This is a genomic window from Vibrio sinaloensis (assembly GCF_000808535.1).
GTDB lineage: Bacteria > Pseudomonadota > Gammaproteobacteria > Enterobacterales > Vibrionaceae > Vibrio > Vibrio sinaloensis_D.
The window spans coordinates 1-56,811 of record NZ_JWLV01000007.1; the positions used below are offsets into that span (position 1 = coordinate 1).

The window sequence follows — 56,811 nt, forward strand, 5'->3', positions numbered from 1 at the left end:
CCTTAAGTGAACGGCATTAGTGCAATGCACTCCCTTGAATATCCAGATATGACGGATAATTAGCAGATAACTTTAACGGCTAAGCCGCCTTGAGACGTCTCACGGTATTTTGCGTTCATGTCTTTACCTGTCTCTAGCATGGTTTCGATAACCTTATCTAGAGATACGGTAGGCGCAGACGAACGACGCAGTGCCATACGAGTCGAGTTAATCGCTTTTACAGCAGCAATACCGTTACGCTCGATACATGGAACCTGTACCTGACCAGCAACTGGGTCACAGGTTAGACCTAGGTTGTGCTCCATTGCAATTTCTGCGGCCATACAAACTTGCTCTGGGCTACCACCCATGAGCTCAGCAAGGCCCGCTGCCGCCATAGAACATGCCACGCCAACTTCACCCTGGCAGCCTACTTCAGCGCCAGAGATAGACGCGTTACGCTTGTACAGACCACCGATTGCGCCAGAAGCCGCAAAGTAACGGATGTAGTCTTTCTCGGTCACGGTTTGGATGAACTTATCGTAGTAAGCCAGTACCGCAGGGATGATGCCACATGCACCGTTAGTTGGTGCCGTTACAACGCGGCCACCTGCAGCGTTCTCTTCGTTAACAGCGAAAGCGAACATGTTTACCCAGTCTACAACCGACATAGGATCGTTAGTCGTTTTCTCTGAAGTAAGCAGTTGCTGACGAAGCGCTGCCGCACGGCGAGGCACACGCAGTGGACCAGGCAGAATACCTTCAGTATTCATACCGCGATCCATACATTCACGCATGGTTTTCCAGATGTTGGCAAAGTACGTACGAGACTCTTCATCAGAGTGCATCGCTGCTTGGTTTTTCATCACCAACGTACTGATAGAAAGACCGCTTTCCTTACATTGATTCACTAGCTCTTCCGCTGTTGTGAACTCGTAAGGGGCTTTTACTGGGTTCTCTTCTTCTTTACCGAAGTTTTCTTCATCAACGATGAAACCACCGCCGATAGAGTAATAGGTCTTTGAGTACACTTTTTCGTCATTGATCCAAGCGTGGATCTGCATGCCGTTTTCGTGAAGCTCAAGGTTAGTAGTATGGAAGTTCATACCACCTTCTTTCGGGAACGATACTGTGTGACAGTGCATGCCAACAGGGAGGCGCTCAGTTTCTTCCACGCGAGCGATAAAGCCCGGAATAGAGTCGATATCCACTTTTTCAGGAGTATTGCCAGCAAGACCCATGATGATTGCGATATCTGTGTGGTGACCTTTCCCTGTCAGTGATAGTGATCCATAAACGTCAACGGTAATTTTAGTGATGTCGCGCAATTTTCCCATTGAACGTAAATCATCAATAAATTCTTTACCCGCTTTCATTGGGCCTACAGTGTGTGAGCTTGAAGGACCAACGCCGATCTTATAGATGTCAAAAACACTAATCATATCGATTACCTCAAAACTAAGCCTCCCAGGGGGAGGGAGGCTTATTATTATCGTTATATTCTTGGTTTAATCAGACTTTAAAAAAGTGACTGGATTAAAGAGCGCCGTAGATTACAGAAGTAATGGCCGCAATACCACAAAGAGCTGTGAAAATCTGTACAGGTGTAGAAGTTTTGTACTTCGCCATCGCTGGTACTTTTTGCATTGCGAATACAGGCATTAGGAACAAGATAGCCGCAATCATTGGCGCGCCCATTGTTTCAATCATGCCTAGGATGCTTGGGTTAACGATAGCCACAATCCAAGTCGTTACAACGATGAAGATCAGTGATGCTTTTTCAATCTTGTTTACTGGCGTTTCAGAGCGAGATTTCACTAGACCAACGAGACCTTCGTGCGCACCTAGGAAGTGACCAAAGTAGCTTGAAGTAATTGCTGCGAAAGCAACGAGTGGACCCATGTAAGAGATCAGTGGAGATTCGTGAACGTTCGCTAGGTAAGAAAGAACAGAGATGTTTTGCTCTTTCGCCATTGCTAGTTGCTCTGGAGACAGTGAAAGTACCACAGAGAATACGAAGAACATTACAAAGCCCATTAGCATCATTGCTGCGCCACCAGTGATAGCGTCAGTTTTCTGAACTGCGTTGTCACCGTGTACACGACGTTGCTCTTTAGAGAACTGAGAGATAACTGGGCTGTGGTTGAAAGAGAACACAATGATTGGAATTGCTAGCCAAACAACAGATGGCATAGAAGACCAGTCTGGTGCAACAGACATCATTGAGCTGTTCCAATCAGGGATTAGGTAGAAAGAAAGCGCAAGTAGGATGAACACTAGTGGGTAAACCAGTGCAGATGTTGCTTTCAGCATCAGCTCTTTACCAAACACAACACCGGCAGTCATTGCAGCGATCAGCGCACCAGACAGTAGCCAGCGAGGGATGGATTCCATGCCCATTTGGTTTACTAGGAACGAGTCAACCGTGTTTGTGATACCAACACCGTAGATAAGAACGATAGGGTAGATAGCGAAAAAGTAAGCAAAAGTAATAAGGTTTGCGCCAGTCTTACCAAAGTGTTCTTCAACAGTATCAGTGATGTCAGCTTCAGGATTTTTTGCAGAAAGTACGAAACGAGCAAGAGATTTGTGTGCGAACCAAGTCATTGGTGCCGCGATTAGAGCAAGGATAACTAATGGCCAGAAACCGCCAGCACCTGCTTTAATTGGAAGGAAAAGTACGCCAGCACCTACCGCAGTACCGAAAAGTGACAGACACCAGGTGAAATCCTTGTAAGTAAACTTACTAGGAGATTGTGCGGAAGAAACCGCAGAAGTATTAGTATTCATTTTGTGATACTCATTTTTGGGAACAGGAAATAAGTCGGGTGCAATTTTGCATAAAAATCTTGCACAAAAAATAGATCTAAATCATGAATTGATTGGAGTTATAACATGATATGTCAAAAAGGAGTTTTTGGTCACGAAAATGCCGTGCTACTAGTGATTTATGCTAATCCGTGAAATTAGTTTTTCTAATGTTGTAGCAAAAAAGTTAGGCGTAGTTTGCAGGAAAACGTTTGCGCTATTGATAAATAATTAAACTAATATGAACAAATGTTGCTCGATATATTATTCTATTAATATTGATGCATAATGTGCTTTTGCATTGCTTGAATGATTTGCGCTGTCATCCCCCAAATAAAGTGCTGTTTGTAAGAGAGTCCAAACACACGGTGTGAATGATTGGCAAATTGGAATTGTTGGCTTTTCAGTTGTCTTCTGTCCAGCACCACCTTGGCGGGCACTTCAAAAACCTCATCAACTTCATTTGGATCAATGACGCTCTGGTAATTCTCGTCCACAAACGCGAGAAATGGCGTCACACTGAACTTACTGATCGTCACGAGTTCTGGCATTTGGCCGAATATATCGATCTCGTTGTGACGAATACCGACCTCTTCGAATGTTTCTCTAAGCGCTGTGTGAGCTAAGCTATGATCGTCATTCTCATGTTTTCCGCCGGGGAAACTGACTTGTCCTGGGTGATGTTTAAGATGTTTAGCCCGCTTGGTGAAAATGACATTTAGCTCTTGATTGCGTTCAACGAAACCAATCAGGACAGATGCCTTGCGTAGCGGTTGATTTTGCAGGTGAGCGACGCGTTTGACCGCTTCTTGGTGATAGTTGACGGTTTGGTGTAACTGAAAGTTTTGAATCAGTTGGCTTTTGTTGAATTCCGATAACACGATAACTCCATGTCTTAATTTGATAATCCGTTTTTTTTAGCTCATGCTTTTAATTCACCATATAGTGCAAGGATAGCTCAAATTATGAAAGGAATTATCTTTACTGAGTTTATTGATTTGGTTGAAGCTAAGTTCGGTTTGGACACACTTGATGACATCTTAGAGAGTGCAGGGGATGATGGTGTCTATACTTCGGTAGGCAGTTACGATCACCGAAAGTTGGTTCAACTTGTGGTGATGCTGAGTAACAAGACAGGTATACCTGCCGAGGACCTACAACGGGTTTTTGGCCAAAGCGTCTTTAACAACCTCTATAGCTCGCTGCCCAAATCGAGTAGCCTCGAAAACTGTCAGTCGACGTTTCAGTTCATTCGCTTGGTCGAAGATTACATCCACACTGAAGTGAAAAAATTGTATCAAGACGCCAACCCGCCGAGATTTGACTTTATTTCAGAATCTGAGACAGAGATGGAGTTTGACTATCGCAGCGCGCGATGTATGGCGCATGTTTGTTTGGGATTGTTAGAAGGGTGTGCGGCGCACTTTGAGCAATCGATCAATGTAGAGATGGTTCCTCAGGTTGAAGATGGCAGTAACGTACGCTTCAAAGTGGTGCTGGTAGAGTGACGGTTCAATGAGTAGTAATTCTGCACTGGAGCGAAAACTCGCTCGGGAGACAGCTTCGCGCAAAGCCGCGGAGCAACTATTAGAACAAAAGAGCTTAGAGCTGTTTGAAGCGAACCAACAGCTTACCTTGGCGTTGAGTCAGTTAAAAAAACAAAATCGCGATGGACTGCAAAAGCTCGAGTTTGAACAACAGATAAGCGAGGGATTGATTCATTTTGGGCGCGCATTTTTGAGTCGCAATCTGGATGACGGATTGGTTTCGTCGTTATTGGAGCGTTTGAAACATTCATCGGCGCTCAGTCACGCAGAGCTATTTTTACTACCTAAACTGGTGCCCACACTCGTTGCGGATCGCTTCAACGTCACCGAGGTGCGTGGGATTGACCAAGTGAAGCCCTACGCTGTTTGGGAGGCAAATCAGCTCCGGTTACCACTTGAAGTGGATTACAAAACGGTTGGTGAACTGAGCGTGGTTCTCAATGACGTCGACGTCGACCGAGACTTTGTGGTGAGCCAAATAACGCTCGTTGCTGACTTGCTCTGCAGTGCGATAAGCCGTCAGTTGATCATTACCAGCAACCAAAAAGCCCGAGCGCGTGCAGAAGAGTCGGAGAAGGCAACCAAAGAGTTTGTTGCCATGATCAACCACGAGCTACGTACGCCTCTCAATGGCTTGCTAGGCAGCGCCGAGTTGCTTGCCGAAACGCAGCTAAACGATGAACAGTCGACTCTGTTAAATAATCTCGTCTATTCGGGAGATTTGCTTCGTTTGATCATCAACGACATCCTTGATTTCAGTAAGATCAGCGCAGGCATGATGGAGTTGATACCAAGCCGATTTGAGTGGGCTTCTGTTAAGCAGATGCTAAATGGCATTTTTCAGTCGAAGGCGATTGAAAAAGGCGTCGACTTTCGCATCAAAGAATCGACGCCTGTTCCGCCAATCCTAATTGGAGACTTTGAGCGAATATGCCAAGTTATGGTGAACTTGGTTGGCAACGCGGTTAAGTTCACGCGTCAAGGCTCTGTGTCTGTTACAACGCAGTGGAAACATGATCAGTTGACGATGACTGTGGAGGACACTGGTATCGGTATTGAGCAAGAGGATTTATCGACACTGTTTGACCCTTTTGTTCAAGTTGACCGTACGGCGACGCGTCATTTCGAAGGGACAGGGCTAGGTTTAGCCATCTGTAAAAACCTTGTCGAGCTAATGAGAGGGCATATTCATGTCCATAGTGTCAAAGGCAGTGGGAGTACATTTACGGTGACAATTCCGTTGGTTGTCGGAGAAGAAGAGATTGATACCGAGCATGCTCGTCCAGGTGGAAATGATACGACGACATTACTTGAGCAGCTCTCAATCTTGGTGGTGGATGACATCCGAATGAACCAAGTGATCATCAATCAGATGCTAAAAAAACTCTCCATTCAACCCGACATTGCTACCAATGGCATTGAAGCGATCAAAGCCGCCAGTGACCATCAATACGATCTTATCTTTATGGATTGTCGAATGCCAGAAATGGATGGGTTTGAAGCAACGCGCTATTTGCGAGAACAGAACTACACACTGCCGATCATTGCCCTGACCGCGGGCACTACGTTAGAAGAGCGTGAGAAATGCATTGTCAGCGGCATGAATGATATTTTAACAAAACCATACACCGCGCAAGACTTAAGGCTGATGCTAGAAAAGTGGGTTTAGCACCCACTTTTTACTATTGTGCAAGCGTTGGCAAAATTCGACTCAGCTTATCTAATGTCTCTTGGTACTCTGATTCACATTGACTGTCGGCAACCAAGCCACCACCAGCCCACACGTGCAGCTTACCCTGTTCGGCCACCAAGGTACGAATGGTAATGCTGGTGTCCATTCGTCCGTGACGGCTGATATAGCCAATACTGCCACAATACGCACTTCGTCGATGAGGCTCGAGCTCTTCGATGATTTCCATAGCACGAATTTTTGGAGCGCCCGTAATTGAACCGCCCGGGAAACTCGCTCTTAGCAGATCGGCTGGGGCATATTGGCAATCCAACTCTGCGCGAATCGTACTCACTAAATGATGAACGGCAGGGAAGCTCTCAATATCGAAAAGTTTCGGCACGTGAACCGTTCCAGGTTTTGCCACGCGACCTACATCATTTCTCAGCAGATCAACAATCATCAAGTTTTCAGCTTGATCTTTTTCCGCGCTGGCTAGGTCGAGCGCAGATTGTTCGTCTTGCTGTGGGCAGTCAGAGCGAGGACGTGTTCCCTTAATCGGTTTGGTTTCAATGACTCTGTCTTTGACTTCTAAAAATCGCTCCGGAGAGACACTCAAAATCGCCCCTTGCTCTGTGCGGATAAACGCAGAGAAAGGGCCTTGGTTAACCGCTTCGAGCTTCTGATACGCCTGCCACTCACTGCCTTGATACTCCGCCACAAAACGCTGTGCAAGGTTAATCTGATAACAGTCACCAGAGAGCAAATACTCCTGCACTTGGGCAAACTTTTGACTGTATTCAGATTTAGTCATGTTTGATTGCCACGTTGAGTTGAGCGCGAAGTTATCCGATGGCATGGGAGTTTGGCTTAACAACCAGTGGTAATGTTTCTCTACATTGAGTCCAACGATAGCGGCGCTTTGTTGGTTGTGGTCAACAATCACGGCCCACTCATACAAGCCGACCGCCATATCGGGCGTATCGAGGTCTTTCTTGGAAAGCTCTGGCAGTTTCTCAACGCGTCGGCCAAGATCATAAGAGAAATACCCCAGCGCGCCGCCGATAAAGGGCAAATCACCCTCGTAGTGGATGTCGCCAAGCCAGCGAGTTTGCTCTGCTTGCAGGAGATCAAATGGGTCACTTGACGACGTGAATTGGCCGTCAGGATTTACGACTAACGTTCGATCGCCATTGGTGGTCAGTGTGGCGATAGGTTGGGCGACCAAAATGTCGAAGCGACTGTCGATATGCGTGCGGGATGGCGACCTTAACAACATGGCCCATGGCAGGTGCTCAATGGAGTCAAAAAGCTGTTTGGCAAGATCATTTTGGTATTTAATCGGCTTGATTTCTAAGCAATTTGGCGCGTTGTTATTCATTTGTTTAATTTGTGACAAAGAGATCGTTCGCTGCATGGTAACAGAGGGAAAGCAAGAGTATCATAATGCTAACCAACGCCGCTACTCATGACGTTTAATAATAAAAAGGCGCAGTCAGCCTGAGTCAATCGCCTAATAGGCAAACGTTTGAGTAGATGGATGAAAAGGAAGCATAACGATAAAGAGGCACGCAATGACGGTTATTCGCCAGCAAGACGTGATCAGCAGTGTTGCTGATGCACTTCAGTACATTTCTTACTACCACCCTCTAGACTTTGTTCAAGCCCTGGAAAAAGCCTATCACAAAGAAGAGAGCCAAGCGGCGAAAGACGCGATTGCTCAAATTCTGATTAACTCTCGCATGTCTGCAGAAGGCCATCGCCCAATCTGTCAAGATACCGGTATCGTCACCTGTTTCGTCAATGTGGGCATGGGCGTCCAATGGGACTCTACCGATCTTACGGTGCAGCAAATGGTTGATGAAGGTGTTCGTCAAGCGTACACCAATCCAGATAACCCACTACGTGCATCGGTATTGATGGATCCTGCGGGCAAGCGAATCAATACCAAAGACAACACTCCTGCGGTTGTTCACATCAATATGGTGCCGGGCAACAAAGTAGAAATTCAGATCGCGGCAAAAGGCGGCGGTAGCGAAAACAAAACGAAAATGGTCATGCTAAACCCGTCTGACGATATTGCGGAATGGGTAGAAAAAACGTTGCCGACGATGGGCGCGGGCTGGTGTCCACCGGGCATGTTAGGAATCGGCATTGGCGGCACCGCTGAAAAAGCGGCAGTATTGGCGAAAGAATCGCTGATGGAACACATCGATATTCAAGAGCTGATCGAACGTGGCCCGCAAAACGCAGAAGAAGAACTGCGTTTAGATATCTTTAACCGTGTCAACAAGCTAGGTATTGGCGCTCAAGGTCTTGGCGGTTTGACAACCGTTGTTGACGTTAAGATCAAAACAGCACCGACGCACGCAGCATCTAAACCTGTGTGTTTGATCCCGAACTGTGCGGCTACTCGCCATGTACACTTCACGTTAGATGGCACAGGCCCTGCGGACTTAACGCCACCAAAATTGGAAGAGTGGCCAGACATTACGTGGGAAGCGGGGGAGAACACTCGCCGAGTTAACCTCGATGAAGTGACACAAGCGGATGTGGAGCAGTGGAAGACCGGCGAAACGGTTCTGCTTTCAGGTAAGATCCTGACTGGTCGTGACGCGGCGCATAAACGCATCCAAACCATGCTACAAAATGGTGAAGGCTTGCCAGAAGGTGTCGATTTTAAAGGCAAGTTTATCTACTACGTCGGCCCTGTTGATGCAGTCGGGGATGAAGCCGTAGGTCCTGCGGGTCCAACCACCTCTACGCGTATGGATAAGTTCACCGACATGATGCTTGAAGAGACAGGCATCATGGGCATGATCGGTAAAGCGGAGCGCGGACCGGCGACCGTTGAGTCGATTAAAAAGCACAAAGCGGTCTACTTGATGGCAGTCGGCGGCGCGGCTTATTTGGTTGCTAAAGCGATTAAGAAAGCGCGCGTGGTGGCGTTCGAAGATCTGGGTATGGAAGCGATTTATGAATTTGAAGTCGAAGATATGCCAGTAACCGTAGCCGTTGACTCCAATGGTGCTAACGCTCACCAAATTGGTCCTGATACTTGGAAAGTAAAAATCCAAGAGATGGAAAGTTAAGTTTGTGAGAAATTGCTGATTTAGCAAGAGATTCTCGCAAAGATTTGACAAAGGTGTGGGTAAAACTGCACCTTTTGTCTATATACTACAAATTGTAAACAAATACGTCAGGAGCGAAAATGCCTCGTTTTATTCAAATTCTTCAGCTAGTCATCGCGGCTGTCGTCGGTTTCTTTGTCGGCTACGACATCATTTTGCACGGCATCAGCATATTCGATGAAAAATACGTGACCATCACATGCGTGTTGTTTGCCCTTCTCGAAATCGCACTATTTGTGATTTACAAGCTCATTGAAGACGATTAGATATCACGCCCTAGTTTTTATTAGAGCCCTTGATGCATATCGAGGGCTTTTTTGTTCATCTTTGATTAAGATTGGAGCCAGTATGATGAGTGCGAATAGTTAAATAAGAGAAGTTGAATGAAGAGCATTACTCAAGAAGTGAATGATTTAATCCATCGCAGCGTTGACTCACATGTCCGTATTGCGGTGACCGGATTATCCAGAGCAGGCAAAACCGCGTTTATTAGCTCTTTGGTTAATCAGCTTCTTCATACCTCAACTCACGATAACTTGCCGCTACTCTCTGCGGCGAGAGACAAACGCCTTGTCGGAGCCAAACGTGAGCCCCAATCTAATATGTTGGTGCCAAGGTTTGGTTACGATGAAGCCATCGAGTCCCTCCACAGTGAGCCTCCTCAGTGGCCAAAACCAACGCGAGATGTCAGCGAGATACGCTTAGCGTTAAAGTACAAACCTAAGAAAAAAACCAAGAAACTGTTCAATAGCACAGCGACCTTGCACATCGATATTATTGATTACCCAGGGGAGTGGTTGCTCGATCTGCCGCTTTTGGATATGGACTTCGAGCAATGGTCTAAGAGCCAATTTGATGCACTAAAAGGTGTTCGCCAAGAATTAGCGGCGCCTTGGCTTGAGAAGCTCTCTCAGTTTGATGTCGATTCGGACCTCGATGAAAAACAACTGGCGGAAATTGCTCAAACCTATACCGACTATCTATACGCGTGCAAAGAGAGTGGACTCCATTGGGTTCAACCGGGACGGTTTGTATTGCCCGGAGAACTTGACGGCGCGCCAGTGTTGCAGTTTTTCCCAGTGAAGTTTGAAGAAGGGAAAAAGGTTGAGAAAACGTCCAATTTAGCCATGCTTCAAGCGCGCTATCACGAGTATCAGCAGAAAGTAGTGAAAGCCTTTTATAAGCATCATTTCTCAACGTTTGATCGCCAAATCGTTCTGGTGGATTGCTTACAACCACTCAACGCCGGTTACGAATCGTTCCATGATATGCGAGACGCGCTGGAACAAATCATGAATAGCTTTAAGTACGGTAGGAGTAATTTATTAAAGCGCCTGTTTTCACCTCGGATTGATAAAGTGCTATTCGCGGCAACAAAAGCGGATCATGTCACCCCTGAACAACACCCAAATTTGGTGTCTTTGTTGCAGCAAATGGTACATCCAGCGTGGCAAAACGCGTCGTTTGAAAACATTGAGATGAGTTGTATGACTATGGCCTCTATCCAAGCCACTCAAACGGGTTTTATTGGTCAGGGCGATCAGGCGGTGCCTGCGATTCAAGGAGTGACGCTGGAAGAGAAACCCATGACGGTCTTCCCTGGTGAAGTGCCGAAGAAGTTACCCAATAAAGTGTATTGGCAGCAGCAAGGGTTTGAGTTTACCGCCTTTCGCCCTCAAGCATCGCTCAGTGATGAGCCATTGCCGCACATTCGCATGGACAAAGCACTTGAGTATTTGATTGGAGACAAACTGAAATGAGCCAACCAGCAGACAGTAAGTTGAAGCAGAAGAAGGTGTTTGAACAGCCTTTAGTGGATGAGCCAGTTCAATCGCAACCAGACCTCACTGCACACATGCAATTCACCGAGCAAGAAACATTTGTCCCGGCAAAGATTGAAGAGCGTGATTCTGATACCGAAGCCGAAGCAAAATTAGAACGCATAATTCGCCCTAACTCACGGTCGAAGTGGCTGGCGAGTGGTTTGCTGGCAACGTTTGCTGGTTTAGTGGGGTGGCAGGCGATTGACAGTGTGGTTACGTCGATTCAAACCGCAGACTGGTTGTCGTTAGGATGGGCGGGATTCATATCGGTTCTTGCCAGTTTAGGCATTGGCGCAATCGGCAAAGAGTTGTGGAAATTACGTAAGCTGCACAATCACTTTTCGGTACAAGAGCAAACGGAAGCCCTAATCGAAGATAATAGCATTGGTAAAGGGAAAGCGTTTTGTGAAACGCTTGCCAAGCAGTCAGGCATTTCAGCAGAGTCACCCAGTTATGACCGTTGGATCCATAGCGTGAAGCCCTCGCACAGTGATGGCGAAGTGCTCGATATGTACGATGCGATGGTGGTGTCAGAGCAAGACAAGTTGGCAACTAAAGTGGTGTCTCAGCATGCGACTGAGTCCGCGGCGCTTGTCGCCATAAGCCCATTGGCGATTGCCGATATGTTGCTGGTGGCTTGGCGAAACTTCAAAATGATCGACAGCTTAGCGGATGTTTACGGTGTCGAGCTAGGGTATTGGTCACGGCTACAGCTGTTCAAATCGACCTTAATCAACATGGCCGCTGCAGGAGCAAGTGAGTTAGCCATAGATGCCAGCATGGATCTGATGTCGATGGACTTGGCTGGGCGCGTGTCAGCGAGAGCAGGGCAGGGACTTGGCGTTGGAATCTTAACCGCTCGTTTAGGGTTAAAAGCGATGGCACTGCTTCGACCTATGCCTTGGCATGAAGAACGACGAGTCAAACTGGGCGCGATTCGAAAACAAATCGTAGAAAAAATCGCCGCTATAACAATCAAATAGCGTGAATGTGAAGCAAGTGATGTCGCTTTGCTTGACGAGGATCTAGGCTTAAGGGAAACTACTGTCAACTTTTCGTGACACCTTAGTTAGGAACTTATCTGTGCGTCTAGAAGTTTTTTGTGAAGACAGGCTTGGCCTGACTCGTGAACTGCTCGATATTCTTGCTTCAAAGAACATCGACTTACGAGGCATTGAAATTGATATTTCAGGCATCATTTATCTCAACTGTCCCGATATCGATTTCGATACCTTTAGTGAGTTGATGGCAGAGATCCGTCGCATCTCAGGTGTCAAAGATGTCCGAAAAATCCAGTTTATGCCTATTGAGCGCCACAACACAGAGCTTATCTCTTTGCTCAATAGCCTTCCGGAACCCGTCCTTGCGATAGACCTAAAAGGCAACGTCGACATGGCGAATCACGCCGCGATGAGTCTATTCCATCAGCAAGAGAGTGAAATAATTGGTCATCCGGCTTCAACCCTGATCCCCAGCTTTAACTTTGCAAAATGGAGCGAAAGCACCAGCACTCGTCAACGTGAAAGCATTGTGATTGGTGGGCTGGATTACACGCTTGATGTGATGCCTGTATACATTACTGACGAAGCCAACGAATCCATCTTGGCGAGCGCGGTAATGATGATCCGCTCTTCTCAAGAAAAGCCTCTGTTTGATGAAAGCTTACCGCTGCACAACAATCTCGGTTTTGAGCATTTTGTCGGGGTATCGAACCGTCATAAAGCGCTAATCAGCCAAGCCAAAAAGCTCTCTATGCTCGATCAACCTTTGCTCATTCAAGGTGAAACGGGGACGGGCAAAGAGATGCTTGCACGAGCTTGCCACAACCGTTCGAACCGTTCGGGTAAACCGTTTTTGGTATTGAGCTGTGCGTCAATGCCGGATGATGTGGCTGAAACAGAACTGTTTGGCCATGCGCCAGGCTCTTTTAACCACGACCAAGGTCATAAAGGGATTTTTGAGCAGGCGAATGGTGGCACGGTGTTCTTGGATGAAATCGGTGAGATGAGTCCGCACTTGCAAATCAAACTGCTGCGATTACTCCAAGATGGCACCTTCCGCCGCGTGGGAGAAGAAGACGAAATTCATGTCGATGTCCGTGTTATTGCGTCAACTCGCCACCATCTCGCAGACCTCGCTGAGTCGGGAAGTTTCCGCGAGGATTTGTTCTATCGGCTAAACGTACTGACATTAATCATTCCTCCTCTTCGCGAACGTTCAAACGACATTGCGCCACTACTTGATTTGTTTGTCGCGAAATACGTGAAACAGTTAGGGATTGGCAAACCTGAGCTTAGTGATACGCTTATTGATCAATTGGTGACGTATCAGTGGCCTGGTAACATGCGCCAACTGGAAAACATGGTTTTGAGAGCGCTTACAGAGCTTGAGTCTGACGTGCTAGATGCTGAGCTGTTCCACTTGCCACAGTTGGAATCTTCTTCTGCTCATTTGCCATCCATCAATCTTGATGGCTCCCTAGATGAGATCATGAAAGAGTACGAGTCCCAAGTGCTGGAGAGATTGTATCAATCGTTTCCGTCTAGCCGTAAACTCGCTAAGCGCTTGAATGTTTCACATACTTCGGTTGCGAACAAACTGCGTGAGTATGGGATAAGAAAAAGTTAATGGAACGTATTAGTACCCCACAGCAAGTGTTTGAACAAGATGGCGATGTGACTGTGCGTACCGCCGAGCCAACAGATGGCAAGCTCATTTCCGATTACTTTACTGCCAATCGCTCGCATCTTAAACCTTGGGAGCCCAAACGAGAGCCCGCTTTTTATACCGAGTCTGGTTGGACTCAACGATTGATCAAGTTGAACGAACTGCATCGAATGGGGCTTGGTTACTACTTGCTTATCCTCGATACAGAAAGCGGTGAAATGCTAGGGACAATCTCATTTAGTAACATCTCCCGTTTTCCATTTCATGCGTGCAACGTGGGCTATTCTCTAGGCCAATGTGCGCAAGGGCGAGGGGTTATGTCTCGTGCGTTGAAACTTGCGGTGCGCTACATGTTCTCGATACAAAACATTCACCGCATAATGGCAAGCTATATGCCTCGTAACCAACGCAGTGAGGCTGTGCTTAACCGTTTAGGTTTTAAACGAGAAGGGTTTGCCAAAGACTACCTACTCATCGATGGTAAGTGGGAAGACCACAATCTCACTTCGTTAATTAACCCCAATTGGAAGGCGAAGGAATGAATCGATTAGAGCAACAACTTGCGTTACTCATGGAACTGGATCAACTCAAATCTGTGCTAAGGAGAACCCGTGTTAAAAGCGCGGAAGGTCGCCTTGAAAACAGTGCCGAACACAGTTGGCATGTCGCGTTGATGGCAATCTTGATGGAAGAGCATGCCAATGAGCCTGTTGATATCGCGCGTGTGGTAAAAATGCTCTTACTGCACGATATTGTTGAGATAGATGCTGGTGACACTTTTGTTTATGACGCCGTCGCTTCTTTAGAGCAAGAAGAGAAAGAGCTTGCCGCGGCTAAACGCATGTTTGGCATGTTGCCCACGGAGCAAGGTGCAGAGCTAATGGCTATTTGGCAAGAGTTTGAACAAGGGCAAAGTGCGGATGCAAAGTTTGCAAAAGCGCTCGATAGAATCATTCCAATGCTGCTCAACTACCACAACCAAGGGCAGAGCTGGCTAGAACACGGCGTGACTAAAGAGCAGGCACTTACCGTCAATCGCAAGATCGGCTTTGGCTCGGAAGCGTTGTGGGACAAAGCACAACAAATGATAGAAGAAGCTACAGAAAAAGGCTGGCTAAAAGCATAATCGGCTAGCCATACGAGGATAATAAATGTCGTATCTCACTTTGGATCAATACCAAAGAAAATGGATTTTCACTCACCAATCAATGCCTGTGCCAGAGGAAGATCTCGGGGCGATTAAACCGATGGATCAAGCCCGCGCGTCACAGCTGTGGAAAGAAAACATCAGTGCTCAAAGCCCCGACGCTGATCGCCTCAGCTCCAGTGATTGGCCTATGCGAGAATCCAACTGGAAAGAGACCGTAGATTGGATGGCGGCGTGGGAGTCTGATGACGACGCGATGCCAGAAGAAGTCCTCGCGTTTTTGGATTGGCAAGACGACGTCACGGTGTACTTTTGTTATGAAAAATACAACGTGATTGAAACCAAATGGTCTACATTCAAAAAGCATTGGAAGAACTTTTTATTTTACGATGATGGTCCGATTCTAATTGGCCGCAGACGCAGTGAAGCGTTGTGGTTTGACTCAAAAGGTAATGTCAAACTGGGCCATCGAAAATAAACCAACTCGCCCCAGCTAAGTCATTGCTTAGCTGGGGCGTCTGTCACTTATCTCCGAGAAGCGCTCTCTTAGCAGGGGGCAAGTGAACAATCAGCTCTGTAGCGTCGGTGAGGCAACAAAAGATAGGGGCAAAATCAAGAGATTGATCCAATTAATGATGTGGAGCCGTTCTAAGATCCAAAAAGATCCTCTAAGCGAATGAATTGTAAAGCGTATACCCATAAATAAATTGTGATTTTAAGCCCAAATTAGGGCCTCTCTTTTGCGCAAACTATGTAATTTGTTATCATTTTTTAGACAAGTGGAATTTAGAGTGACAATTTAGTCAGTTATAGATTAAGTGCAGGGATGATTGTGGACACAAATAAAGCGCAATTAAAAAAAGATTTTTATGCTCAGATAAGCCATCTGCAGGCATATTGTCAGCCGCAGACCAAGCCCACTTTATCGTTATTGACTGAAGAAGAGTTGCGCGAGTTAGAATCGCTTTGGATCGAACATTTCATGTGGAAGACGAAACAAAATCATTAAACCACAACTCAAATCTGCTCAGAATAAACCCCAAGCGTTACGCGTTGGGGTTTTTTATTGCCTTAACGATTAATTGTTATATTATAACAAAAGTGATCTAACCGTTGATTTATCGAGTATGAGTCCCCATAGTTAGACCAATAAGAGATTTCTAGAATGATAGAAATAGAAGCAAGTAAGATTCGAGTGAGTAGGGATATGGCGGAAGTAAGAGCCAGAGTCGACTTCAAAGTCGGTGCCAAGAGTAATATCGATGCAGAAATTTTGTCTTTCTCTGGACTGACAACAGATAAAGAGCACGTCGCAGTCATTTTTAAACACGCAGACCAGACTCAAGAGACACCGATGGTTCGTATGCACTCAGAGTGCCTTACTGGTGATGTTTTTCACTCTTCACGCTGCGATTGCGGAGAGCAACTCGACGAGACGATAAATCGTATGGGAGAGTCAGGCGGGATCATCTTGTACTTAAGGCAAGAAGGTCGGGGCATCGGTTTATATAACAAAATTGACGCGTATAAACTGCAAAGTCAGGGCATGAACACCTACGAAGCCAACAATCACCTTGGTTTTGGTGATGACCTACGTGACTTTACGGAAGCGGCGCAGATGTTAAAAGCGCTGAACGTTAACAAAATTCGCTTGGTGACCAATAACCCGAAGAAGGTTCGTGAACTTCAAGAATACGGCATTGAAATCGAGCAAGTTGTCAATACTTCAGCCCACGTTAAAGACGGCAACGAAGGGTACCTGAAAGCAAAAGTCTCTCATGGAAAGCATCATCTAAAGCTGTAAGCCCTTGTCTCATCTATGTTGATAAAAGCCTCACTTCTGTGAGGCTTTTTTGTATGCCTCTTGCAATAAAATTGTAAATTTGTATGATTGCGTCCTGATAGTGTAAATGATAATAATTAGCACTAATAAATAATAACGATTATTAAGCTCAACAAGGATGCTTTTCAATGAATGTTAAATCTCTATTGGCGCAATCAGTCGCTGCTTCTTTGGTATTGGCGAGCAGCTCGGTTTTTGCTGCGAAAGTGACTCAAGAACAGGTTGTTGAACATTACGCAGACATCGCACATGCGGTTTTTGAAGATTCACTGACGACCGCAAAAAAGCTAGATAAGTCTATCGAATCTTTTCTAGCAGCACCTTCAGCTGCCAAGCTAGAAGAAGTAAAACAAGCTTGGCTAGACTCTCGCGTTCCTTATCAACAATCTGAGGTGTTCCGTTTTGGCAACGCAGTTGTGGATGATTGGGAAGGGCAGCTGAATGCATGGCCGCTTGACGAAGGTCTTATCGATTATGTATCGACGGATTACCAGCACGAGCTAGGTAATGAAGGTGCAAATGCAAACATTGTCGCGAATAAGCAGCTGAAAATTGGCGCTACAACAATGGATGTTTCTCAACTGACGCCAAAAACGATTGCAGATTTGAATGAAATCGGTGGCTCTGAGGCAAACGTCGCTTCAGGCTACCACGCGATTGAATTCTTGCTATGGGGCCAAGACCTAAATGGTACTAATGCGGGAGCTGGTCAGCGTCCTTACACAGACTTTGTGGTAGGTGAAGGCTGTACGAACGGCAACTGTGAGCGTCGTGGCGAGTACCTAAAAGCGACAGCTCAACTGCTAATCCAAGATCTAGAATGGATGGAAAAACAGTGGTCAGCGGATGAGAAGGGTAACTACCGCGCAGAATTACTCTCTGACTCTTCAGAAAATGGCCTACGTAAAATGCTATTTGGTATGGGTTCACTATCTCTTGGTGAACTCGCCGGCGAGCGCATGAAAGTGGCATTAGAAGCGAACTCAACGGAAGACGAGCACGATTGTTTCTCTGACAATACGCATAACTCTCACTACTACAACGAGCAGGGTATTTACAACGTTTACACGGGTTTGTACAAGCGTCAGGACGGCACATTGCTCTCGGGACCAAGCATTAATGATCTCGTTGCTCAAAAAGACCAGCAAGCAGCAAAAGAGATCCAGAAGCAGTTTGATGTTACCCGTTCACAAGTCGGTCAATTGGTGACATCTGCAGAAAATAACGGTGAGTTCTTCGATCAACTTATCGCATCTGGAAACGTGAAAGGCAACGCGTTGGTGAACGAGACAATTATGTCACTGGTTGCTCAAACGGCTTCAATCGAGCGTGCGGCAAAAATTGTTGGAATTAACAGCCTAAACCCAGATACGGCTGATCACGAATTTTAATTTGATTTCCGATCATACAAGGGCTCCTTTGAGCCCTTTTTGTTGTTTTTATAACCTTACATTTAATGAGAATATTTCTTGTTTACATATTTTAAATGATAAGGTTTTGCTATGAGCGCTAGGTATCATGTTTTACAAACTCTCCTTTCTTTCTGCATTACTCATTACTAGCACTGCGGTATCTGCCTACGAGGTTGCGTCTGGTGGCGGCACGTCAGTAAAAAAAGACGGCGCGAATGCCTATTCCTTGCCCGCGGGTAACTTACCGATGTCCAAACGTTTGGATTTTAGCGTTGGTAATAGCTTCTTTCGAAATCCATGGGTTCAGGCTCCCGCGTCAACCGATGCGCGTGACGGTTTAGGTCCGCTATTCAATACCAATGGCTGTCAAAACTGTCATATCAAAGATGGTCGAGGGCACCCACCGGAAAAGGGTGATTTGCATGCAGTCTCTATGCTAGTACGGCTGAGTATCCCCGCAATGACGCCTGAGCAGAAAGCCGCTTTTATTAAAGATGGTGTTATCCCAGAACCCACTTACGGTGGTCAGCTACAAGATTTTGCGCTTCAAGACCAAACACCTGAAGGGCAAATCAAAATCACCTACAGTGATCATCCTGTCACATTCAAAGATGGTACCGTGGTTACGTTGAGAAAACCTAAGCTCGAAATTACTGAGCTTGGTTATGGAGCGATGCACCCAGACACGCAGTTTTCTGCTCGAGTAGCGCCGCCCATGATTGGATTAGGTTTGCTTGAGAGTATTCCCGATGAAACCTTGCAACGATGGGCTGACGATCAAGATAGAGATGGTGACGGGATCTCCGGTAAAACCAACAAAGTGTGGGATGTGCAAGCGAATGATTTTGCGATTGGCCGATTTGGCTGGAAAGCGGGTCAGCCAAATTTAATGCAGCAAAATGCCGCTGCATTTAACGGCGATGTCGGTTTAACAAGCCATCTGTTTCCGAAAGAGAACTGCACCGCCAGTCAGACACTGTGTGAAGAGTTGCCAAATGGCGGTAACCCGGAAGTAAGTGAAAAAATTCTCAACTTTGTCGAATTCTATTCACAACATTTAGCGGTGCCAATCCGTCGCAATTTAGATGATCCTTTGGTTCAAAAAGGCCAGGCGCTGTTCGCGAAAGCGGGCTGTGAGAGTTGCCATAAGACGAATGTGAAAACTGGCGAACGTGAAGGGCTGCCTGCGCTTTCAAATCAGATAATCCATCCTTATACCGACATGTTGCTTCATGACATGGGAGAGGGGCTCGCGGATAACAGACCTGAGTATCTAGCCAGTGGGCGCGAATGGCGCACGGCGCCGCTTTGGGGTATCGGTTACACTGAAGAAGTCAACGGACACACCTATTTCCTACACGATGGACGAGCGCGAAATCTAATGGAAGCGGTGCTTTGGCATGGCGGAGAAGCGGAAAACGCGAAGCAGACGGTGCTTACTTTTAGTCAAACCGAGCGTGATGCGTTAATCGCATTTCTCAACTCACTGTAAGGGTTCAACATGAATAGGTTTCAGATAACAGCAGCGTCCGTTGCATTGATGGGGCTCGTTGGTTGTCAGTCTCAGTCAGACAACATCACCAAGCCTGAGCAGACGAATCATGCCAGTCAAAGCGTCTATCAAGTCGAGTATTACGCCGCTCAGAAATTTGCCCAGCAGAGTGATTTGTTGAGTCGTCAGTTTAAGCAGTATTGCGCAGAATCGGTGTCGCTCGATGCTACTCGACAGCAGTGGCGCAGTACGATGGAAAGCTGGATGGGGCTGCAAGGTCAAGAGCGTGGCCCAGAGGCGGCACTCGCACAAAGCTGGAATGTCCAATTTTGGCCAGACAAAAAAAATACCACAGGGCGGAAGATGTCGAGCCTAATTGGACAGGACAAAGCGTGGTCTGCACCCGAGATAGCGCAGCAAAGCGTGACGGTTCAAGGTCTAGGATCACTGGAATGGCTGCTCTATGATGAGAGCTCATCGCTGGCACCTCAAAGCCGTGTCTGTCAAACGGCTATCGCGATTAGCCAGAACTTAAATAACAACGCCAATGCGATTTACGCTGCATGGCAAACGAATCCTTGGAAGAGCTTAGATGACAAAGCATGGACATCTGAGTACATCGCTTTGCTGTCTAACCAGCTCGAATACAGCATGAAGAAAATGAGTCGACCATTGGCTAAATTTGGCCAACCTCGACCTTACTTTGCTGAATCTTGGCGCTCGCAAACATCGATGGCGCATTTGAAAGTGAATGTCATCGCACTGCGAGAACTCTATCTGGCAAATGGACAAGGGTTGGATGCGTTGCTTCGTCAAAGAGGATATTCGGATCTGGCTAATCGTATCTTGAGGCAGTTCGATATGACGATAGAGACATGGCCTGTTGATGTCAGTTTGTTTGATTTGCTCCAATCGAAAGAAGGGTATCGCTTGGCTTACTCGAACTACAACAAGTTAGAGCAGTTAAAATATTTGATTCACGAAGAAGTGGCGATTGAACTGGGTGTCGTAATAGGATTTAACGCAACTGATGGTGACTGATAAAACAAGGCGCTCATTGCTCAAAGCGGCACTTTTTGGAGCTGCCGCCCCGATACTGCCATTAGGTTGTACCTCGACACCTTCACGCCGAGAACCTGCTTTGATCGGCTGCGCGATTAAGGGACGAGGACAGTACAGTGCGGTTGTTGCCGATGAATTTGGCTCGCCACTGTTTCACATCCCGTTGCCAGAGCGCGGTCATGGCGTGGCAACCAATAAACGATTTTGTCACGGGGTGGCATTTGCACGTCGGCCAGGCACGTTTTTTGTTGTCTTTGACTATCAAACTGGCGAGGTCGTTAACGTTCGTTCTGCCCATGTAAAACGTCACTTTTATGGCCATGGCGTCTACTCGAATGATGGTCAATGGCTATATGCGACTGAAGGTGAGCGTGATACCAGTAAAGGAATTATAGGCGTTTATGACGTAGTCGCGGGTTACGAGAAAGTCGCGGAGTTCACCAATTTTGGTCTAGGCCCGCATGAAGTGATCATGATGCCCAATGACACCTTGGCTATTGGTGTCGGCGGTGTCCATACTGACGGGCGAACGCCGCTTAACTTGTCGACAATGATGCCAAGTTTGAGTTATTTGGATCGCAACGGCGAGTTGATTGAACAGCAGACCCTTGCCGACCGTCACTTAAGTATTCGCCACTTAGCCCATGACGGAAGCGAGACTGTGTTGTGTGGTCAACAATATCGAGGTGAGCCAGACGAGTACCCTGCGTTGCTAGCGATACATAAAAAGGGAGAATCGCTGACCTCTCTTGAGGCAGAGCCTGAGCAGTGGGCTAGGTTCAATCACTACATCGCAAGCATCGCGGCGACCGAAGATTGGATATTGGCCACATCCCCTCGAGGTAACTGTTATGGGATATGGTCGAAACAAAGTCGGCAGCTGGTGGAGTTGGCCCCATTGCCAGATGCTTCCGGTGTCGTCGCGCATGATGGACATTTTCGAGTCAGCTCCGGAGCGGGCAGTGTGATCACTCAGTCTTCTCCGAGTGATAAAAGCACATTTCAGTCTGGGGTGCAGTGGGATAACCATTGGTCAGCAATCGCCTAGGTGCGCTGCGTTAGAACAGTAAATTATTAATAAAAGTTTGAATTACCAAGACCTTTATTAAATTCTTAAAAACAAGTCACACTATCTTCAATCTTCTCTGCCATACTTTCTTTTATCAGCGTAAAAAGGGATGTGTTATGAGGGTTTGGAAAACTTGGTTGTTGATGGTGTGGTTGTTTCCGTTACAGGTTTTTGCCTCAGATTATTTCCATCAATTAGGGTGGACAAGTGCTGATAGCAAACTGAATGAGTTGCTACAGTATCCGTCTGTGGTCGAACAAATCTACCAAGAAAACGGCGAACAGCTTATTTGGTTTGATCTTCAGCAGGGCAGCAGTCTCGAGTTCCAGTTGGAGGTGATTCAACACGCAGGATTTAGCCCGCTGTTTTCCCGACAATTAAGCTATTTACAGTTTTATCGTAAGAGCAATCGCTGGTTTGAATATGATCTCTTAGCGACAGATACCTTGCTCCTATATCTTAACTATGCGGAAAAAGCCAAAACCAATGGTGGAGAATGGTTTTTTGAGCGCAAGTTGACTGAATCGCTGCAGCCTATCCCTACAGGTGCTGTAGTCGCAGTCCGAAGAGCCGTTGCCAATCAGCAGTTGTCGGCGCTGATTGAGTCCTACACGCCAGACAGCCCAGACTACCTTCGCTTGATTGATACCTACCTACATATTTCCAAACACGACAAACGCAATATCCCTTTGCTTGAGCAAGGCGGTTTGATCAAAGTCGGCGACAAGCTACTTGATAGAGAGCTTCTTTTAGAGCGTCTAAGCGTCGTTGATGTCGATTTGGCAAACGTGAGACGTGATGTCACTTATTACGACATGAGCCTAGTTCCAGCCATTAAGCAGTTTCAGAAGTTGCATGGATTGAAAGAAGACGGCGTCATCGGTCCTGAAACGGCTAAGTGGCTCAATGTGTCGATGAAAGATCGATTAACAACATTGGCGTTGAATGCCGAACGGATTCGCTATTGGCCGAGCGATAAAGACACCATAATTGTCGTCAATGTGCCCAGTTATGAAATGACCTACTGGCATGGGGGAAAAAACGTATTTGAATCGAAAGTGGTGGTGGGTCGCCAAGCAAGACCGACCCCTCTGATGATCACCAACCTTGATACATTGATCCTCAATCCGACTTGGAATGTACCGTGGAAAATTATGGTTGAGGACATCATTCCTAAAATGAAAGAGGATCCTGAATACCTCACCAGACAACACATTGAGATTTTGCCCAAGTGGGGATCGAAAGAACGTATTGATCCGCAACAAATAGATTGGGACGCGATGAACCCTAAGTCGTTTCCTTATCGGATGACCCAACGCTCTGGCAACCAAAATGCACTAGGACTTTATAAGTTCAACACCCCGAACAAACGCGCTATTTACCTGCATGATACTCCGAGCAAAGGGCTTTTTAACGAGCCTCAGCGAGCGTTTAGTTCTGGGTGTATTCGAGTCGAACACGCGGATGTTTTTGCTTCTCGCCTACTTGAACATCAAGGGCTGACGAAAAGTAAACTCTCAGCGGAGGCGGATCGCTCGAACAAGAAAATCCCTCTTCGTAAACGTATCCCCGTACACATCATCTATCAAACCGCTTGGTTTGAAGAAGGCAAAACCCACTACAGAGAAGATATTTATCAGCTAGATACCTTTGGTTACACAAAAGGGTGAGATTGACCTAAAAATGACAATTCACTCATCGAACTATTTTTTGTATTTCGATCAAAGGTTAAGCAATAAAAGCTGCGATTTTGCATATTGTGAGCACGATTTATGCATTTGCACTTCATATAAGAGTTAGGTAGTGTCATTTCGCGACACGTTTCCAATAAACCGTTATATGAAGGCATTTTGTTGTGGATTTTTCACGAAGAGATTTTATTAAGTTAGCAGGGAGTGGCTTAGTTGTTGCGAGTTGTGCACCAAGTTTAGCATTCGCTTCACTCCCCTATGAACCGAGAGCATTAGCACTTAAGGCGCTAAATACCGGTGAAGAACTAGAAACGTGCTACTTTGATGGTCAGAAATATGTCAAAAACGAGCTTTCTCGCATTGACCACTTGTGCCGCGATTTCCGCCGTAATGAAGTTCACACCATGGATAAATATCTATTTGACCAAATCTCGCTCATTCAGTCAGAGCTGGGGGTTGAGTCTGAAGTGATTGTCATTTCTGGATATCGCTCTCCTGCGACGAATGAAGCGCTTCGAAGCAGTTCAGGTGGTGTCGCGAAGAAAAGCTATCATATGCTTGGTCAAGCCATCGATTTCCGTCTTGATGGTGTCAATCTAAAACAAGTGCGAGATGCTGCAATCAGCTTAAAAGCGGGTGGCGTTGGCTATTACCCTCGCAGTAACTTTATTCATATTGACACCGGTCCAGTACGCTATTGGTCGTAGCACGCTAAGGCAATAAGGTTGCGACTATTGTCAAATAACCAGTCAGATGTCATAGTTCAGCCAGTTTAGCTATAGATAAAGGTTCGTTTATGTCTTTGAAGTACCAAGTTGTTCCCGTTACCTCGTTTTCTCAAAATTGTTCTATCGTTTGGTGCGATGAAACAATGGAAGGGGTAGTGGTGGATCCCGGTGGTGATGTGAAACAACTTGCAATGCTTATCAAAGAGCTCGGTGTGAAGGTTGTCAAACTCGTGCTGACTCATGGCCACTTAGACCATGTAGGGGGCACTGAACCACTTGCGGCAGAGCTTGGTGGAATTGAAATCGTTGGCCCTCATAAAGATGACAACTTTTGGCTGCAAGGTCTAGAAAACCAAAGCCAGATGTTTGGTTTTCCGCTTACCGAAGCGTTTGAACCTCATCAATGGTTGGAAGAGGGTGACAAAGTCGTGTTCGGGAATCAGGTTATGGACGTGATTCATACACCAGGGCACACGCCAGGTCATGTGGTACTGTTTAGTAACGAAGCCAAACTTGCCTTTGTCGGGGATGTACTGTTTAACGGTTCTATTGGCCGTACTGATTTTCCCAAAGGCGACTTCAATACATTGATTAGCTCTATCAAGACTAAGCTCTGGCCTTTAGGAAACGAGGTGCGCTTTGTTCCTGGTCATGGTCCAGAATCCACTTTTGGCCGCGAGCGAGCATCAAACCCGTTTGTGGCCGATGAGATGCCGTTGTACTAAATGGCCGTATAGATATTGCAAAAAGACCGCTGAGTCGGTCTTTTTAGTTTTCTACGCAGGATCTCAATCTGATTCCGCGGCGGCAAGGTAGCGCCGCGTCAAACCAACGAACTCTTCTATGGGTCGATCGAGATCTTGTGCCGAGATAAAAATATCGTAATCAAAATAACGTCTTTGATAAGCCATTCGGTTAGCGAGCATGGCTTGCAACCCTTTAAACTCTTCACCGCGGCTGTTTTTGTAGGGCGTTGAATCAAGCACAATGTCCTCAAATCGGGTGCCTTGATTGTGTTGCCGTGCGCCAAGGTAAAGCAGCGCCCGTTGGCTCAACAGTATTTCTGTCGCAATCCGAGGACAAATGCTCTCTAGGTAAGGAGAGTAGTCTTTGAGCTTGATGCCAATCCAGGGTAGGGGCTGTTGCCACCCTTCTTGGTCGTAATGACAAATGCCGATCTTGCTTATGTTCGTCCATTTTACGACCCAACCGCCTTTGAACAGGTGTTGCTGAAAATGAGTGGCAGTTAAGGTGTAGCCGACGGTTGCTTTTTGAATCATCAGGTAGGCAAAGCCAATCACTGAGCAAACCGCCACTAGGGTTAAAAGGGCTTGTTGCAATCCCGGCGCATACATAACCAGAAACAAGACGCCGATGGTGAGCAACCATCCGACTATCTTGGCAAATGGTGAGCGAAAATCTAGCGGTTGATTGGATAAGTGCAGTGTTTCCATAGCGGCCACTCGTGACGTTTAAACCTCTGTTTATATATTCAGTAGTTAGGAAAAAGATCATAAACCCTATTGATTAAATTGTAGTCTGATAACCGGATATCACGCATTTTTGGTCTATAAAGCTGACCATACGCTGTAAATGACCGCAAAATTTTGGTATAAATCGCGCTTCAAATTTTCACCACTGCTCCGTATGCAGTGAAATGGAGAAATACTCGATGAGACTTGCTCATAAGCGCAAAGTGCAGATGAAACTGCAAAAGCGTATTAAAGCGACAGTTGCAAATGTAGCAGCAACAAAGAAAGCGAAGCCTATAGTTGAGAAGAAAGTAGCTGCAGCGCCAGCAGCGGAGAAAGTTGTTGTAGCTAAAGCAACTGACGTTGCATTAACGCCAAAACAACAACAAGTTCTGGATATCGTTGTGGCAAATGCGGAAGGCATTAACCCTAAAGGTATCGGCCTAGAAGCAGGCCAGGAAGATGCGAAAGCAGCATCTTGGGCGACAGGTGCTCTTAAAAAACTACTAGAAGAGAATCTAGTGGTCAAAGAGCAGCTAGCGGGCAATAAGGTTATCTACAAAGCTGTTTAGTAACCGCTCTGCTTACCTAGTGATATTCATTAGGCATAATGCTTTAGAAGCCTCGACGTGTTCGAGGCTTTCTGTTTTATAAACCCAAGCGCATAAAAACGACCCACTTGTCACACTTATTACATTTTTCCTACATTTCTAGTCAAAATTTGTTTCTACGTATATCTCGCTTGTTTTGTCCTGCCTCTTATTTCTAACTTATTAATTTTCATAGCGCTGGATAATTTGTAGTACGTATTACTACGTACGCCATAAGTATTACGCTGTTTGTAATTGTTAATAACAGTGCGTGTTCTCGCTGATTTCATCTTTTCATGTCTTGTACGACTCTTTAACCGGAACAGAAACTACCTATGAAGGTATGTCGGCTAACAAAGGACGTGAACATGAGTCTTATCAAACAATCTTTAAAACGAGTACTAAAAGGTACAGCAGTGGCTGCGGCGCTAATGATGGCGGCGACATCGGTTAGTGCTGCAGAAAAAGTGTATCGCTTGAAACTGGCGGAAACGTGGGGACCAAATTTCCCGATTTTTGGTGACGCCACCAAAAACATGGCAAAGATGGCTGAGGAAATGTCGAACGGTCGTTTGCAAATTCGCATCGACTCTGCAAACAAGCACAAAGCGCCACTGGGTGTTTTCGATATGGTGAAATCCGGCCAGTATGATCTTGGCCACTCTGCGTCTTACTACTGGAAAGGCAAAGTACCTAACACTCTTTATTTCACTTCAATGCCTTTCGGTATGCTGCCAACAGAACAGTACGCTTGGTTCTACTACGGTGGCGGTATGGAGTTGATGGAAAAGGTTTACGCTCCTCATAACCTGCTTTCTTTCCCTGGTGGTAACACGGATACCCAGATGGGCGGCTGGTTCCAAAAAGAGATCAATTCGGTTGAAGACCTACAAGGTTTGAAAATGCGTATTCCAGGTTTTGCCGGTGAAATCCTTGCTGAGCTTGGCGCTAAACCGACGAACATTGCCCCTGGTGAGCTATACACCTCTCTAGAGCGTCGTACCATCGATGCGCTTGAGTGGGTTGGTCCATCACTCGATTTGCGTATGGGTTTCCACAAAATTGCACCTTACTACTACACAGGTTGGCATGAGCCAGGGACGGAACTTCAGTTCTTAGTCAACAAACGTGTGTGGGAACGTCTACCAGATGATCTAAAAGCGATCCTTCAAGTGGCAATGAAAACCGCTGCTTACGATATGTACACTCAATCTAAGCATGAAAGTGGCAAAAACTGGGCGTCTATCCAATCTGAGTACCCGAATGTTCAGGTTAAAGACTTCCCAGAAGAGGTCATGACGGCGCTGCGTGAAGCAAATGATCGTCTATTGAAGGCACACGCTGAGAAAGATGCAATGGCGAAAGAAATCCAACAATCGCAAGCAGACTACATCAACCAAGTTCGTCCGTGGTCTAACATTTCGCACCGTGCATACCTAAATAGCCAAGCTCAATAACAAAAACACATAAATAAAAATGCTGACATAGTGACACTGTCACCTTGTTGGCGAAGCCCAAGAAATCTAATCAAACTAAACGCCACCTTTAAGTGGCGTTTCATTCAAAATTCCATGGAGTAGGGAATGAGAAGCCTAATTTATATTGAGCGAGCGTTTAATCGCTTTGGTGACTTCCTTGGATGGTTATCAAGCATTTTGTTTATCTTGTTGCTTGCCAATGTCGTCTATGACGTTGTAATGCGTTACGTGTTTAACGATGTCTCTATTGCATTCCAAGAGATGGAATGGCACCTGTTTTCTGCTGTATTTTTGTTAGGTGTTCCCTACGCGATCAAAGCGGGGGGCCATGTACGAGTCGACCTTTTCTATGAGCGCTTATCGAATAAAGCGCAGGCCATTATCGATGTGTTAGGCACACTTTTTTTCCTTTTCCCATTTTGCCTACTGGTTGCCTATTACGGTATCGACTTTGCGAAGGAGAGTTACGCGCTAGGAGAGACTTCGGGTGACCCTGGTGGCTTACCTTATCGCTGGATCATTAAAGCGATGATCCCTTTATCTTTCTTCTTTATGGCAGTCAGTGGCGTAGGCTTGCTGCTGCATTCAATCAATAAGATTGTGAATCCTCACCTTCTTTACCAAGCAAGTCAGAACCAAAAGTCGGAGAGCTAATCATGGTCGGTATTGTAATGTTTTTCGTTGCCTTGTTCGCTCTGCTACTTGGCTTCCCTGTTGCGTTTACCTTTGGTGGTATCGCGTTGATCTTTGGTGTTTGGGCAGAAGGTTGGGAGATGTTTGCCTTCATGCCGTATCGAATTCAGTCGATCATGGAAAACACCGTCCTGATGGCTGTACCACTGTTTGTTTTCATGGGGCTGGTGCTGCAAAAAACTCGCCTTGCGGAGCAGTTACTTGAGTCAATGGGCAAGTTGTTCGGCGGTGTGCGTGGGGGGATTGCGATCTCAACCGTATTGGTTGGCGCACTGCTCGCGGCATCAACGGGTGTGGTAGGGGCTTCGGTCGTTGCGATGGGGCTTATCTCATTGCCTGTGATGCTCAAGTACAACTACGATAAAGGTCTTGCCTGCGGTACGATTTGTGCGTCAGGAACGTTGGGGCAGATCATCCCGCCTTCTATCGTTTTGATTCTGCTGGGTGATGTATTGGGCGTGCCTGTTGGTGATCTTTTCCAAGCGGCGGTTTGGCCGGGCCTTGTGTTAGTAGGGGCTTATGTCATCTATATCCTTATCTACGCAAAGCTTAACCCAGAGGCTGCGCAACCTATACCTAGCGATGGCACGATGGATCGTAAGCAAGAGGTAATCACGGCATTGAAAGCGGTTATCCCGCCGCTCGCACTGATTGTTGTGGTTCTCGGTTCTATCTTCGCCGGTGTTGCAACGCCAACAGAATCGGCAGCGCTAGGTGGTGCCGGTGCGATTATTCTTGCACTTCTATACGGTCAGTTTAGTTGGTCGATGGTCTATGAGGCAGCCAAAGAAACCGTCAAAGTAACGGCAATGGTGTTCGCGATTCTACTCGGTGCAACGGCTTTCTCTATGGCGTTCACCTATACGGGCGGTGACTACTTAGTCGAAGAGTGGATGCTGAATATCCCTGGTGAGAAATGGGGCTTCCTCATCATCACGATGCTTGTCATTTTGGTGCTTGGTTTCTTCATCGACTTCGTGGAAATCTGTTTCATCATTGTTCCTATTTTGGCGCCTGTTGCCGAGATCCTAGGCATCAATATGACGTGGTTTGCAATTCTTATCGCTATGAACCTTCAGACCTCATTCCTAACGCCTCCATTTGGTTTTAGCTTGTTCTATCTAAAAGGGGTAGCACCGAAAGGCGTCACAACACAAGACATCTACCGAGGGGTAATGCCATTTATCGCAATTCAGATACTGGTTCTCGCTAGTTTGTTGGTTTTCCCCGAGTTTTACGGAATGTGACCGCATAGTTACAGATAATTAACAATCATTGCTATAGTTAAGCCGCTTACTGGCCGTAAGCGGCTTTCGTTGTATTAAGGGGAATGGAATGCCTCTACAAGCTAAACTCATTTTGCTCAGCCTTGTCCCGTTATTACTCGTAACGGCGATCACCAGTTGGATCTCTATATACCAAGCTCAAACCCTTGGCAAAAAGGAAGTCGAGTTATTTCGTGCTGGTTTGATCAAATCTAAAGAGACCGCACTTAAAGACAGTGTGGATCTCGCGTTTGACGCCATTTCTCATATTTATAATGACCCGAATCTACCAGAAGAGGTTGCGAAACAAGAAGTAAAACAGATCATCGATAAGCTGCGTTATGGCACGGAAGGGGATGGGTATTTCTTCGCTTATGACGAGACGGGCGTCAATCTTGTTCATCCCATCATTCCTGAATTAGTGGGCCAGAACCTGATTGATATTCAGGACGAAAATGGCGACTTTCTGATTGCTGCCTTGTTACACCAAGCTCGAAACGGGGGAGGCTATCACGAGTATCTTTGGCAAAAACCCTCCTCTGGGGAAAGTGTTCCGAAGCTAAGCTATGCCGCTTGGCTAGATAAATGGAACTGGATGATCGGAACGGGTCTCTACATTGAAGACATTTCCAAAGAGGTGGCTCGGCTTCAATCTGAAATCAACAAGAACATCGAAACCACCTTTTTTACAGTGATTGTCATTATGATTGTGACAGTTGCTGTTATCGTCGTGATTACGCTGGCGGTCAATCTACATGAGCACAAGCTAGCAGATCGAAGTTTAAAAGAGCTGGCGCACAAAACCGTGATGTTTCAAGAAGATGAGAAAAAGCATCTTGCCAGAGAGTTGCATGATGGCATCAATCAACTTTTGGTGTCGAGTAAATGTCATCTCGAACTGCTCAGCAATAAAATTGACCAACCCGAGTTGCAGCAGCATCTCGTCAAGTCTCAGCATTCCTTGATGACAGCAATCAATGAAGTTCGTCATATCTCACACCAACTTCGCCCCAGTGCCTTGGATGACATTGGCTTACAGGCTGCCATGAACAGTCTGCTGCAAGACTTCAAAGCACATTCCGGTGTTGAGGTGGAGTCGTCACTGACGACCGAGTCAGGCAAGTTAAAGTCCGAAGTGGCAACGACGCTTTATCGGGTGGCGCAAGAATCCTTGACCAACATCGGAAAACACGCCAATGCCAACAAAGTCAGCGTGATTTTGCAGCAAATGGGCAATATGCTACAGCTTATTATTAGAGATGATGGTGTAGGGTTTGACGTTTCTACAGCCATGCGTAAACAAGGGATTGGCTTACGTAACATGCGTGAGCGCGTCGAGTTTATCGGCGGAGATTTTGAAATTGAAAGTGAACCGGGCTTTGGTACCGAGATCACTGTGCTCTTAGAACTGGATGGATTGGTGTATGGGTGATGTAATCAAAGTTGTTATCGCAGACGACCACCAGGTGGTACTCGATGGATTTATGGCTCGCTTACAAATGGAGCCTGAGATCGAGGTTATCGGGACAGCAAGTAATGGGTTAGAGGCGGTAGAACGGGTGAAACAGTTGAAGCCCGATGTGGTTTTGATGGATGTGAGTATGCCAATCATGAATGGCATCGAGGCGACAAATATGATCCGCGAAGAAAACCCGCAAGCGAAAATTTTGATGTTAACCATGCATGACAACCGCGAATACATAATGAAGGTAATGCAAGTGGGCGCGGTCGGTTACATGCTTAAAGAAATCAGTGCCGATAAGATGGTTCAGGCTATCAAAACGGTTAATCAAGGTTCGACGTACTTTTGCGAGTCCGTGACTCAAACGCTGTTTTCTCAAGATGTAGTTCCCGCCAGCCAAAAGCCAAACCCACTGAGCCGACGGGAAGAGGCGGTACTCAAACTTGTCGCACAGGGCCATAGCAGCAAAAAGGTCGCTGCAATGCTCAACATCAGCTATCGAACCGTTGAGACTCATCGACAGAACATCAAACACAAGCTCGATTTACACAGTACGGCAGAGCTCGCCAAATATGCGGTTGAACGTGGATTGGTAGACTAGTGGTATTGGGTCAGTTAGTATGCGTTTGACCGAACAAATCAAGTATGCACAATGAGTTACCCTAAGAATCTTCACCAGCATTATCATGCCCACGTTTATTTTGACGAGCACACAAGTGATATCGCTTATTCGCTTCGTGATTATGCTCGTGAGGAGTTAGAGCTTTCTGTTGGGCGCTTTAACCGCGGTCTTGTTGGCCCCCATCTAAGCTGGAGTTTTTCCATCGATTTTGACTCAAAGCAGTTTGACAAGGTTATTGACTGGCTTGATAAAAATCGTCAGGAGATGTCCGTGTTGGTGCACGCCGTGACCGACAACGAATACCAAGATCATACGGATTTCGCCTACTGGTTAGGTGAATCTCTTCCTCTTAAGTTGTCAATTTTTGAAGCTTAATCAACGAACTTTGTCCTTCACGACAAAGAACCTGATTTGTCACTAAAATAGCCTTACCTGTATAAGGCGTCCTCTGAATCTATTCATTGGACAACTATTATGATGAACCCACTTATCGACGCTTTGTTTACTCAGGGCTACTATGTTTGGGATGATTTTCTATCCGCTCAAGAGGTCTCAGAACTTAAAGAGTGTATACCTGAGAATTGGAAGAAAGCTCGTATTGGTCGCAATGAAGAAGTGACTCGAGAATCTTCCATTCGCAGTGACAAAATTCAGTGGCTCACACCAAGTATGGGGACGCCCGTCGCCAATTACCTGAGCAAGATGGAGCAAATTCGTTTGGAAGCGAATCGCCATTTTTTCTTGGGGTTATTCGAATATGAAGCGCACTTTGCCAAGTATGAGAAAGGTGATTTTTATCAAAAGCATCTGGACTGTTTTCAAGGCAATGAAAACCGTCGCCTGACCACGGTCTTTTATATGAATGACGAGTGGAGTGAGGAAGATGCCGGAGAGTTGGTTGTGTATGATTTAGATGACAATCCGCTGATGACCCTGCCACCAAAGTCTGGTCGCCTGTTTGTGTTCTTATCTGAGCAGTTTCCACACGAAGTATTGCCCACCAATACCGAGCGCTTTAGCATCGCAGGTTGGTTTCGCGTTAACGGCGTAAAAGATAACCAACTTGATATTGCTCGCTAGAGACCGTTTACCAAGATCGCGTTGTTTGCGATCTTGGCAATTTGATCTTAAAAGCAAAAATGGCAGTTCTCTTTGGTTAAACCAAATCGTCCTTCGCGGCTCGCGATATGTTTTGCTCCCTCTTTCTTACCCATCTCATAGCCCCGCATTAAAACGTTGTGATTCATGGTCAATCGTTTAACGTTAAATGTATCATCGGGGGCGATCACACGTACCGTGACGCCAGTCGGTGGATTGCGGATGAACTCAAGCGATTGGTTATAACGGCTAGCTCTTTGTGCCATGGCTTTGGCGATCATTGGCTGCTTTGCCAATAGTTTATCCATCAACCATGAATGACGCATAGGTGGCATTTCATAGCTGAGTGGATGAGAGAGAATGACGGTGATCTCGTTTGCACCTTGGCGGTAGGCTTCGATAACAGGAATGGAGTCCGCCACTCCGCCATCGGTATAACAGCCGCCAGAAAAGCATGGTGTGGTTTTATAGGCAATAGGCAGCGCGCTGGTGGCTTCAAGCACAGCAGTGATGTTCTCTTTATTTACTTGGTAATACTCCGCATTGCCTGTTTCAATATTGGTTGCTGTGGCAATCAGAGGGAGGTTTGAGAATAACGTCGCGTCATCAAGAGGAAAGCGTTTGTTCGATTCAGCAACCAGCCATTTTACATCCACCAAATTTCCGCCTTTGACGAACCGTTTTGGATTGAAAAACGCTCTATCAGTCGCTAATTCACAAATCACTTTTTGACTTCTGCCATGCTGTTTAGACAAATAACCAACAAGGTTTGATGCCCCAGCAGACACTCCGATGGCAAAATCAAACTCATAGTAATCCTCTTCAATAAAGCGATCTAAGACACCCGCAGCAAAAATACCACGCATCGCTCCGCCTTCAACAACCAATGCTTTCATAACTTTTTTCTATCTGGTTCAGGATAGTTGTGATCCTATGAAAGAGCGCCAAGACGGTCTAATCGGCTTTACTAATTATTGGAATAGGCAAAACCAAATGGTCGCTTCGCTGGTTTTTGATAACCTGTTTTTATACACAGTATTATTTGACGATCTACAGAACTTAACTATACTGTATTTATAAACAGATGAAGGAGGTGGTATATGATCTGGGAAACCATTGAACGAGTAAACCGCCTGCGTCAAAAGGCGCTTTCCGATCCTGAGTTTATTCAATCAGCAAAAGCGCACGAGCAAGCGATCCGTGTTCAAGAAAATTCTGATTTCACATCGGTTAAACGCAGTAAAAAAGTGAAAGAGCGTACGTTAGCCGACATATATAAACCAACTGATCTCTCGCCCAACTCAGGTGAGCGATCTCATTAATTTCAAACAAAGGGAAGCCCAGCGCTTCCCTTTCGCTTTATTGCGCGCAAAAAAAAGACCGCGTGTTGTTAGTGTAATTTTTGACAATGACACCAAACAGCGGCCGCAACACAGGAAGTAATGGAGACTCAGTGGCTGTAACTGAGTGCTTCTTTCAGTTTAGACTATCTGAAACCTTGTGCTGATTAATTCAGAGTTTTTCGCATTATTTCTGTTGATTTGTGGATAATTAGTCACTCTAATGATGCCTTTTTCTTCTTTTCATAATTTCAACCAATGTGTTCATGTTAGTGAAATGTTCCATATATCGATGTTATTTGGTGTTATTCTTTTAAATTACAGTTGTAAGGCAGAGTAAAATTCATATAATGCGGCGCCGGAATTGATCAGTAACAATGAAAGTTCGGTTTTACTCCCAATCTATGCGATATCGCTCACACCTGATCTGCCTCTTAGCGTTTTTTAGGCGTAAAATGCGTCTTCCCAAAATAGAGAAACCTGTTCCCTCGGATAATAAAAATGGATAATAAACTTGGCTTGGGCTCGCTTACGGCAATCGTCATTGGTTCAATGATCGGTGCTGGTGTATTTAGCTTGCCCCAGAATATGGCGTCTGTCGCAAGCCCTGCAGCTGTGATGATTGGCTGGACAATCACAGGCATAGGTATGATTTTTTTAGCGTTATCTTTCCAGAAACTCGCGTTCCATCGACCTCATGTCGATAGCGGTGTATTTGGCTATGCAAAAGAAGGCTTTGGTGACTTTGTCGGTTTTTGTTCCGCTTGGGGTTACTGGCTCAGTGCAATGCTGGCAAACGTCTCTTATCTGGTGATTGTTTTCAGTACCTTGGGCATGCTTTTCGATACGCCAGATAACGTTATCTTCGGACAGGGTAATACTTGGGTATCGGTCGCAGGTGCTTCTTGCTTGCTGTGGTTGGTTCATGCTCTAGTCCTTCGTGGTGTTCAAACCGCTGCTTTGATCAACATGGTCACCACATACGCCAAACTGGTTCCCTTACTGATTTTTGTATTTTGCGCGTTTGTCGCGTTCAGCTGGGATACGTTTACTTTGGACTTCACGGGCGTGCATTTTGGCGATCAGCATGATCTTTTAGCACAAGTGAAAAGTACTATGCTGGTGACTGTGTGGGTCTTTATTGGTATTGAGGGGGCGGTCGTGGTGTCGAGTCGTGCTCGAAACCGCAAAGACATTGGTCGAGCGACAATCCTTGGCTTGCTGACCGCGCTGGCGATTTATGTGTTTGTTACCTTATTATCCATGGGCGTAGTTAAACCTACAGAGCTAGCAACGTATCAAAACCCTTCCATGGCGACGGTTTTAACGCAAATATTAGGCCCTTGGGGGCAATACATTATCAGCGTCGGTTTGCTGATTTCGGTATGTGGTGCGTTTTTAAGCTGGACGGTATTGGCTTCTGAAGCACCTTACCTTTGCGCGAAAGAAAAAATGTTCCCATCAAGATATGGTGAGCTGAACCAAGCGGGAAGCCCAGTAAAACCACTCACCTTAACTAACGTATGGATTCAGATTTCACTCATTGTGGTGATGTTTGCAGGCAGTACTTACGACACCTTGTTGATTATCGCGTCAGAGATGATCTTGGTACCGTATTTCCTAGTCGGGGCATTTGTGCTGAAAATCGCCATCGAAGAGAAAAACCGCGGCAGCTTGCTTTTAGTAGGCGCTGGAGCAACGATTTATGGATTGTGGCTTCTGTATGCCTCTGGTTTGAACTACTTACTTTTGTCCGCGGTACTCTATGTTCCTGGTCTGTATTTTTACATTCAAGCAAAGCGAGAGCAGGGGATTGACCCTTTCAATGGCAAAGAGAGAGTCGGCGCGTGTATTTTGAGTGTGGCGGCATTATTGGCGGTTGGCTTGATGTGGCAGGGTATGCTCGACGTTCAGCTTTAATAAAAAATCCCCGAAAGGGGATTTTTTTATATCTTGTTGAGACGGTAACGTCCCCGTATCGATTCTAGAATCGTGAACAGTAATCCAGCCCAGATAAAGCTGAAACTGACCAGCTTTACTTCGTCAAAGATCTCGCCGAACAAAAATACTGCGATCATGAATTGAATGGACGGTTCAATGTACTGCATGAGACCGACCGTTGACATGGTCGTTAAGCGAATTGCAATGGAATAGAACACTAACGGGATGAGCGTGGCAGGTGCGGCGCCAAAATAGAGAGCGAATGTTTCCCACCCCATGTGCAAGACTTCAGTGCCAATGGCCAGTTCTTTGTAAACTAAATAGCCAAATGCAAGAGGAAGCATGACAACCGCTTCCATGAATAGGCATGTGCTCCAGTCGTAACGAATACGTTTCTTACACCAGCCGTACAAAGTGAAGAAGGTCGCCATACTAAGCGCAATGATTGGCAACTGACCATATTGAACAACTTGGTAGCTAAGTCCGATAGACGCCAACACAAGCGCGACTTTTTTACCTGTCGATAGTGTTTCTTTTAATACGAACACACCGAGCGCACTCATCATTAATGGGCTGATAAAAAAGCCAAGACTGGCATCGATCACTCGGTCGTTAGTCATCGCCCATGTAAAAGCTGTCCATGAAATAGACATCATCAAGCTGCCAATGAAGGTTAACTTGAGTGAAAACTTGTCTGCCCAAATCGTTTTCCAGTTTGGTAACGATTTTGTGACTGCAAGCACGATAATGAAGCCGCACGGAATGGAAGCCAACAGACGAACGGCGAGTAGTTCATCCATCGCGGCTTTGGGTAAATATTGATAATAAAGAGGGAGAATTCCCCATAAAAAGAACGAGATAGCGGCCATCCAATTGCCTAAACGTTGCTCAGACATGCTCTTGCTCACAGATAAGAAAGTGAACGGAATGTACGTCTAACACTCTGAAAAGTAAAGCGATTTGCCTTGGATTTAAATCCTTTATTTTCAATGGCTTATGACTGAGTTGTTTAGGTAAGGATTTAATATTCAACGCTTTTATCTAAAGGTGCGGGAGCAATGGTCGATAATTATGAGTAGTGAATTGATTTTTAAACTCTGGTAACGTGTAGCTAACGAGTAAAGCGCTATACTAATGAGATAGCTGGAGACTTATGGTTAAAGGAGCACGATCATGAGTGACATGGAGCAAAAGCGTAAATTTTATCGCCTTAAGTACCCAAAGCGGGGCCGGCCTTGCGTTCGCTTTTCACAAGAACTGTACCACGTGACAGAAGTGTCCGAGGGTGGTATTCGTGTACTTATGCATAATTTAAGCAGCCTATATAAAGGGTTGACGATGAAAGGTGTACTTTCACTGCACAACGATTGTGAAGTGTCTATCGAAGGTGCTGTTTTGCGCTTTGACAACGATGAAGTGATTGTACAGCTCAAAAAAGGCCCTTCTTTTAAAAACATGGTCGAAGAACAGCGACATATCAAAAATGTATTTCCTCGTCATTTTGAACGGCTAAAAATGCAAGCAGCTTAAGGTTGTGGTTTAGCCAGCTTACAGACAAAACATTACATTGTACGCTTTACGTGTTCGCAATTTATCTTAGCCCTCTTACTCAGAGGGCTTTTTGTGTGGTTTTTCAACTCCATACTTGGGGATAGCGACAAAATCAGCCTATAGTCATTAGTATGTTTCATTATTGGTGCTCTCATGTTTGCCAAGCTATTTAGACGGTATGTAGCGACGATTTTATTTTTGTTGAGTCCGCTTGTTTATGGACAAGACGAGATAAGGTTTTTCCTGCCGGACTTCCCGCCTTACACAACGATGGATCAAGATGGGCAATTGGTAGGCATCGGTATCGATAAAGTGACGGCAATTTTGGATACCATGGGCATGAAGTACAGCATCAGACTGGGTTCAAACCATGGCCGAGCGCTGGCGGAGCTGCGTAGAGGCCGTTCTGATGGATTCTTTATGGCGTCAAAAAACGCAGAGAGAGATGAGCACGCGGTCTTTTCCCTTCCTCTCATGATTAATCGCTGGGTGTGGGTCGTGTTAACAGGGAGCGAGCATGATTTCTCTGCCTCTCCTGATTCCGCGTTTAGAGTGGCTAGCTTACTCAATACCAATACGGATAAGTGGCTTAAGACATCAGGATACAAGCGTATCGACCCCGCAGACAATATTGTTTCATTGATTGCTAAGCTAGACGACGGAGCCGTCGATGCCGTCTTTGTCGCTGAAGAAGTGTTTAACCATCATTTTGAAGATAACCCAAGTTATGATGTGATTTTGCAGGCGGAAAAGGCTTTCGGTATTTACATCTCCAAAGAATACCTCAATCGTCATCCTACATTTATGGATGAACTTAATACCACAATATTGGAGCTGAGCCCGATCGAGCCATGAGTAGTGGGGGAGAAGCGGGAGTTCTTGGCAAGGAAACAGTGACCACACGAACAGTGCAGTCACTGAGGTTTATGTTATATAAGCCGATTTGCGTCGGTTTAGACCTTGAATTGAGCGACTAAGTTGTCAAGCGTTTCACATTGGGCTGAAAGCGATAAACACGCGTTTTCGGCACTGCTTACCATTTCTACCATATGATTGCTGTTGTCTAGGATACGAACGACATTGTTGTTCACATCTTCACTTACGCTATTTTGCTCGCTTGCAGCGGTGGCGATATGTGTGTTCATCTCATTCATCAACGAGATTGATGCCATAATTTCTTTCAAAGAGTCCGATGCACTGCCCGCACTTGAAATTGTCTGCTGACCACTTTCTTTACTGGCTTCCATTACCGTCACCGCTTGACGTGCGCCTTCTTGAAGCTTCTCAATCATAGCTTGAATCTCACCGGTGCTTTCCTGCGTTCTGCTCGCGAGTGATCGAACCTCATCCGCAACCACCGCAAACCCACGCCCTTGATCCCCAGCACGAGCGGCTTCAATCGCAGCATTCAACGCCAGCAAGTTTGTTTGTTCAGCGATGCCACGGATAACATCAAGAATCGAGGCTATGTTGCCGACATCAGCATCAAGGTTGTGGATGACTTGGCTCGCGTTGTCGATTTCACAGGCCAATGTTTCGATAGAGCCAACCGTTGTTGACAAGATCTTATCGGTGTTTGTCGCTTCGCCATTGGCTTTGGTGCTTGCTAGGGCTGCTTCTTCCGCATTCGATGCTACCGTCTGGCTGGTTGCTTGCATCTCATTTACTGCAGTCGCAACCATTTCACTTTCTTGCTGCTGTTGGCCAGAGAACTCAGCGACGGATTGAGTTAACGACTTAATGTTCTCCATTTCAGCGCGAACCGCATTCGATGACACAATGACTTGTTCTACTGTTGAGTGAATTCGGCTGACAAATGAGTTGAATCCTTCGGCGAGCTTACCCAGTTCATCATTGCTGGTCACGTCGATGCGTTTCGATAAGTCGCCATCTCCGCTGGCAATGTCTTGCATCGCCACCCCGATATTCTTAATTGGGACAAGCACGAGTCGATGAGAGATCCAGAATGAAAGAACGACCAATACAACGGCGATAGCTGCACCAAACTCGAGTACAAACTTACTATAAGAGATGGAATCAGAAACTTGTGCACGCAGCTCAAGTTGAACCTCATCAATCATCGAACGGATCGAACGTAAGTTGGTGCGTATGATTTGAAACTCTGCGTCCAGCTTAGTTTGATTCGCTTCATAGTAGTCATTTGCGCTACTTGGGGAGCTAAACATTGGTTCATACAAACTGATCCAAGTATTTGTCGCTTTGGTGAGCTGGTCTGCGACTTGAAGTTGGTTTTGAGGCAGGTAGCCTTTGCTAATAAGTTCGCGAACCTGACTTAGACGTGGCTCTGCTTTGTAGGCGTTGTCTTTAAACTCAGCAATGTTGTAGTCAACCTCTTGCTGATTTTTTGCCAACATCAACCCTTGGGCAGCGGTGATTACTTGATAGAGGTCACGGTAGCCGTCTTCAAGGGCCTCCATGACGGGCTGAACATCCTTGTTAAGTTGCTCGTTCAACGATTCTTGTTGATTGGCTTGAAGTACGTTAACCAAGGTCGTAATCGCAATGATGACCGCCAACAGCACAATTGGTAAGGCCAATTTGTGCTTAATCGTAAGTCTGCTTCGCATAGTGTTATCCTAAATGTTTGATATCAATCAATAATACTCTGTTATTGAAATTAGTTGCGTAATAGAGGATGCAACATGAATTTTGCTAAATCAACCCAGGGCTATTTGTTTTCTCAATAAAAACAGGGAAATAGCTAGAGGTGGGTCGCAAATGGACAATCTGTGAACAATTGAGTAACAAGCCGTTTTTAATCAGATGTTTAGCCAAACGTTTGCTTTGGGTGGAGGAGATAAAAGTGTGATCCGTAACTCTGATTTTTAGCTGGTTATATTCATATGAATTATGGTTATATGTGCGGGCAATAATAAGGTTGCTGAGTCAGTTAGGGTTATCAAATGAAAAGCGAGATGGATTCGAAGGCGGTGGTACTCGCGTATTGGGCTGCGATGGAAACGAATGATTTCACAGCGGCAAGCGAATGGCTATGCGAGCATGAGTTTGAATGCTACTGGCCCCAGTCGAATGAACTGATTAAAGGTCGAGAGAACTTCGCCGCCCTAAACAGTGCATACCCCAGTGAAGGCTTGTGGCACTTTACTCTGAATACAATCGTGGTCGAGGGAAATCAGGTCGTGACTGATGTATCCGTCACCGATGGGAGTCGCATCGACCGAGCCATTACGTTTCATACGGTTGTAGACGGTAAAATCGTCAAACAAACTGAGTTCTGGCCAGATAACTACCCAGCCCCTGAATGGCGATCTCAATGGGTCGAGTCGGCAAATTCTAAGCAGACAGTGTAGATCTTTTACTCGATTTTTTTACCGTTTTAACCAGTAAAAGGAAACACATCATGTATAAGAGTTGCGACTTTTCTATTAACGATGGTCAGTTCAAGTTTAAGAAAGATGCTTACCCACTCAAGCGAATCAACGATATACGAGTAAAGCGATTAACCTTGATGGATAATTTGGCACAAATCGTGTTTTGGATCGCCTTATTCTCTGGAGGCTTATGGCTTGCGGTGCCGGATATAATGCTTGCTCCCTTATGGTTACAAGCAACAACCGGTGCGTTGACACTCTTCGGTTTTTTGTTTGCAGTGTTGCGTTGCTCGCGATATGCCTTGCAGGTGGAGTTTAAACACGTTGATGAAACGGGGTTGCAGTGGGTGAATGTTGCCAAATCTTATGCGCATCAAGACGAAGTTTTATTTGATGCTCAAGTCTTGGCGGTAAAAAGCCTAACAGCTCACTAAACGCTAAATAGCCTCAGTCAGAGGCTATTTGTTTATTTAAATCCACATCAACACACTTCTATTTGAGGCTCTATTGATTTGGATAGGAATGGGCAGACATTCAAGTCATAGCCAATAAGGCAGATATCATCTCAAATGAGTAATAAAACGAAATGGGTATTGGTGAGCGTTTTAGTAACGCTTTTCTTGTTCACCTACCGACCTGACAGAACTGAGCTCTTGCTCGACGAGCTCGAACTTCCCAAATGCGACATCACTGAACGATTGAATACGACCATCACCTTTTACGTTGATCGGGGCGCGTTTACTCCAAAACTTCAAAACCGCTTGACCGCTGCGATCGAATACGCGAATCAGGTGCTCGATAATTCTTGTATCCCGATGCGTAGAACACTCGACGCAATGCTGTCGGTAGATCTCAATCTATCGGGTCAGGAAGACGAATACGGTATTTATTACCGACTGCTCGACGCGGTTGGCGCAGACAAAATGGCGCAGCACCACTCAGACATACACCATTACTATGTTGTTGTCATTGGCGATGAGCACACGATATTCGATGATGGTACAACCGGAATCGCTGACTTGAACAACGATGGTAGCCGCAGTGTATTACTCTCTGATGTTGCAAAGGTTCACGTATTAGAACATGAGTTTGGTCACCTCGCCTGGGCGCAGCACAAAGACACTTGGCCCTTCCCGAGTATGGAAGGGACGTTGAAGCTTGCGGTAGAGAAGAAGTTTCATGATAAGTTAAAACGCTATGCGAGAGCTTATACATGCAAAAATGCGGGCACGGTAATGAGTTATGAGGAGAGGATTCTCCCTATTTATTCGAGCCCACTCATTCACTATCGAGGAGCGCAATGCGGTGACCAAGAGGTTGCAGACAATGCGCGCGTGTTGCGAGAATACGCATGGGAACAGCTTAGTAAACCAAAGATCAGGGAAGAGTAGTGTTTAGACTAGAAACAGAACATTTGATTATCAGGGATATGCAGGACACCGATGAGGCTGCATTTGTCGCTATCTCACAGGATGAGAAGTATCAGCGATTTTACAGTGAAGCGGATTGTTCTCCCTCGAAGTATCAAGAGTTAACCAAATTGTTTGTCGCCCAAGCGAAAGAGCATCCTAGAACGTCTTATCAACTTGCGATTGAACACAAGGCGAATGGGCAGTTTATCGGAACGGTCTGCTTGAGAGTCGAAAATGACAACCAAGCCTCTATAGGGTGTGGTTTATCTCGTGACTATCAAGGAGCGGGGCTTATTCGAGAAGCGGCTTATGCTCTCGTTAATTTTGGTTTTTCTGAGCTAGATATTCACCGTGTTTACGCGGAAACAATCAGTCTCAATCATGGGGCGATTCGACTTTGTCGCTCGTTGGGAATGAAGCAGGAGGCTCATTTCAGAGAAAATCGCTTTTTTAAGCAGCGTTGGTGGGATACGGTTGTTTTTGCGATATTGAGAAGCGATTGGAAGCAAATTCGTTGAAAACAATTGTGAACAAGGAGTGTTGATGAGACATGTGTATTTGATGTTCAGTGTGCTAGGTATAGCCATCCCATACGGGGCACTGTTGCCGTGGTTGTTGGAGAACGGCTTGAATATTGGCTTTTTGCTAGAGCAAGCGGCAGCGAACCCCATCAGTATATTTGCATGGCTAGACGTTGTTGTCGCTGCGTTGTGCTTGTTAACCTTCATCGCCACAGACAGTAAAACGAATCAAGTTAAGGGAGTGATCTATCCCATCTTGGGCACACTGGCTGTCGGTGTTTCATTAGGTTTGCCTCTTTATCTCTATATTCGGGAGCGCCAGTTTTATCTTAGAACTCACGGGCGAGAAGTGAGTGTACATGGTGGGTGATGTGACTATGCGGAGTATTATCAGAAGGCGCTCGTAAGACTCCACAGGTAGAGAAGTACGTCAACTCATTGGCGACACGTGAAGGAAAATTTCTCGTATCACTGGCAGTACAGAGACAACTAACAACGCAGACATAAACCAGTTGAATCGTTGACGTTGTTCAGCCTTGTTTAGCCATTTTTTAAGCAAAGAACCAAACGCGAGCCAAACCCCGACACAAGGGAAAGAGACGACAAAAAAAGTGGCGGCAATAAGTGTATTTTGCGCCACAAAGTCTGCTTCGACACTGGTAAATGCGGCGATTGCACCAGTCGCAACAACCCATGCTTTGGCGTTGACCCATTGAAAGAGAGCCCCTTTAGTAAATGACAGAGGCTGCGCTTGTTGTTCACCTTTTATATCTCCAGTAGAGCGAGCAATCAGAAAGGCTAGGTAAAGCAGGTATGCAGTGCCAGTGCACTTGATGACGAAATGTAAGCTAGGAAAGAGCTCGAATAACTGAGAAAACCCAAGTCCAACCAACAATAGCATGACTGAAAAGCCGACACAGATACCAGTCAGCAAAGGTAAACTCTTCTTAATTCCAAAATTGACGCCCGATGCCATCATCATAATATTGTTTGGACCAGGAGTTACTGAAGAAGAGATGGCAAACAGCACGACCGCTAGAAAATAGTCCATGTGTTCCTTGCACTATTCGGGAAACATTGACATCAATATGGCGAATTATTGCTCACTGATCAATTCCATTTTTGTGAATGTGCTCGTTTTGCTTTTCTTGGTGGGCAACAAGTTCTTGGCTTTGCGACTTTTTGTATTATGTTTCCCGCACTTCAATTCAAAAACAATACTAGGAACATACAAAGTTATTGATTTCCTAGTTTAACGATTAACGATTAACGATTAATGATTAGGAATAGATATGGACTTTATTCATGAGTTGGACGTGACACCTGAACAGCATCATCTTATCCGCCAACTGAGAAATGATTCGTTTGTTGAACACCAAGCCACATCGTCTTACTTGAAGCAGCTTCCCCATGTGAGGGTACTTGAGATGAAAGGTGGCGAGTTGATTGGCTATATGGGGTTAGATTACCGGGTTATCAGTGTTGATGGGCAGCCCTTAAAAGTTCTGGGTGTCATTGATTTTTGCGTTGAGAAAAACGCAAGGGGACAAGGAATTGGTCGTCAAATGTTGCAAGGTGTCGAGCAATTTGCGCGCACCAAACAAGTTGATTTCGTTATTCTTATCTCTGACTTAAAAGAGTTCTATTTGGCTAGTGGTTACCAACAGATTACCGCTACGCAGTCTTGGTTGAGAATTCATCAGCATCGAAACTATGGTGTGGCGGTTGAAGAACTAGATGAACTTTATGTGAAACCAATGAGCGAAAAACCATGGCCTTCCGGTCATGTAGATTGGCTAGGGTATATGTTTTAGTCTGAAATTAAGGAGGGCAGAATGATCAGTTGCAGTGATTATGATTATATCGAGATAGTTTGCATGTTTCGTTACCCAGTCGTGCTGACCTTAAAATCCGGAGACAAGGTTCAAGGCACGGCCATTGATACGGTTCGCAATGATAACAAGGAAGAGTGTGTGCTACTGGAAACGGCGAATGGTTCGAGCTACGTTTTACTCGACAGTATCGTGCAACTCGAGGTCTCGGTAGACAATCCTCATTTCGATAAGAAAACTTTTTGTTAGCCACACTCGGTGTGGAGCAGAAAACAGGAATCGATTAGCGTAAATAAACGCTCTATTTTGACTGCCGAAAAGTGATTAGTCTGTAGGGAATAGTCAAAAAGGAGTCATTATGAAAATTGAACACGTTGCGATTTGGACCGAACAACTGGAAGTGCTCCGTGCTTTCTACATCAAGTACTTTAACGCTAAATCGAGTGATAAGTACGTTAACCATAACAAACAGTTTTCTTCCTATTTCCTAACATTTTCAGAGGGATCTCGTTTGGAGTTAATGGCAATGCCCTCGATTCCTGAGTCGAAAGATGACATTTACCAACAGTTTAGAGGCTTGATTCATATTGCAATTTCGGTAGGTTCAACAGCATTGGTGGATGAAATGACGGCAAGGTTAGTCGATGATGGTTACGAAAGGATCGACGGACCTCGGACAACTGGCGACGGTTACTATGAAAGCTGCGTACTTGATCCAGGTGGTAATCGAATCGAAATAACGGTTTAACAGGTCGAGGAGACCAAAAAGACAAGGATTGATAACACCTATGTACACTCTCTACTACTATCCGAATAACGCCAGTTTGGTACCACACTTTCTACTTCACCACATGGGGGCTCAATACGAACTGGTGCTGGTGGATAAAAAGTCCAATGGGCAAAAATCGGCGGAGTATTTAAAGCTCAATCCTGCAGGAAGAATCCCAACCTTAGTTGATTCAGGGCTCCCAATATTTGAAAGCCCTGCAATCTGCATCCACCTTTGTGAGCAGCACCCAGAGTCAAGGTTAATGCCTGCCATCGGCGACCCGCTTCGTCCTTTGTTCTTTCAGTGGTTAGCGTTCCTGAATAACACGCTGCAAGCTGAGCTGATGGTCCGTTACTATCCCCATCGTCACACTACGGATGAAACTGCAATCCCAAGTATCATTGAAGCTCAAGATGCACGTATTTCAGACGCGTTGGCAATTATTGATGCCCAGTTGGAAACTCATGAATATTTGCTCGGCGAGCGTTTGTCGGCATGTGACTTCTTCTTGTTTATGTTGGCTGAGTGGTCACTTCCCGCTAAACGATCACCGATGGCGTATACTCATCTCTCGGCGTATTTGAGCAAGTTATCCCATCACCCTACCATCCAAGCCGTATGTGAAATCGAGCAGATTGATCTCACGCCTTTTCAACGTTAATGAAATTTGTTCGATGTTGAAAAGTATAAACGGGCAATTGATTTTGACTCGGTAATATCGCTGCCATTATCATGCCCGTACAATTCTTTGATTAAATGAAAAATGATGTCATTACCTCCTTGCCCTAATTGCCAATCTCAATATGTTTATCAAGACCAAAGTCAATTGGTTTGCCCTGAATGTGCTCATGAATGGAACCCAACAGAAATCGATGAGAGTGTTTTCATTGCTAAAGATGCCAACGGCACAGCACTTGAGGAAGGGGACAAAGTCACTTTGGCAAAAGATCTGAAAGTGAAAGGCAGTTCACTGGTCTTAAAAATCGGCACGAAGGCTGTTGTGCGCCGCATCGTTGAAGGTAAAGATCACGAGCTTGATTGTAAAGTGGATGGTGCCGGAGAAATGATGGTCACCGCGAAGTTTGTCAAGAAAGCTTAGCTTGTTAACAAGCCGCTAAATGACAGGCTGTGTGTCAGCCTGTCTTATATCATACTCGCAATTAGGTGCAGTCTCGCAGTGTCATCAATCGGTAATCAGCGCATTGCATGGAGTTTTCTTGATGACCGACCAAACTCTCGTATACGTTGAAATGAGATACGACAACCACCGTAGAGTAGTGGGCGTATCTTTCCAACACATTGAGCACCCTTGATCTTAATTCTTGGTGAGATTCATAACTCTTTTCGGGTTGACAGGCGCGCTGTTTGAGTGCGTTTCGATATTCTAGCCAGCGGCGATCTCTTTCTTCCAGTGATATGTACCCGCCCAGCTTGTCCGCTTTCCATTCGCGTAAATCGTGTTCGACGAATAACTCTAAATTTAACTTTCGGTTTATGATTTCGGCCGTTTGAAGAGCACGCGTGTAGGGAGATGAGAGGATGGCGTCGGGGTTAAATTTACTAAACTGATCCGGCAAATCGTGAATGGGGCGCAGATGTGCTCTATCCAGTGGCGCGTAGTCTTTTTCTAGCTGGGTCATTTGCCTGGCATCACTCAATGCATAATCGGGTACGCCGTGTCTGACGAAGATAATGTCCATAGTCGGGGGAGACTCCTTCTGGTTTATTATTGATTGAGGGTGTCACTATTTGGTAAGCAAAACAACCTGTTGCAGATTGAATGTAAGGTTGAACTGGCCCGTCATGGTGACTTTGAGAGGAGTGTCGATTACTGGTTAAAAAAAACGTGCCGACAAGGTGCCAGCACGTTATCACAATGTGGGTCGGATTTATTGGATTTCAGTAATAAACCCGTACTTGTCTGAGTCCGCTTTCGTGATCCAGTGTTCACCAGCTGCAGGTGCTGCATCTAAAGTGAAGAGATAAAAATCAATCCCTTTATCACCCATTACTTTATTGAAGAAAGTGGCTTGTCTGCGGTGGCTTTCGTGCGTGAATGGGAACGCTTTTGCCTCTTTATCGCCTTGTGCCCAGCTATGGACACCCACTTGCTTGTTGCCCTCAAACGCGTCGATAGCATTCTTACGCTGTAGAACACGCTTTTTACCCGCAGCAAAGAGGTCCGTTCCACCCGAGAACACGGATCCAGTTTTCGTTACCATTGTGGTCATATTGTTGTCGTGAATCATCAGGCCAGTGTAGAGGTTAATGTCGTCGTCCGCACTTCCGCCAATGTTGTTGTTGAACTTGAATGTCATCTCTGTACCTGAGTAATTCTTGACGATATCAGAGAGTTGTAGATAGGTTGTCGCTCCAAGCGTCGAGTGAATTCGTTCTTTGTCACTGGTCATGCTAAACGCATCGCGATAAAGATCCTTAAACGCAAATGAGGTCACGATGTCCACTTTACTGTCAGCATGCGTAGCGGTTAAAACAGTAGAGCCAATGCTTGGCAGAAACTCTGGTGCCTCAACGTTAAATTCGACTTGAATTGAGGTCGATGAGCCAGTGATTGTCGACTGGATTAATGTGTTTTCTCCTGATGTTGACTGTTTGGTTTCGTCACATTTGAAACCTTGGACCGGTTCTTTTGCACGATAAATCATACAATCCATCGCATCGTCAGATGACAGCACTAAGTCGATCGTGTTTTTGTCGGCATCAGCGAGCTTAATCACCAGTATCTCTTCACTCATGCTTTCAGCAAACAGAACGTTTTCATAGGATGTGCCCGCATAAGTGACACGTAAAGCGTCAAAAAAAACTTCGCGATCGCTCATCAAAGCATCTACATCTTTTTGCGAAAACTTATAGTCCGCGGCAGGTTTGGTGACTTTCGAGTTTTTATCGACGTTGTTATTTGTATTAGAACTTGAGCCAGAGTTGCAGCCAGCTAGAACAAGTAAAGGCGCGGCTAACAAAATAGATTTGAGATGTTTCATTGTTTTTCCCCTTAGGTTTGATGTGAGGAATTCTATTCTCAAAAATGGACACTGACTGTCGTGTTCATGTATGGAAATGTATGAGCATGCCGTTACAATACGCTCACAAATTAAATGGCGGTTGCGCTCCTCATTGCGCCAGCTAATTCAAGCAGTTCGGGATTTCACATCCCATAAAATATAGCGAGCCCATTTGCTAATGAATAACTCGATAAAACAACATTCAATGCTGATCGTTGAAGATGATTTAAAACTCCAACGAATGCTTAAGGATTATTTTGTAACGCAAGGTTTTGCCGTAGATACATTGGATGATGGTGAAACAGCAACTCGCTATATCATCGACAACCAACCTGACGTCGTTCTTTTGGATTTGATGTTGCCTGTCATGGACGGGCTTACAATTTGTCGACAGACGCGTGCTCATTACAAAGGTAAGATCTTAATGCTCACTGCCAGTGATGATGATTTCGATCATGTGGCAGGTTTAGAAACAGGCGCTGATGATTACGTGACCAAACCGATCAAGCCGCGAGTGTTGCTTGCTCGGGTAAGGACTTTGCTACGCAGGGTGGAGCAACCCGAGTTGGACACAAACGAGAATGAGCGTCATTTCGACAACTTAGTGCTAAGAAAAACGTACAAGCGCTGCGAACTCGATGGTCAAAACATTGCCATGACAGACAGTGAGTTTGATTTGTTGTGGTTTTTGGCCACTCACCCAGATGAAGCGCTATCAAGAGACAAATTAACGCTTGAGTTGCGTGGTATTGAATACGATGGCTTAGACCGAACTATTGATAACAAAATCGTTCGCTTACGCAAGCTACTTGGCGATGATTCCAACCCAGCAGTGAAAATTCAAACTGTGAGAGGAAAAGGGTACCTATTCGTTTCAAGTGCTTGGAAGTCAATCGCTTAACTGACCTTAATAAGAGAATTTTGATGCGAAGGATGTACTTGGAATCCATACTTGGATTGATGACTTGTTTTTTCATTGGCGTTTTTGCCTATGAAATCACCATGTACGAGATGACGACGGACCACGACTATTTACTAAAGGATTATGAAGCGGCTGCGCATCAACAACTTCTGCAAACCATCGCCAACGCGCAAGGCATAGAAGCGGCGCAGCAAAGCATGAAAGAGTTTGCACAGCTGTCGAAGCTGTCTCTCTTTATTTATTCGCCCAACGACAGTTTGCCAGACGAGGTAAAGCATTACTTTTCTGGCGGATTTGATATGCCTATCTTTCATGATGAAGAGCGAGAGCTGTGGTTTAAAATAGCGGGCTCAGACGCGACTTATCACTACCTCCCTGATGATGAAAACCCCATTCGACAAAATGCAGACCTGCAAAATGATATTGTCTGGATGTTTTTTATTGCCAGCTTCATCTTGTATAGCTTGTGTCACCTGCTGGTGATTTTTTGGCGGGTGAAAAAGCTCGAAACCGCAACACTTAGCTTCGCCCAAGGTGAACTTTCTGCTCGTGCAGAGACCGCATCAGGACGTGCAATTGGCTCACTAAACCAGTCATTTAATCATATGGCGGATCGCATCCAAAACCTAATCGACAGCAACAGAGCACTGACCAATGCTGTGGCTCATGAACTGCGCACGCCAGTGTTTCGGATTCAATGGCAGGCAGAGTTGCTCAAAGATACCAACTTGGATGAGGAGCAAAGGCAGACAATCGACAGTATTGTTGAAGATACTGAAGAAATGGAAACCATGGTTGATGAGTTGCTCTGCTACGCTCGGCTTGATAGCCATCGTCTTGAGCTTACTAAGACGACGGTTGATGTGAGCGAACTGCTAAGCAAAGGTAACGTACGCTGGAATAAAGAGACGCAGCTTCAACTCTCGATCCAACCCGAGCAGTTTGCGAGTAACGTATCCATATTTGCCGATGAAAGATTGCTAAAACGCGCACTCGACAATATTGTGCGTAATGCGATGAAGTTCGCCGATCAAAAGATCCTTATCGAGTTTGAGAAGCAAGCGCAAGCGGTCACTGTATCGGTTCATGATGATGGACCAGGTGTTGATGAAGAGCACATTGCAAACCTATTTGAACCGTTTTATGTAGGAAGCAAAGCGCGAAACAAGGCGAAAAGTGGGCATGGGCTTGGTTTGTCGATTGTTCATAAAATATGTGAACAACATGGTGGCAAAGTGGAAGTTGGGCGCAGTGCGTTATTGCAAGGTGCAGAGTTTAAACTAACGTTCCCTGTTTTGTAATGATTTCAATGACAAACCCATACAGTCACTCGCAGAACAATTTGCAATAATCCTCTCCGTCGCTAAGCAGGGTTAAAAACTTTGCTGTTAGCGTTCAAGATCGATATTGAATTTGGAGAGAACAATGAAGAAAGTAATGATTATCGCAGCCTTATCTGTTTTGGCTACCGGTTGTGCGCAGCAGACATTTGTTATGTCAAAAGAAGAAACGTCTAAGCCGGCAACCACACAATCACATCACTTTTTCATTGACGGTTTAGCTCAGAAGAAAGAAGTAGACGCAGCAGGTACCTGTGGTAGTGCAGACAAAGTAGCAAAAGTTGAAGTTCAAAAAACATTCGTTAACGGACTTCTTGAGTTTGTGACACTAGGCATTTACACACCACGCGAAGCTCGAGTTTACTGTAAGTAATCGACTTAATCGGTGAAATTAATTGGCGCGCAGACCTCTGGTTTAGCGCGCTTTTTTGTTCTTGCCAGAAAGACAATCTTCCCTCCCTTAAATACGGGCAAGCGCTTTTGCTAACCAGCATGGGGATTAAGCCTCTCTCTGACCCAGATATCAGCTGGCATTGATTGGTTAACTGAATAAACCAAGATAATCAGCGTTAGCTTGGATTTCTGAATGATACTTTTGATGTGCTTAAAGGTTGCGAATACTATCCCTAGTCAAAATGGCCTCATGGCTTCTCGCTGGTGGCCATCTAATCACGATGAGGCTAATGGCTTCTAATGAAATGTATGTGGAAAACAAAATGATAAAAATCGAAAAACTCAGTTGCGACCAAAAGGAAGAGGTAAGGAAAGTAGAACTCGCGCAAGAACAGATCAAGTTTGCTGGTACCGCGGAAGAGTTTCTTTTGGATGACTGCGAAACCACGCATTTACACGTGATTAAACACCAAGAACATATTGTCGGTTTCTTTAAGTTAGACGTTGCCTATTCGGATAACTACGAGTTTTGCCCCAGTGGCGCGATTGGGCTTCGCGCATTTGCGGTTGATAAAAACTACCAAGGCAAAGGAATTGGCACGAAAGCTGTTGTTGCGTTACTGGCTTATTTGAAAGAAAACTACGCCAGCTATCACTCGATTTATCTCACCGTCAACTGCAGGAACCCGCGTGCGTTTTCTTGTTATCAAAAAGCTGGTTTAGAAGATACTCAGTTGCAGTATCTTGGTGGAGAAGCTGGGCCTCAACATATTATGTGTGCAGCTTTTTGATTATTGGAACATAGGCATATTTTATATTGCTCTTGGTGCTGCAAAGCTCTCTGTTTGGAAAGCAAAGCACCAAATGGACGTTTATCCTGAACCCAATATAAGTCTCTGTTATATAGGCACTAAATGTATTTACTTTTTTATTTGCGTGGCTTATAAATCTCGCCTTAATTATTATAAAATCGAATTAACTGGGTGATAAACACTGAATTGCTCAGTTATGCAGTTAGGTTAGGTCTATAAATAATGAAAAACGTCTCTTTTGTACTTGTAAGTCTTGCATTAAGTGGCTGTGCCGCCAATGAAATCGAACCCAAACAACTACCAGATGTCAGTGAAGAGCAATTGTTGGGATCTTGGCTGTGTCAGGATGATTCTTTAGATGCGACTGTTACAGCGACTTACTTTTCCGATGGCCGTTTTACGATGAGTGCTACATTTGAAGAAGTCATCGATAAGTCACAAGAACCGGTTTCGTTGACAGTGAAATCTGCAGGAGAATGGTCTATATCAGGGCATCAGCTCAAGTCGGAGTCATCAAGTAACGAGGTTGTCGCCAACAACCAGAAATCGAATTTTGTCGCGTACGCAATTAAGCGCAAGGTGCCAGACTCACATACTCGCTTAGATGATTTAGAGTTCCATGCTGCGAATAAAATGCGAATGATATCAGTCAATGGTGGCGAGACGTTGGATTGTCAATTAACGTCGGCGGAGTAAGGCAATGGATAGCGCGCAGACAACTGAGAAAAATGATGAGATAGGGGAGTCAGGTACGACTCCCGAAACGGTCCTTGCCTCTCGTTGGTCGCGTTTTTGGGCTTGGTTGATAGATAGTTTAATTACTATTATTTTCGTCGTACCCGTTTATATCTATCTTCTCCCCGAGGATCTAGAAAACGCGAATGGGTCCCCCCTATTATCGCTTCTAATATTAGCCTACTCGGGGGCAATCTATCTGCTTTTGCATGGTTATCTGCTCCATAAGTATGGGCAAAGCATTGGAAAAAACGTGTTCGAAATCGCCATTGTGACAATGGAAAACCAGCGAGTGGGTCTACCAAAGCTGATATTAAAACGTTGGTTACCTTTGGCTATCATTTCTTTTTTGGGCCCTATTGGGAGTTTGTTGATTATCATCAATATTCTCTTTATTTTCAGAAAGGATCGCCGCTGTATTCATGATCTCATTGCCGGTACACAGGTAGTTTCTGTTGCTAAAAAGAAAGAGCTCGTGTTGACAGACTAAACGACCTTTTCCGTGGGCATTGCAAAGTTCATCTGAGATAAAACGTCGAACAGAGCGGGTCTAATCTGCTACCATAGCGGTTTAGAGCCGTTCGTCAGGAGTCTCTTTATGAGCCAAGAACAACCCAATAACCCCTTACATGGTCTGACTTTAGAAAAAATTCTTGTTCGCTTACAAGAACACTATGGTTGGGAAGGGTTAGACGCCGAAATCCAAATCAACTGTTTTTATAACAACCCTTCAATTAAGTCTTCGCTCAAGTTTCTTCGCCGAACGCAATGGGCGAGAGATAAAGTAGAAGCGCTTTATATCGATACCTTCTGCAAATAGTACCTTCTCGATCTGAAATCTGCCCTGTGAGCGTTTTGGTAACGCTATCTGAATATCGCCTCTTTATTGTTTCTGATAATGAAAAAGGCGCTCACAAGGATAAACAAAGCTGCGAAGTAATAAGTGAAAGCGGAGAGTGAATCCAAAAACGCGGTGTGTTGTTCAATCTCTTGTTCGGAATAGTTTTTTGACAGTAGTTTGTAGTAGTAGGCATATAGCATACCGATTGTTCCGTAGCCAATGTTGAACATGAGTCCTTTGAAGCTAAGAACCGTTGCACGATTGTGTGACTCGGTGTTTCTGTTTAAATGGTAGCTGATGAAGATATTCATCGTCATTGTCAGATAGATCAACGCAAGTGCCGGGAGCAAGCCGAGAATTGGCCAGCCTAAACTAATCAAATAGTAAGTGGCTAGAGTCAGTAACCCCATGCCTACAAGGAAGACTCTAGGTTCAGTACGTTCTGCTAGTTTTCTGCTTTGGCCGGCAAGTAGAATTTGCAACACGCTGATCCCTGCGTCAATTAAACCAAAATAAATGATCGGGATATGAATCGCGAGATAGTACTGGCTATTCATCGTCAAAAACATGCGTGACGTGTGCTCGAATAAGCTGTAGTAGAGCAGTATAAATAGCACAACAGGTGTAGAGAGGACCCACTTTCCGGTATTTAGCGTTAACTTCAAACTTGCCAATGTTGAATTTGTTGATTGATGTGTTTTCGGTGACGTTTTCGGTTCTTCTTTCATGCTAAAAGCGGAATAAATCGCAACTAAAGCAACAAATAGCGTGGCGTAGACAGGCGTTCGCATAATATCTTGGGTGCTTTGCGGTTGATCCCATCCAAAAAATCCATACAGAGCCGCCATAAAATTAACGTCATACATTGCTGCACCAAGCAAAGTCACAATAATCCCGACTGTAGCGGAAATACGCAATTGCAGTTGCAAGACATGCGGCCAAGCATCTTCTTTGCCTTGCTCTTTTAATGTGTCATACGCGAGGGCTTCATCCGCGCCGCTTGCCAGTGCCATCGCCAGTCCACTCAGCACTCGGTTGACCAGAAAGACATAAAACACCAGTGTAGCGTTTCCTGTCGGAACAAAGGCGATCATGGCAATTTCGATGAACATCACCAACGAAGATAGGACGACAAGCTTTTTGCGCCCGAGGGTATCGGCAAATGCGCCAGAGGGAACTTCGGCGATGACGATGGTCGCAGCCCAAACCACATTGAGCATAGCGAACTGAGAGAGCGTGAGTCCGTAATCCAAATAAAGGAGCGTAAATACCGGATAGTAAAAACGGGCAAAGTAACTGCTTCGAAACATCAAAAAGCAGCGAACGTTGTTAACGAGCAGAATTTCCCTAACTGTCATGTGTTGCCCCTGTCTGTTCCATAAAAGCAAGGTTCAAATCAAGTTGCGAAATAGACATCATTAGATACAAAGAGCTTTTGATTGCTTCGAGTGGATTGCCTATAATTCTCACCTTGTAATAACTATAGCCTTATTTGAATCAGTTACTTATGCCTTTCTTTCTCATTATCGCATTACTGATTGCGATGTTTTTACTTATTACGTTCTATTTTTATCACTACAACAAGAAGAAAGCTCAGGAGCAAAATGAGAAAAAATCACTCAGCTCTCGAGTTGAAAAGCTGAAAAAACGCTTCAAGGCTAGCCTCAAGCCGTTGACTCAATCGGGCTGTTTGTCCCAGAAAGAGAGCGATGCGTTATATCGCATTGCAAACTACTATTTTGTTTATCAGACGATGACGCCAGAGAACGTTGCTCACTATGAGCAGTTAACCAGTGATCTGCTCAATGTAATAGAGGTGGATGTTTTGGCCTCATTGAGTCGCGATGAAGACGCCGCGGAGTTTACTCAAAACGTCCTGATGAGCTTAGTGCAGTCGCTACCTCCGCGAGTGGACGGTTACACGGCTGGCTTCTATCGCAATGATTTACCAGTGCTAACTCAAAGACTCAAAGATTCATTTGCAAATTCGGCTGACGAGTCCGCCTCTCATGATCAAATGCTAACTGAGTAGCACGCGCGTCTATTATTTAGTCCACAGCGCTTTAGATGACGCTGCTTAGATTGAAACCGCACATAGAACAGCGCAGTACCACTGCGCTGTTCCAATCATCGAGTGAGTCACTTACCCCATCAATCCTTTCTCTTCGGTTCTTTAGCCTTCCATCTTAGGTGAAGGTTTTAAGCCTTTGTTTTGCTTTTCTTCCTCGCTAATTCGCTCTGCGTGGGGCAAGGCTTCAGATTCCTCTATTTACGTATTCTCTGCTGCGCGTCTATGCTTTGAGAGAGAAGGCATGACACCTGAATATGTCGCGAGATTTTTGCATATTACACACGATAGATGAGTAGATTTGATGGATCCACTAACACAAGGCCTAATTGGTGCTTCGTTACCCCAATCTGTGGGTAAAAAACAGCACGTAATTGTCGCTGGCGCTCTTGGAATGTTGTCTGGAATGGCGCCAGATTTAGATGTCCTGATTCGTTCTTCTCAAGACCCACTACTGTATTTGCAATACCATCGCCAGTTTACCCACTCATTACTCTTCATACCCATCGGCAGTATGCTTTGCGCGGTTGTTCTGTACCCACTGTTTGCTAAGCGATTCGGTCTGTCGTTTGGTCAAAGTTGGTTATATTGTGCTTTAGGTTTTTCGACTCACGCTTTGCTGGATGCTTGCACAAGTTACGGCACTCAGCTGTTTTGGCCTCTGAGTCAGCAGCGTGTTGCGTGGAGCAATGTCTCTGTTGTGGATCCTATGTTCACGTTGCCTGTCTTAATCTTGGTTGCCCTTGCTGTATGGCGGCGTAGCCCAGTGTTCGCACGCGCCGCTTGCGTTTGGGCGCTGGTCTACCTCTCATTAGGGGGCATTCAGAAACAACGTGTCGAGCAAGTTGCCTGGCAGTTAGCAACCGAGCGCCAGCATTCTCCTATCCGGCTAGCAGCCAAACCCAGCTTTGCCAACCTTTTGCTTTGGAAAGTCGTGTATGAAACCGACGACGAGTTCTACATTGACGCGATAAGAGCTGGCGTGAGCACAAAAGTCTATCAAGGCGAGTCCGTTCAGAAGCTCGATATAGCACGAGATTTCTCTTGGCTTGATTTGAGTTCTCAGCAGGCCATTGATATTGGTCGATTTGCTCATTTTTCGAATGGATACCTTGCTGTGGAGCCTAACAATCCAATGCGAATCATGGATGTGCGCTACTCTATTGTGCCAAACCAAATTAACCCATTGTGGAGCATTCAGTTGTTACCC

The 56,811-nt window shown here is 45.5% G+C and carries 61 protein-coding genes and 1 pseudogene (1 of these 62 only partly in view); 50 read left to right on the forward strand and 12 right to left on the reverse strand.

All coding sequences use genetic code 11. The annotated features are described in order from the left end of the window. Positions 1-59: 59 nt before the first annotated feature. The 3 genes from RJ47_RS05135 to RJ47_RS05145 form a co-directional block, all read right to left on the reverse strand. A complete protein-coding gene (locus tag RJ47_RS05135; protein WP_005472109.1) occupies positions 60-1,421 on the reverse strand; it encodes an L-serine ammonia-lyase in 1,362 nt (453 codons plus the stop codon). A gap of 94 nt (positions 1,422-1,515) precedes the next feature. Further along, positions 1,516-2,769 (reverse strand): aromatic amino acid transport family protein, encoded by a 1,254-nt coding sequence (locus RJ47_RS05140; RefSeq protein WP_005471902.1) that lies wholly within the window; start codon positions 2,767-2,769, stop codon positions 1,516-1,518. A gap of 290 nt (positions 2,770-3,059) precedes the next feature. Continuing rightward, positions 3,060-3,668, reverse strand: coding sequence for a CoA pyrophosphatase (locus tag RJ47_RS05145; protein ID WP_038213872.1), 609 nt, complete (start codon positions 3,666-3,668; stop codon positions 3,060-3,062). Between the two features lie 84 nt (positions 3,669-3,752). Between RJ47_RS05145 and RJ47_RS05150 the strand changes: the two genes are divergently transcribed. Together RJ47_RS05150 and RJ47_RS05155 are read left to right on the forward strand one after the other, a co-directional pair. Continuing rightward, positions 3,753-4,295 carry a heme NO-binding domain-containing protein gene (locus tag RJ47_RS05150; protein WP_038134342.1) on the forward strand — a complete coding sequence of 181 codons (543 nt, stop codon included), beginning with the start codon at positions 3,753-3,755 and terminating at the stop codon, positions 4,293-4,295. Between the two features lie 7 nt (positions 4,296-4,302). Then, on the forward strand, positions 4,303-6,003 hold the full coding sequence (locus RJ47_RS05155; protein ID WP_039482137.1) for an ATP-binding protein: 1,701 nt from the start codon (positions 4,303-4,305) through the stop codon (positions 6,001-6,003). A 13-nt stretch (positions 6,004-6,016) separates the two neighbouring features. Here the strand turns inward: RJ47_RS05155 and pabB are convergent, their stop codons facing one another. After that, positions 6,017-7,384, reverse strand: a complete 1,368-nt coding sequence (pabB, locus tag RJ47_RS05160; RefSeq protein ID WP_039482267.1) for an aminodeoxychorismate synthase component 1 — start codon at positions 7,382-7,384, stop codon at positions 6,017-6,019. A 193-nt stretch (positions 7,385-7,577) separates the two neighbouring features. On the opposite strand from pabB, the gene RJ47_RS05165 reads away from it, so the two are divergent. The 17 genes from RJ47_RS05165 to RJ47_RS05245 all read left to right on the forward strand — a co-directional run bounded on the left by RJ47_RS05165 (position 7,578) and on the right by RJ47_RS05245 (position 24,793). Then, complete coding sequence (locus RJ47_RS05165; protein ID WP_005472113.1) at positions 7,578-9,095, forward strand: fumarate hydratase; 1,518 nt, start codon at positions 7,578-7,580, stop codon at positions 9,093-9,095. A gap of 119 nt (positions 9,096-9,214) precedes the next feature. Then, entirely contained in the window at positions 9,215-9,400 is a 186-nt protein-coding gene (locus RJ47_RS05170; protein ID WP_005471904.1) for a hypothetical protein, read from the forward strand. Positions 9,401-9,517: 117 nt separating this feature from the next. Then, positions 9,518-10,894 carry a YcjX family protein gene (locus RJ47_RS05175; RefSeq protein ID WP_039482140.1) on the forward strand — a complete coding sequence of 459 codons (1,377 nt, stop codon included), beginning with the start codon at positions 9,518-9,520 and terminating at the stop codon, positions 10,892-10,894. Then, positions 10,891-11,940, forward strand: a complete 1,050-nt coding sequence (locus tag RJ47_RS05180; RefSeq protein WP_039482142.1) for a YcjF family protein — start codon at positions 10,891-10,893, stop codon at positions 11,938-11,940. The genes RJ47_RS05175 and RJ47_RS05180 overlap by 4 nt, the downstream gene beginning before the upstream one ends. Before the next feature lie 100 nt (positions 11,941-12,040). Next, positions 12,041-13,585: a transcriptional regulator TyrR gene (gene tyrR / locus RJ47_RS05185; RefSeq protein WP_039482145.1), complete on the forward strand. Its 1,545-nt coding sequence runs from the start codon at positions 12,041-12,043 to the stop codon at positions 13,583-13,585. Then, positions 13,585-14,166, forward strand: coding sequence for a ribosomal protein S5-alanine N-acetyltransferase (gene rimJ / locus RJ47_RS05190; protein WP_038134351.1), 582 nt, complete (start codon positions 13,585-13,587; stop codon positions 14,164-14,166). The genes tyrR and rimJ overlap by 1 nt, the downstream gene beginning before the upstream one ends. Continuing rightward, positions 14,163-14,750, forward strand: coding sequence for an HD domain-containing protein (locus tag RJ47_RS05195; protein WP_005472034.1), 588 nt, complete (start codon positions 14,163-14,165; stop codon positions 14,748-14,750). Before rimJ ends, RJ47_RS05195 begins: the two co-directional genes overlap by 4 nt. A 25-nt stretch (positions 14,751-14,775) precedes the next feature. Continuing rightward, positions 14,776-15,249 carry a DUF2947 domain-containing protein gene (locus RJ47_RS05200; RefSeq protein WP_039482149.1) on the forward strand — a complete coding sequence of 158 codons (474 nt, stop codon included), beginning with the start codon at positions 14,776-14,778 and terminating at the stop codon, positions 15,247-15,249. 348 nt (positions 15,250-15,597) lie between these two features. Then, positions 15,598-15,780 (forward strand): hypothetical protein, encoded by a 183-nt coding sequence (locus RJ47_RS21400; protein WP_072016669.1) that lies wholly within the window; start codon positions 15,598-15,600, stop codon positions 15,778-15,780. Between the two features lie 156 nt (positions 15,781-15,936). Further along, a complete protein-coding gene (locus RJ47_RS05210; protein ID WP_072036316.1) occupies positions 15,937-16,575 on the forward strand; it encodes a GTP cyclohydrolase II in 639 nt (212 codons plus the stop codon). A 167-nt stretch (positions 16,576-16,742) separates the two neighbouring features. Continuing rightward, positions 16,743-18,005, forward strand: a complete 1,263-nt coding sequence (locus tag RJ47_RS05215; RefSeq protein ID WP_039482154.1) for an imelysin family protein — start codon at positions 16,743-16,745, stop codon at positions 18,003-18,005. A 127-nt stretch (positions 18,006-18,132) separates the two neighbouring features. Then, complete coding sequence (locus RJ47_RS05220; RefSeq protein ID WP_039482157.1) at positions 18,133-19,518, forward strand: di-heme oxidoredictase family protein; 1,386 nt, start codon at positions 18,133-18,135, stop codon at positions 19,516-19,518. A 9-nt stretch (positions 19,519-19,527) separates the two neighbouring features. After that, entirely contained in the window at positions 19,528-20,559 is a 1,032-nt protein-coding gene (locus tag RJ47_RS05225) for an imelysin family protein (protein WP_039482160.1), read from the forward strand. Continuing rightward, the gene (locus tag RJ47_RS05230) at positions 20,549-21,628 is read left to right on the forward strand and encodes a DUF1513 domain-containing protein (protein WP_039482163.1); all 1,080 of its coding nucleotides are present in this window, start codon (positions 20,549-20,551) and stop codon (positions 21,626-21,628) included. Before RJ47_RS05225 ends, RJ47_RS05230 begins: the two co-directional genes overlap by 11 nt. 137 nt (positions 21,629-21,765) lie before the next feature. Continuing rightward, positions 21,766-23,319: a L,D-transpeptidase family protein gene (locus tag RJ47_RS05235; protein WP_038134362.1), complete on the forward strand. Its 1,554-nt coding sequence runs from the start codon at positions 21,766-21,768 to the stop codon at positions 23,317-23,319. Positions 23,320-23,504: 185 nt separating this feature from the next. Continuing rightward, positions 23,505-24,047, forward strand: a complete 543-nt coding sequence (locus RJ47_RS05240; RefSeq protein WP_038191888.1) for a YcbK family protein — start codon at positions 23,505-23,507, stop codon at positions 24,045-24,047. 89 nt (positions 24,048-24,136) lie between these two features. Then, complete coding sequence (locus tag RJ47_RS05245; protein ID WP_005472085.1) at positions 24,137-24,793, forward strand: MBL fold metallo-hydrolase; 657 nt, start codon at positions 24,137-24,139, stop codon at positions 24,791-24,793. A 63-nt stretch (positions 24,794-24,856) separates the two neighbouring features. On the opposite strand, the gene RJ47_RS05250 is transcribed toward RJ47_RS05245, so the two are convergent. Continuing rightward, positions 24,857-25,522 carry a DUF2982 domain-containing protein gene (locus RJ47_RS05250; protein WP_039482166.1) on the reverse strand — a complete coding sequence of 222 codons (666 nt, stop codon included), beginning with the start codon at positions 25,520-25,522 and terminating at the stop codon, positions 24,857-24,859. Positions 25,523-25,740: 218 nt separating this feature from the next. Here RJ47_RS05250 and RJ47_RS05255 point away from each other — a divergent pair, with 218 nt between their 5' ends. The 8 genes from RJ47_RS05255 to RJ47_RS05290 all read left to right on the forward strand — a co-directional run bounded on the left by RJ47_RS05255 (position 25,741) and on the right by RJ47_RS05290 (position 32,730). After that, complete coding sequence (locus RJ47_RS05255; RefSeq protein ID WP_039482168.1) at positions 25,741-26,112, forward strand: hypothetical protein; 372 nt, start codon at positions 25,741-25,743, stop codon at positions 26,110-26,112. A gap of 386 nt (positions 26,113-26,498) precedes the next feature. Next, positions 26,499-27,587, forward strand: coding sequence for a TRAP transporter substrate-binding protein (locus tag RJ47_RS05260; protein ID WP_038191892.1), 1,089 nt, complete (start codon positions 26,499-26,501; stop codon positions 27,585-27,587). A 126-nt stretch (positions 27,588-27,713) separates the two neighbouring features. After that, positions 27,714-28,262: a TRAP transporter small permease subunit gene (locus tag RJ47_RS05265; protein WP_005472145.1), complete on the forward strand. Its 549-nt coding sequence runs from the start codon at positions 27,714-27,716 to the stop codon at positions 28,260-28,262. 2 nt (positions 28,263-28,264) lie between these two features. Next, on the forward strand, positions 28,265-29,548 hold the full coding sequence (locus RJ47_RS05270; RefSeq protein ID WP_005472108.1) for a TRAP transporter large permease: 1,284 nt from the start codon (positions 28,265-28,267) through the stop codon (positions 29,546-29,548). A gap of 88 nt (positions 29,549-29,636) precedes the next feature. After that, positions 29,637-30,998 carry a cache domain-containing protein gene (locus tag RJ47_RS05275; protein WP_038191896.1) on the forward strand — a complete coding sequence of 454 codons (1,362 nt, stop codon included), beginning with the start codon at positions 29,637-29,639 and terminating at the stop codon, positions 30,996-30,998. Further along, on the forward strand, positions 30,991-31,629 hold the full coding sequence (locus RJ47_RS05280; RefSeq protein WP_005472015.1) for a response regulator: 639 nt from the start codon (positions 30,991-30,993) through the stop codon (positions 31,627-31,629). The genes RJ47_RS05275 and RJ47_RS05280 overlap by 8 nt, the downstream gene beginning before the upstream one ends. 51 nt (positions 31,630-31,680) lie before the next feature. Continuing rightward, complete coding sequence (locus RJ47_RS05285; RefSeq protein ID WP_039482171.1) at positions 31,681-32,025, forward strand: DOPA 4,5-dioxygenase family protein; 345 nt, start codon at positions 31,681-31,683, stop codon at positions 32,023-32,025. Positions 32,026-32,127: 102 nt separating this feature from the next. Continuing rightward, the gene (locus RJ47_RS05290) at positions 32,128-32,730 is read left to right on the forward strand and encodes a 2OG-Fe(II) oxygenase (protein WP_038134730.1); all 603 of its coding nucleotides are present in this window, start codon (positions 32,128-32,130) and stop codon (positions 32,728-32,730) included. Between the two features lie 47 nt (positions 32,731-32,777). Here RJ47_RS05290 and RJ47_RS05295 read toward each other — a convergent pair whose 3' ends face one another. Further along, the gene (locus RJ47_RS05295) at positions 32,778-33,644 is read right to left on the reverse strand and encodes a patatin-like phospholipase family protein (protein WP_039482175.1); all 867 of its coding nucleotides are present in this window, start codon (positions 33,642-33,644) and stop codon (positions 32,778-32,780) included. 204 nt (positions 33,645-33,848) lie between these two features. Here RJ47_RS05295 and RJ47_RS05300 point away from each other — a divergent pair, with 204 nt between their 5' ends. Both RJ47_RS05300 and RJ47_RS05305 read left to right on the forward strand, forming a co-directional pair. Then, positions 33,849-34,070, forward strand: a complete 222-nt coding sequence (locus RJ47_RS05300; protein ID WP_038191902.1) for a hypothetical protein — start codon at positions 33,849-33,851, stop codon at positions 34,068-34,070. Positions 34,071-34,589: 519 nt separating this feature from the next. Then, positions 34,590-36,008 (forward strand): basic amino acid/polyamine antiporter, encoded by a 1,419-nt coding sequence (locus tag RJ47_RS05305; protein ID WP_039482179.1) that lies wholly within the window; start codon positions 34,590-34,592, stop codon positions 36,006-36,008. Between the two features lie 26 nt (positions 36,009-36,034). On the opposite strand, the gene rarD is transcribed toward RJ47_RS05305, so the two are convergent. Continuing rightward, entirely contained in the window at positions 36,035-36,925 is an 891-nt protein-coding gene (rarD, locus tag RJ47_RS05310; RefSeq protein ID WP_039482181.1) for an EamA family transporter RarD, read from the reverse strand. Between the two features lie 277 nt (positions 36,926-37,202). Here rarD and RJ47_RS05315 point away from each other — a divergent pair, with 277 nt between their 5' ends. Continuing rightward, on the forward strand, positions 37,203-37,559 hold the full coding sequence (locus RJ47_RS05315) for a PilZ domain-containing protein (protein ID WP_038191908.1): 357 nt from the start codon (positions 37,203-37,205) through the stop codon (positions 37,557-37,559). A 174-nt stretch (positions 37,560-37,733) separates the two neighbouring features. Next, a complete protein-coding gene (locus RJ47_RS05320) occupies positions 37,734-38,435 on the forward strand; it encodes a substrate-binding periplasmic protein (RefSeq protein ID WP_072036317.1) in 702 nt (233 codons plus the stop codon). Between the two features lie 98 nt (positions 38,436-38,533). On the opposite strand, the gene RJ47_RS05325 is transcribed toward RJ47_RS05320, so the two are convergent. Then, positions 38,534-40,168 carry a methyl-accepting chemotaxis protein gene (locus tag RJ47_RS05325; protein ID WP_039482184.1) on the reverse strand — a complete coding sequence of 545 codons (1,635 nt, stop codon included), beginning with the start codon at positions 40,166-40,168 and terminating at the stop codon, positions 38,534-38,536. 348 nt (positions 40,169-40,516) lie between these two features. Between RJ47_RS05325 and RJ47_RS05330 the strand changes: the two genes are divergently transcribed. The 5 genes from RJ47_RS05330 to RJ47_RS05350 all read left to right on the forward strand — a co-directional run bounded on the left by RJ47_RS05330 (position 40,517) and on the right by RJ47_RS05350 (position 43,236). Then, positions 40,517-40,912: a nuclear transport factor 2 family protein gene (locus tag RJ47_RS05330; protein ID WP_039482186.1), complete on the forward strand. Its 396-nt coding sequence runs from the start codon at positions 40,517-40,519 to the stop codon at positions 40,910-40,912. 50 nt (positions 40,913-40,962) lie between these two features. Further along, the gene (locus RJ47_RS05335) at positions 40,963-41,367 is read left to right on the forward strand and encodes a hypothetical protein (RefSeq protein WP_039482187.1); all 405 of its coding nucleotides are present in this window, start codon (positions 40,963-40,965) and stop codon (positions 41,365-41,367) included. A gap of 135 nt (positions 41,368-41,502) precedes the next feature. Continuing rightward, positions 41,503-42,324: a hypothetical protein gene (locus RJ47_RS05340; protein WP_052237918.1), complete on the forward strand. Its 822-nt coding sequence runs from the start codon at positions 41,503-41,505 to the stop codon at positions 42,322-42,324. After that, positions 42,324-42,863, forward strand: a complete 540-nt coding sequence (locus RJ47_RS05345; RefSeq protein WP_039479583.1) for a GNAT family N-acetyltransferase — start codon at positions 42,324-42,326, stop codon at positions 42,861-42,863. Before RJ47_RS05340 ends, RJ47_RS05345 begins: the two co-directional genes overlap by 1 nt. Before the next feature lie 25 nt (positions 42,864-42,888). Continuing rightward, the gene (locus RJ47_RS05350) at positions 42,889-43,236 is read left to right on the forward strand and encodes a DUF2834 domain-containing protein (protein ID WP_052131257.1); all 348 of its coding nucleotides are present in this window, start codon (positions 42,889-42,891) and stop codon (positions 43,234-43,236) included. A 60-nt stretch (positions 43,237-43,296) separates the two neighbouring features. Here RJ47_RS05350 and RJ47_RS05355 read toward each other — a convergent pair whose 3' ends face one another. Next, on the reverse strand, positions 43,297-43,917 hold the full coding sequence (locus RJ47_RS05355; protein WP_039482189.1) for a LysE family translocator: 621 nt from the start codon (positions 43,915-43,917) through the stop codon (positions 43,297-43,299). Between the two features lie 241 nt (positions 43,918-44,158). Between RJ47_RS05355 and RJ47_RS05360 the strand changes: the two genes are divergently transcribed. From RJ47_RS05360 to RJ47_RS05380, 5 genes are all read left to right on the forward strand, one after another. Continuing rightward, positions 44,159-44,680, forward strand: a complete 522-nt coding sequence (locus RJ47_RS05360) for a GNAT family N-acetyltransferase (RefSeq protein ID WP_039479580.1) — start codon at positions 44,159-44,161, stop codon at positions 44,678-44,680. Between the two features lie 21 nt (positions 44,681-44,701). Continuing rightward, positions 44,702-44,947, forward strand: a complete 246-nt coding sequence (locus RJ47_RS05365) for a Rho-binding antiterminator (RefSeq protein WP_039482191.1) — start codon at positions 44,702-44,704, stop codon at positions 44,945-44,947. 109 nt (positions 44,948-45,056) lie between these two features. Further along, a complete protein-coding gene (locus RJ47_RS05370) occupies positions 45,057-45,446 on the forward strand; it encodes a VOC family protein (protein WP_039482193.1) in 390 nt (129 codons plus the stop codon). Positions 45,447-45,486: 40 nt separating this feature from the next. Continuing rightward, on the forward strand, positions 45,487-46,128 hold the full coding sequence (locus RJ47_RS05375; protein ID WP_039482196.1) for a glutathione S-transferase family protein: 642 nt from the start codon (positions 45,487-45,489) through the stop codon (positions 46,126-46,128). Positions 46,129-46,233: 105 nt separating this feature from the next. Next, complete coding sequence (locus RJ47_RS05380; RefSeq protein WP_038213937.1) at positions 46,234-46,566, forward strand: zinc ribbon domain-containing protein YjdM; 333 nt, start codon at positions 46,234-46,236, stop codon at positions 46,564-46,566. Positions 46,567-46,627: 61 nt separating this feature from the next. Here the strand turns inward: RJ47_RS05380 and RJ47_RS05385 are convergent, their stop codons facing one another. Continuing rightward, positions 46,628-47,167 carry a histidine phosphatase family protein gene (locus RJ47_RS05385; RefSeq protein WP_039482200.1) on the reverse strand — a complete coding sequence of 180 codons (540 nt, stop codon included), beginning with the start codon at positions 47,165-47,167 and terminating at the stop codon, positions 46,628-46,630. 189 nt (positions 47,168-47,356) lie between these two features. Continuing rightward, positions 47,357-48,469: a hypothetical protein gene (locus RJ47_RS05390; protein WP_039482203.1), complete on the reverse strand. Its 1,113-nt coding sequence runs from the start codon at positions 48,467-48,469 to the stop codon at positions 47,357-47,359. 211 nt (positions 48,470-48,680) lie between these two features. Between RJ47_RS05390 and RJ47_RS05395 the strand changes: the two genes are divergently transcribed. From RJ47_RS05395 to RJ47_RS05425, 7 genes and pseudogenes are all read left to right on the forward strand, one after another. Further along, positions 48,681-49,391 carry a response regulator transcription factor gene (locus tag RJ47_RS05395; RefSeq protein ID WP_038134741.1) on the forward strand — a complete coding sequence of 237 codons (711 nt, stop codon included), beginning with the start codon at positions 48,681-48,683 and terminating at the stop codon, positions 49,389-49,391. Positions 49,392-49,414: 23 nt separating this feature from the next. Further along, positions 49,415-50,789: pseudogene (locus RJ47_RS05400) on the forward strand (sensor histidine kinase). A gap of 48 nt (positions 50,790-50,837) precedes the next feature. Then, positions 50,838-51,125 carry a Bor family protein gene (locus RJ47_RS05405; RefSeq protein WP_038134409.1) on the forward strand — a complete coding sequence of 96 codons (288 nt, stop codon included), beginning with the start codon at positions 50,838-50,840 and terminating at the stop codon, positions 51,123-51,125. Between the two features lie 343 nt (positions 51,126-51,468). Continuing rightward, complete coding sequence (locus RJ47_RS05410) at positions 51,469-51,936, forward strand: GNAT family N-acetyltransferase (RefSeq protein ID WP_039482275.1); 468 nt, start codon at positions 51,469-51,471, stop codon at positions 51,934-51,936. Between the two features lie 243 nt (positions 51,937-52,179). Continuing rightward, positions 52,180-52,653 (forward strand): hypothetical protein, encoded by a 474-nt coding sequence (locus RJ47_RS05415; RefSeq protein WP_039482208.1) that lies wholly within the window; start codon positions 52,180-52,182, stop codon positions 52,651-52,653. A 4-nt stretch (positions 52,654-52,657) separates the two neighbouring features. Next, positions 52,658-53,182: an RDD family protein gene (locus tag RJ47_RS05420; protein ID WP_052237919.1), complete on the forward strand. Its 525-nt coding sequence runs from the start codon at positions 52,658-52,660 to the stop codon at positions 53,180-53,182. 108 nt (positions 53,183-53,290) lie between these two features. Beyond that, complete coding sequence (locus RJ47_RS05425) at positions 53,291-53,512, forward strand: VF530 family DNA-binding protein (RefSeq protein WP_005472135.1); 222 nt, start codon at positions 53,291-53,293, stop codon at positions 53,510-53,512. 44 nt (positions 53,513-53,556) lie between these two features. Here the strand turns inward: RJ47_RS05425 and RJ47_RS05430 are convergent, their stop codons facing one another. Further along, entirely contained in the window at positions 53,557-54,891 is a 1,335-nt protein-coding gene (locus tag RJ47_RS05430; protein WP_039482211.1) for an MFS transporter, read from the reverse strand. Positions 54,892-55,040: 149 nt separating this feature from the next. Here RJ47_RS05430 and RJ47_RS05435 point away from each other — a divergent pair, with 149 nt between their 5' ends. Together RJ47_RS05435 and RJ47_RS05440 are read left to right on the forward strand one after the other, a co-directional pair. Beyond that, positions 55,041-55,565 (forward strand): hypothetical protein, encoded by a 525-nt coding sequence (locus tag RJ47_RS05435; RefSeq protein WP_039482214.1) that lies wholly within the window; start codon positions 55,041-55,043, stop codon positions 55,563-55,565. A 340-nt stretch (positions 55,566-55,905) separates the two neighbouring features. After that, a protein-coding gene (locus RJ47_RS05440; protein WP_039482218.1) for a metal-dependent hydrolase crosses the window boundary here: on the forward strand, positions 55,906-56,811 show its 5' portion. Its footprint extends 96 nt past the window's final position; 906 of the gene's 1,002 nt are visible here — the first part of the coding sequence; the start codon lies at positions 55,906-55,908; its stop codon lies off the right edge, out of view.

Bases quoted from the DNA above. Each gene is read 5' to 3' on its own strand.
- RJ47_RS05430 (WP_039482211.1), bottom strand. From the start codon at position 54,891: ATGACAGTTAGGGAAATTCTGCTCGTTAACAACGTTCGCTGCTTTTTG.
- RJ47_RS05285 (WP_039482171.1), top strand. From the start codon at position 31,681: ATGAGTTACCCTAAGAATCTTCACCAGCATTATCATGCCCACGTTTAT.
- RJ47_RS05335 (WP_039482187.1), top strand. From the start codon at position 40,963: ATGTATAAGAGTTGCGACTTTTCTATTAACGATGGTCAGTTCAAGTTT.
- RJ47_RS05405 (WP_038134409.1), top strand. From the start codon at position 50,838: ATGAAGAAAGTAATGATTATCGCAGCCTTATCTGTTTTGGCTACCGGT.
- RJ47_RS05225 (WP_039482160.1), top strand. From the start codon at position 19,528: ATGAATAGGTTTCAGATAACAGCAGCGTCCGTTGCATTGATGGGGCTC.
- RJ47_RS05235 (WP_038134362.1), top strand. From the start codon at position 21,766: ATGAGGGTTTGGAAAACTTGGTTGTTGATGGTGTGGTTGTTTCCGTTA.
- RJ47_RS05360 (WP_039479580.1), top strand. From the start codon at position 44,159: ATGGACTTTATTCATGAGTTGGACGTGACACCTGAACAGCATCATCTT.
- RJ47_RS05135 (WP_005472109.1), bottom strand. From the start codon at position 1,421: ATGATTAGTGTTTTTGACATCTATAAGATCGGCGTTGGTCCTTCAAGC.
- RJ47_RS05180 (WP_039482142.1), top strand. From the start codon at position 10,891: ATGAGCCAACCAGCAGACAGTAAGTTGAAGCAGAAGAAGGTGTTTGAA.
- RJ47_RS21400 (WP_072016669.1), top strand. From the start codon at position 15,598: ATGATTGTGGACACAAATAAAGCGCAATTAAAAAAAGATTTTTATGCT.
- RJ47_RS05270 (WP_005472108.1), top strand. From the start codon at position 28,265: ATGGTCGGTATTGTAATGTTTTTCGTTGCCTTGTTCGCTCTGCTACTT.
- RJ47_RS05410 (WP_039482275.1), top strand. From the start codon at position 51,469: ATGATAAAAATCGAAAAACTCAGTTGCGACCAAAAGGAAGAGGTAAGG.
- RJ47_RS05320 (WP_072036317.1), top strand. From the start codon at position 37,734: ATGTTTGCCAAGCTATTTAGACGGTATGTAGCGACGATTTTATTTTTG.
- RJ47_RS05155 (WP_039482137.1), top strand. From the start codon at position 4,303: ATGAGTAGTAATTCTGCACTGGAGCGAAAACTCGCTCGGGAGACAGCT.
- RJ47_RS05170 (WP_005471904.1), top strand. From the start codon at position 9,215: ATGCCTCGTTTTATTCAAATTCTTCAGCTAGTCATCGCGGCTGTCGTC.
- RJ47_RS05415 (WP_039482208.1), top strand. From the start codon at position 52,180: ATGAAAAACGTCTCTTTTGTACTTGTAAGTCTTGCATTAAGTGGCTGT.
- rarD (WP_039482181.1), bottom strand. From the start codon at position 36,925: ATGTCTGAGCAACGTTTAGGCAATTGGATGGCCGCTATCTCGTTCTTT.
- RJ47_RS05390 (WP_039482203.1), bottom strand. From the start codon at position 48,469: ATGAAACATCTCAAATCTATTTTGTTAGCCGCGCCTTTACTTGTTCTA.
- RJ47_RS05175 (WP_039482140.1), top strand. From the start codon at position 9,518: ATGAAGAGCATTACTCAAGAAGTGAATGATTTAATCCATCGCAGCGTT.
- RJ47_RS05370 (WP_039482193.1), top strand. From the start codon at position 45,057: ATGAAAATTGAACACGTTGCGATTTGGACCGAACAACTGGAAGTGCTC.
- RJ47_RS05325 (WP_039482184.1), bottom strand. From the start codon at position 40,168: ATGCGAAGCAGACTTACGATTAAGCACAAATTGGCCTTACCAATTGTG.
- RJ47_RS05275 (WP_038191896.1), top strand. From the start codon at position 29,637: ATGCCTCTACAAGCTAAACTCATTTTGCTCAGCCTTGTCCCGTTATTA.
- RJ47_RS05350 (WP_052131257.1), top strand. From the start codon at position 42,889: ATGAGACATGTGTATTTGATGTTCAGTGTGCTAGGTATAGCCATCCCA.
- RJ47_RS05200 (WP_039482149.1), top strand. From the start codon at position 14,776: ATGTCGTATCTCACTTTGGATCAATACCAAAGAAAATGGATTTTCACT.
- RJ47_RS05195 (WP_005472034.1), top strand. From the start codon at position 14,163: ATGAATCGATTAGAGCAACAACTTGCGTTACTCATGGAACTGGATCAA.
- RJ47_RS05295 (WP_039482175.1), bottom strand. From the start codon at position 33,644: ATGAAAGCATTGGTTGTTGAAGGCGGAGCGATGCGTGGTATTTTTGCT.
- RJ47_RS05290 (WP_038134730.1), top strand. From the start codon at position 32,128: ATGAACCCACTTATCGACGCTTTGTTTACTCAGGGCTACTATGTTTGG.
- RJ47_RS05300 (WP_038191902.1), top strand. From the start codon at position 33,849: ATGATCTGGGAAACCATTGAACGAGTAAACCGCCTGCGTCAAAAGGCG.
- RJ47_RS05150 (WP_038134342.1), top strand. From the start codon at position 3,753: ATGAAAGGAATTATCTTTACTGAGTTTATTGATTTGGTTGAAGCTAAG.
- RJ47_RS05355 (WP_039482189.1), bottom strand. From the start codon at position 43,917: ATGGACTATTTTCTAGCGGTCGTGCTGTTTGCCATCTCTTCTTCAGTA.
- RJ47_RS05210 (WP_072036316.1), top strand. From the start codon at position 15,937: ATGATAGAAATAGAAGCAAGTAAGATTCGAGTGAGTAGGGATATGGCG.
- RJ47_RS05315 (WP_038191908.1), top strand. From the start codon at position 37,203: ATGAGTGACATGGAGCAAAAGCGTAAATTTTATCGCCTTAAGTACCCA.
- RJ47_RS05340 (WP_052237918.1), top strand. From the start codon at position 41,503: ATGAGTAATAAAACGAAATGGGTATTGGTGAGCGTTTTAGTAACGCTT.
- RJ47_RS05260 (WP_038191892.1), top strand. From the start codon at position 26,499: ATGAGTCTTATCAAACAATCTTTAAAACGAGTACTAAAAGGTACAGCA.
- RJ47_RS05365 (WP_039482191.1), top strand. From the start codon at position 44,702: ATGATCAGTTGCAGTGATTATGATTATATCGAGATAGTTTGCATGTTT.
- RJ47_RS05215 (WP_039482154.1), top strand. From the start codon at position 16,743: ATGAATGTTAAATCTCTATTGGCGCAATCAGTCGCTGCTTCTTTGGTA.
- RJ47_RS05265 (WP_005472145.1), top strand. From the start codon at position 27,714: ATGAGAAGCCTAATTTATATTGAGCGAGCGTTTAATCGCTTTGGTGAC.
- RJ47_RS05305 (WP_039482179.1), top strand. From the start codon at position 34,590: ATGGATAATAAACTTGGCTTGGGCTCGCTTACGGCAATCGTCATTGGT.
- RJ47_RS05165 (WP_005472113.1), top strand. From the start codon at position 7,578: ATGACGGTTATTCGCCAGCAAGACGTGATCAGCAGTGTTGCTGATGCA.
- RJ47_RS05245 (WP_005472085.1), top strand. From the start codon at position 24,137: ATGTCTTTGAAGTACCAAGTTGTTCCCGTTACCTCGTTTTCTCAAAAT.
- RJ47_RS05375 (WP_039482196.1), top strand. From the start codon at position 45,487: ATGTACACTCTCTACTACTATCCGAATAACGCCAGTTTGGTACCACAC.
- RJ47_RS05420 (WP_052237919.1), top strand. From the start codon at position 52,658: ATGGATAGCGCGCAGACAACTGAGAAAAATGATGAGATAGGGGAGTCA.
- RJ47_RS05380 (WP_038213937.1), top strand. From the start codon at position 46,234: ATGTCATTACCTCCTTGCCCTAATTGCCAATCTCAATATGTTTATCAA.
- RJ47_RS05255 (WP_039482168.1), top strand. From the start codon at position 25,741: ATGAGACTTGCTCATAAGCGCAAAGTGCAGATGAAACTGCAAAAGCGT.
- RJ47_RS05230 (WP_039482163.1), top strand. From the start codon at position 20,549: ATGGTGACTGATAAAACAAGGCGCTCATTGCTCAAAGCGGCACTTTTT.
- RJ47_RS05250 (WP_039482166.1), bottom strand. From the start codon at position 25,522: ATGGAAACACTGCACTTATCCAATCAACCGCTAGATTTTCGCTCACCA.
- RJ47_RS05330 (WP_039482186.1), top strand. From the start codon at position 40,517: ATGGATTCGAAGGCGGTGGTACTCGCGTATTGGGCTGCGATGGAAACG.
- RJ47_RS05435 (WP_039482214.1), top strand. From the start codon at position 55,041: ATGCCTTTCTTTCTCATTATCGCATTACTGATTGCGATGTTTTTACTT.
- RJ47_RS05425 (WP_005472135.1), top strand. From the start codon at position 53,291: ATGAGCCAAGAACAACCCAATAACCCCTTACATGGTCTGACTTTAGAA.
- RJ47_RS05280 (WP_005472015.1), top strand. From the start codon at position 30,991: ATGGGTGATGTAATCAAAGTTGTTATCGCAGACGACCACCAGGTGGTA.
- RJ47_RS05140 (WP_005471902.1), bottom strand. From the start codon at position 2,769: ATGAATACTAATACTTCTGCGGTTTCTTCCGCACAATCTCCTAGTAAG.
- rimJ (WP_038134351.1), top strand. From the start codon at position 13,585: ATGGAACGTATTAGTACCCCACAGCAAGTGTTTGAACAAGATGGCGAT.
- RJ47_RS05385 (WP_039482200.1), bottom strand. From the start codon at position 47,167: ATGGACATTATCTTCGTCAGACACGGCGTACCCGATTATGCATTGAGT.
- RJ47_RS05220 (WP_039482157.1), top strand. From the start codon at position 18,133: ATGTTTTACAAACTCTCCTTTCTTTCTGCATTACTCATTACTAGCACT.
- pabB (WP_039482267.1), bottom strand. From the start codon at position 7,384: ATGAATAACAACGCGCCAAATTGCTTAGAAATCAAGCCGATTAAATAC.